The 40,456-nt window shown below is 64.6% G+C and carries 41 protein-coding genes, 1 tRNA gene, 1 pseudogene and 1 riboswitch; of the genes and pseudogenes, 19 read left to right on the top strand and 24 right to left on the bottom strand.

Translation table 11 applies throughout. The features are described from left to right. The first annotated feature begins 260 nt into the window (after positions 1-260). Both aroC and A5906_RS12915 read left to right on the top strand, forming a co-directional pair. Positions 261-1,349, top strand: coding sequence for a chorismate synthase (gene aroC / locus A5906_RS12920; protein ID WP_080135586.1), 1,089 nt, complete (start codon positions 261-263; stop codon positions 1,347-1,349). 200 nt (positions 1,350-1,549) lie between these two features. Further along, a complete protein-coding gene (locus tag A5906_RS12915; protein WP_080135708.1) occupies positions 1,550-2,740 on the top strand; it encodes an adenylate/guanylate cyclase domain-containing protein in 1,191 nt (396 codons plus the stop codon). Between the two features lie 111 nt (positions 2,741-2,851). Here the strand turns inward: A5906_RS12915 and A5906_RS12910 are convergent, their stop codons facing one another. From A5906_RS12910 to A5906_RS12885, 6 genes are all read right to left on the bottom strand, one after another. Then, positions 2,852-3,769: an ABC transporter substrate-binding protein gene (locus A5906_RS12910; RefSeq protein ID WP_245326711.1), complete on the bottom strand. Its 918-nt coding sequence runs from the start codon at positions 3,767-3,769 to the stop codon at positions 2,852-2,854. A 217-nt stretch (positions 3,770-3,986) separates the two neighbouring features. Continuing rightward, a complete protein-coding gene (gene clpS, locus A5906_RS12905) occupies positions 3,987-4,292 on the bottom strand; it encodes an ATP-dependent Clp protease adapter ClpS (protein WP_080135585.1) in 306 nt (101 codons plus the stop codon). A gap of 46 nt (positions 4,293-4,338) precedes the next feature. Further along, on the bottom strand, positions 4,339-4,680 hold the full coding sequence (locus tag A5906_RS12900) for a DUF190 domain-containing protein (RefSeq protein WP_080135584.1): 342 nt from the start codon (positions 4,678-4,680) through the stop codon (positions 4,339-4,341). 2 nt (positions 4,681-4,682) lie between these two features. Then, entirely contained in the window at positions 4,683-5,108 is a 426-nt protein-coding gene (crcB, locus tag A5906_RS12895) for a fluoride efflux transporter CrcB (protein WP_080135583.1), read from the bottom strand. Between the two features lie 5 nt (positions 5,109-5,113). Then, a complete protein-coding gene (crcB, locus tag A5906_RS12890; protein ID WP_080135582.1) occupies positions 5,114-5,503 on the bottom strand; it encodes a fluoride efflux transporter CrcB in 390 nt (129 codons plus the stop codon). A gap of 16 nt (positions 5,504-5,519) precedes the next feature. Further along, a complete protein-coding gene (locus tag A5906_RS12885; protein WP_136615192.1) occupies positions 5,520-6,728 on the bottom strand; it encodes an MFS transporter in 1,209 nt (402 codons plus the stop codon). A gap of 95 nt (positions 6,729-6,823) precedes the next feature. After that, positions 6,824-6,914: riboswitch (Fluoride riboswitch) on the bottom strand. A 256-nt stretch (positions 6,915-7,170) separates the two neighbouring features. On the opposite strand from A5906_RS12885, the gene A5906_RS12880 reads away from it, so the two are divergent. Both A5906_RS12880 and A5906_RS12875 read left to right on the top strand, forming a co-directional pair. Beyond that, positions 7,171-8,040 carry a DUF1194 domain-containing protein gene (locus tag A5906_RS12880; protein WP_080135581.1) on the top strand — a complete coding sequence of 290 codons (870 nt, stop codon included), beginning with the start codon at positions 7,171-7,173 and terminating at the stop codon, positions 8,038-8,040. A 170-nt stretch (positions 8,041-8,210) separates the two neighbouring features. Further along, positions 8,211-8,846 (top strand): hypothetical protein, encoded by a 636-nt coding sequence (locus tag A5906_RS12875; protein ID WP_080135580.1) that lies wholly within the window; start codon positions 8,211-8,213, stop codon positions 8,844-8,846. Between the two features lie 196 nt (positions 8,847-9,042). On the opposite strand, the gene A5906_RS12870 is transcribed toward A5906_RS12875, so the two are convergent. Next, a complete protein-coding gene (locus tag A5906_RS12870; protein ID WP_080135706.1) occupies positions 9,043-10,101 on the bottom strand; it encodes a class I SAM-dependent methyltransferase in 1,059 nt (352 codons plus the stop codon). A gap of 15 nt (positions 10,102-10,116) precedes the next feature. Between A5906_RS12870 and A5906_RS43500 the strand changes: the two genes are divergently transcribed. Together A5906_RS43500 and A5906_RS12865 are read left to right on the top strand one after the other, a co-directional pair. Further along, entirely contained in the window at positions 10,117-10,311 is a 195-nt protein-coding gene (locus tag A5906_RS43500) for a hypothetical protein (RefSeq protein ID WP_210189977.1), read from the top strand. An 11-nt stretch (positions 10,312-10,322) separates the two neighbouring features. Continuing rightward, complete coding sequence (locus A5906_RS12865) at positions 10,323-10,925, top strand: hypothetical protein (RefSeq protein ID WP_080135579.1); 603 nt, start codon at positions 10,323-10,325, stop codon at positions 10,923-10,925. 73 nt (positions 10,926-10,998) lie between these two features. Here the strand turns inward: A5906_RS12865 and A5906_RS12860 are convergent. The 8 genes and pseudogenes from A5906_RS12860 to A5906_RS12825 form a co-directional block, all read right to left on the bottom strand. Then, positions 10,999-12,059: pseudogene (locus A5906_RS12860) on the bottom strand (class I SAM-dependent RNA methyltransferase); the annotation flags it as partial. Between the two features lie 135 nt (positions 12,060-12,194). Further along, positions 12,195-12,929 carry a TlyA family RNA methyltransferase gene (locus tag A5906_RS12855; protein ID WP_080135578.1) on the bottom strand — a complete coding sequence of 245 codons (735 nt, stop codon included), beginning with the start codon at positions 12,927-12,929 and terminating at the stop codon, positions 12,195-12,197. Between the two features lie 25 nt (positions 12,930-12,954). Then, complete coding sequence (locus tag A5906_RS12850) at positions 12,955-13,509, bottom strand: nucleoside 2-deoxyribosyltransferase (protein ID WP_080135577.1); 555 nt, start codon at positions 13,507-13,509, stop codon at positions 12,955-12,957. A gap of 81 nt (positions 13,510-13,590) precedes the next feature. Further along, the gene (gene dxs / locus A5906_RS12845) at positions 13,591-15,519 is read right to left on the bottom strand and encodes a 1-deoxy-D-xylulose-5-phosphate synthase (protein WP_080135705.1); all 1,929 of its coding nucleotides are present in this window, start codon (positions 15,517-15,519) and stop codon (positions 13,591-13,593) included. Positions 15,520-16,097: 578 nt separating this feature from the next. Then, positions 16,098-16,349: an exodeoxyribonuclease VII small subunit gene (locus A5906_RS12840; protein WP_018648646.1), complete on the bottom strand. Its 252-nt coding sequence runs from the start codon at positions 16,347-16,349 to the stop codon at positions 16,098-16,100. 73 nt (positions 16,350-16,422) lie between these two features. Then, complete coding sequence (locus A5906_RS12835) at positions 16,423-17,352, bottom strand: histone deacetylase family protein (protein ID WP_080135576.1); 930 nt, start codon at positions 17,350-17,352, stop codon at positions 16,423-16,425. Between the two features lie 134 nt (positions 17,353-17,486). Continuing rightward, positions 17,487-19,142 (bottom strand): bifunctional metallophosphatase/5'-nucleotidase, encoded by a 1,656-nt coding sequence (locus tag A5906_RS12830; protein ID WP_080135575.1) that lies wholly within the window; start codon positions 19,140-19,142, stop codon positions 17,487-17,489. A gap of 178 nt (positions 19,143-19,320) precedes the next feature. After that, positions 19,321-20,079 (bottom strand): enoyl-CoA hydratase-related protein, encoded by a 759-nt coding sequence (locus A5906_RS12825; RefSeq protein WP_080135574.1) that lies wholly within the window; start codon positions 20,077-20,079, stop codon positions 19,321-19,323. Positions 20,080-20,403: 324 nt separating this feature from the next. Here A5906_RS12825 and A5906_RS12820 point away from each other — a divergent pair, with 324 nt between their 5' ends. Further along, entirely contained in the window at positions 20,404-21,651 is a 1,248-nt protein-coding gene (locus A5906_RS12820; protein WP_080135573.1) for an MFS transporter, read from the top strand. A gap of 97 nt (positions 21,652-21,748) precedes the next feature. Here the strand turns inward: A5906_RS12820 and A5906_RS12815 are convergent, their stop codons facing one another. Continuing rightward, a complete protein-coding gene (locus tag A5906_RS12815) occupies positions 21,749-23,527 on the bottom strand; it encodes an acyl-CoA dehydrogenase family protein (protein WP_080135572.1) in 1,779 nt (592 codons plus the stop codon). Between the two features lie 263 nt (positions 23,528-23,790). Here A5906_RS12815 and A5906_RS12810 point away from each other — a divergent pair. Further along, positions 23,791-23,865: transfer RNA gene (locus tag A5906_RS12810), tRNA-Gln, on the top strand. 109 nt (positions 23,866-23,974) lie between these two features. Here A5906_RS12810 and A5906_RS46355 read toward each other — a convergent pair. The 3 genes from A5906_RS46355 to A5906_RS12795 form a co-directional block, all read right to left on the bottom strand. Continuing rightward, positions 23,975-24,157, bottom strand: a complete 183-nt coding sequence (locus A5906_RS46355) for an IclR family transcriptional regulator domain-containing protein (protein ID WP_080135571.1) — start codon at positions 24,155-24,157, stop codon at positions 23,975-23,977. 232 nt (positions 24,158-24,389) lie between these two features. Beyond that, entirely contained in the window at positions 24,390-24,905 is a 516-nt protein-coding gene (locus A5906_RS12800) for an inorganic diphosphatase (protein ID WP_080135570.1), read from the bottom strand. A gap of 78 nt (positions 24,906-24,983) precedes the next feature. Continuing rightward, a complete protein-coding gene (locus A5906_RS12795; RefSeq protein ID WP_080135569.1) occupies positions 24,984-25,499 on the bottom strand; it encodes a YciE/YciF ferroxidase family protein in 516 nt (171 codons plus the stop codon). A gap of 197 nt (positions 25,500-25,696) precedes the next feature. Between A5906_RS12795 and A5906_RS12790 the strand changes: the two genes are divergently transcribed. Further along, positions 25,697-27,202: an FAD-dependent oxidoreductase gene (locus A5906_RS12790; protein ID WP_080135568.1), complete on the top strand. Its 1,506-nt coding sequence runs from the start codon at positions 25,697-25,699 to the stop codon at positions 27,200-27,202. 173 nt (positions 27,203-27,375) lie between these two features. Next, positions 27,376-28,461, top strand: coding sequence for an NAD(P)/FAD-dependent oxidoreductase (locus A5906_RS12785; protein WP_245326725.1), 1,086 nt, complete (start codon positions 27,376-27,378; stop codon positions 28,459-28,461). Here the strand turns inward: A5906_RS12785 and A5906_RS12780 are convergent. Continuing rightward, positions 28,458-28,658 (bottom strand): hypothetical protein, encoded by a 201-nt coding sequence (locus tag A5906_RS12780; protein WP_080135704.1) that lies wholly within the window; start codon positions 28,656-28,658, stop codon positions 28,458-28,460. The two genes, A5906_RS12785 and A5906_RS12780, sit on opposite strands and share 4 nt — an antisense overlap. A 288-nt stretch (positions 28,659-28,946) precedes the next feature. On the opposite strand from A5906_RS12780, the gene A5906_RS12775 reads away from it, so the two are divergent. After that, the gene (locus tag A5906_RS12775) at positions 28,947-30,158 is read left to right on the top strand and encodes an MFS transporter (RefSeq protein WP_347337601.1); all 1,212 of its coding nucleotides are present in this window, start codon (positions 28,947-28,949) and stop codon (positions 30,156-30,158) included. A gap of 33 nt (positions 30,159-30,191) precedes the next feature. On the opposite strand, the gene A5906_RS12770 is transcribed toward A5906_RS12775, so the two are convergent. Next, on the bottom strand, positions 30,192-30,440 hold the full coding sequence (locus tag A5906_RS12770) for a hypothetical protein (protein ID WP_136615188.1): 249 nt from the start codon (positions 30,438-30,440) through the stop codon (positions 30,192-30,194). Between A5906_RS12770 and A5906_RS12765 the strand changes: the two genes are divergently transcribed. The 4 genes from A5906_RS12765 to A5906_RS12750 all read left to right on the top strand — a co-directional run bounded on the left by A5906_RS12765 (position 30,439) and on the right by A5906_RS12750 (position 33,081). Continuing rightward, positions 30,439-30,744: a hypothetical protein gene (locus A5906_RS12765; RefSeq protein WP_080135564.1), complete on the top strand. Its 306-nt coding sequence runs from the start codon at positions 30,439-30,441 to the stop codon at positions 30,742-30,744. The genes A5906_RS12770 and A5906_RS12765 overlap by 2 nt on opposite strands. 96 nt (positions 30,745-30,840) lie before the next feature. Further along, positions 30,841-31,248: a VOC family protein gene (locus A5906_RS12760; RefSeq protein WP_080135563.1), complete on the top strand. Its 408-nt coding sequence runs from the start codon at positions 30,841-30,843 to the stop codon at positions 31,246-31,248. A 30-nt stretch (positions 31,249-31,278) separates the two neighbouring features. Next, the gene (locus tag A5906_RS12755; protein WP_080135562.1) at positions 31,279-31,887 is read left to right on the top strand and encodes a cysteine hydrolase family protein; all 609 of its coding nucleotides are present in this window, start codon (positions 31,279-31,281) and stop codon (positions 31,885-31,887) included. Between the two features lie 117 nt (positions 31,888-32,004). Further along, complete coding sequence (locus tag A5906_RS12750) at positions 32,005-33,081, top strand: flavodoxin family protein (protein WP_080135561.1); 1,077 nt, start codon at positions 32,005-32,007, stop codon at positions 33,079-33,081. Positions 33,082-33,087: 6 nt separating this feature from the next. Here A5906_RS12750 and A5906_RS12745 read toward each other — a convergent pair whose 3' ends face one another. Then, a complete protein-coding gene (locus A5906_RS12745; protein ID WP_080135560.1) occupies positions 33,088-33,810 on the bottom strand; it encodes a DUF72 domain-containing protein in 723 nt (240 codons plus the stop codon). Between the two features lie 131 nt (positions 33,811-33,941). On the opposite strand from A5906_RS12745, the gene A5906_RS12740 reads away from it, so the two are divergent. Next, positions 33,942-34,157 (top strand): hypothetical protein, encoded by a 216-nt coding sequence (locus A5906_RS12740; RefSeq protein WP_080135559.1) that lies wholly within the window; start codon positions 33,942-33,944, stop codon positions 34,155-34,157. A 45-nt stretch (positions 34,158-34,202) separates the two neighbouring features. On the opposite strand, the gene A5906_RS12735 is transcribed toward A5906_RS12740, so the two are convergent. Together A5906_RS12735 and A5906_RS12730 are read right to left on the bottom strand one after the other, a co-directional pair. Then, positions 34,203-35,465 carry a multidrug effflux MFS transporter gene (locus A5906_RS12735; protein WP_080135558.1) on the bottom strand — a complete coding sequence of 421 codons (1,263 nt, stop codon included), beginning with the start codon at positions 35,463-35,465 and terminating at the stop codon, positions 34,203-34,205. An 89-nt stretch (positions 35,466-35,554) separates the two neighbouring features. Beyond that, the gene (locus A5906_RS12730; protein ID WP_080135557.1) at positions 35,555-36,907 is read right to left on the bottom strand and encodes a glycosyltransferase; all 1,353 of its coding nucleotides are present in this window, start codon (positions 36,905-36,907) and stop codon (positions 35,555-35,557) included. Between the two features lie 376 nt (positions 36,908-37,283). Between A5906_RS12730 and A5906_RS12725 the strand changes: the two genes are divergently transcribed. The 3 genes from A5906_RS12725 (at position 37,284) to A5906_RS12715 (ending at position 40,183) form a co-directional block, all read left to right on the top strand. Next, positions 37,284-38,234, top strand: a complete 951-nt coding sequence (locus tag A5906_RS12725) for a c-type cytochrome (protein ID WP_167523684.1) — start codon at positions 37,284-37,286, stop codon at positions 38,232-38,234. A gap of 426 nt (positions 38,235-38,660) precedes the next feature. Further along, the gene (locus tag A5906_RS12720; RefSeq protein ID WP_080135555.1) at positions 38,661-39,386 is read left to right on the top strand and encodes a response regulator; all 726 of its coding nucleotides are present in this window, start codon (positions 38,661-38,663) and stop codon (positions 39,384-39,386) included. Positions 39,387-39,736: 350 nt separating this feature from the next. Then, entirely contained in the window at positions 39,737-40,183 is a 447-nt protein-coding gene (locus A5906_RS12715; RefSeq protein ID WP_167523686.1) for a DUF1127 domain-containing protein, read from the top strand. Positions 40,184-40,456: the final 273 nt, after the last annotated feature.

The following is a 40,456-nucleotide window of genomic DNA, read 5'->3' as shown; positions in this document are numbered from 1 at the left end:
CCCCCGCCAGCGCCGCCGAGCTCTATATCGAGCAGGGCGCCGTCTACGTGTTCCGGGACGGGCGGCTGGAGAAGTTTAGTTAAGCCCCTCCCACTCATTCCAGGGCGGTGCGCAGGGCGAACTCCGGTGCGCCCTTGCGCACCTGAGAATCTCGAGATTCCGGGTCTGGTCCTTCGGACCATCCCGGAATGACGGGGTAACCGGTTTGACCCCCAGCTCCCCGCGCGTTACGACACGCCGGACCGAACCAGCGAGCAGCGATGTCCTTCAACACTTTCGGCCACATGTTCCGCGTCACCACCTTCGGCGAGAGCCACGGGGTGGCGATCGGCTGCGTGGTCGACGGCTGCCCGCCGATGATCCCGCTCACCGAGGCGGACATCCAGAAGGATCTCGACCGCCGCCGTCCCGGCCAGTCGCGCTTCACCACCCAGCGCCAGGAACCGGACCAGGTGAAGATCCTGTCCGGCGTGATGGCGCATCCGGAGACCGGCGTGCAGGTGACGACGGGCACGCCGATTGGGCTGCTGATCGAGAACACCGACCAGCGCTCGAAGGACTATTCCGAGATCAAGGACAAGTTTCGCCCCGGCCATGCCGACTTCACCTATGAGGCGAAGTACGGCCTGCGCGACTATCGCGGCGGCGGCCGCTCCTCGGCGCGCGAGACCGCGATGCGCGTTGCCGCCGGTGCGATCGCGCGCAAAGTGCTGCCCGACGTCAAGGTGCGCGGCGCGCTGGTGCAGATCGGTCCGCACAAGATCGACCGCGACAAGTGGGACTGGGACGAGATCGCCAAGAATCCGTTCTTCTGTCCGGACAAGGACAAGGCCGCCTTCTTCGAGACCTATCTCGACGGCATCCGCAAGAGCGGCTCCTCGATCGGCGCGGTGCTCGAGATCGTCGCCGAAGGCGTGCCGGCGGGCCTCGGTGCGCCGATCTACGCCAAGCTCGATTCCGATCTTGCGGGCGCGATGATGACCATCAATGCGGTGAAGGGCGTCGAGATCGGCGCCGGTTTTGGCGCTGCCGAGCTCACCGGCGAAGAGAACGCCGACGAGATGCGCACCGGCAATGACGGCACACGCTTTTTGTCTAACCATGCGGGCGGCGTGCTGGGCGGCATCTCCACGGGACAGCCGATCGTGGTGCGCTTTGCGGTGAAGCCGACCTCGTCGATCCTCCAGCCGCGTCTCACCGTCGATCGCAAGGGCACTGATACCGAGATCTTCACCAAGGGCCGCCACGACCCCTGCGTCGGCATCCGCGCCGTCCCCGTCGGCGAGGCCATGATGGCCTGCGTGCTGGCCGATCATTTCATTCGGGATCGCGGACAGGTCGGCCGCTGAGTTTTTTCACCTCTCCCGTAGAGAGGTCGGATCGCATCAAAGATGCGATCCGGGTGAGGGGTTACGCTGTCACTGTATGCTGCGGCCCCTCACCCGGATTGCTGGGGAGAGGTGAGGAAACGGTGCTGGAAGCCTTCGTGTCGCAGTACCAGCCCACCGCGCAGCTTGACGTCGCTGCAACTTCGTCCGCAAATGCGCACATGCAAAACTCCGAGCTCCAGCGCATCACCAATTGGCTGATCGACGGCGCGAGGTCGTCCGGGACCCCGGCCGAGATGATCGCCGATGTGTGCGAACATCTGGTCGAGGCCGGCCTGCCGCTGTGGCGCTTCGGCATCTTCATCCGCACGCTGCATCCGGAGATCTTCGGCCGCAACTTCATCTGGCGGCAGGGCCAGGAAGTCGAGATCGGCACCGTCGATTTCGAGATTCTCGATACGCCCGAATTCGCCAAGAGCCCGCTCCGGATCGTGTTCGAGGAGGGGCTGGAGGTCCGGGGGCGAATGGACGACCCCGACAGCAAGCGGTTTCCGTTTCTCGATGACATGCGCGCCGAAGGCGTGACCGACTATGTCGCGATGCCGATGCCGTATCTGGACGGCTCGATCCATGCGACGAGCTGGGTCACGCGGCGTCCCGGCGGCTTCAGCGACGACGACATCGCGGCGATCCGGACCATCGTGACGCCGCTCGCGCGCGTCAGCGAGATCATCAGCCTGCGCCGCACCGCCGAGATGCTGCTCGACACCTATGTCGGCAACCGTGCAGGCGCGCGCATTCTCGGCGGCCAGATCCGACGCGGCCACAACGACACCATGCAGGCCGCAATCTGGCTCTCGGACCTGCGCGGCTTCACCGCGCTGTCGGACCGGCTCCCGGCCGAGACCGTGGTCGAGATCCTCAACCAGTATTTCGATTGCCAGGTCACCGCGATCCGCGGTCACGGCGGCGAGGTGCTGAAATTCATGGGCGACGGCCTGCTCGCGGTGTTCCCGATCGACGAATATGTCGGTGATGCCGCCCATGTGTGCGCGCGCGTGCTGGAGGCCGCGCGCGAATCCCGCACCAGCGTCGAGGCGCTCGCCTTTCCGATCGGCGACATCGTCGAGCGCTTCCGCTTCGGCGTCGCGCTCCACGTCGGCAACATCCTCTACGGCAATATCGGCGGCGGCAACCGCCTCGACTTCACCTGCATCGGTCCCGCCGTCAATCTCGCGGCGCGGCTGGAGAAGATCGCGGGCAGGCTGGGGCGCACCGTCGTGGTGTCGGAAGTCTTCGCCAAGGCCTGCCGCCACGACTGGCGCGCGCTCGGCGAGTTTCCGATCGCGGGGTTCTCGAAGGCGCAGCGTGTGTATGGGCTGGCTGAAGAGACGCCGGTGGTGATGGCATGAGCGCGCTCAAACCGACGATCGCGCCGGTCGGCTGAGCCGAGAGCTGCGGCCACCGTTGTTGGCTGCGCGCGCCTCAGTCCGTCTCCCTGTTCTTGTTGTCGTTGTCATCAGTCATTTCGGCGCCGTCGGCCGGTCCGGAACGAAGGATTTGTCGATGATCTTCTCGGCATCGATATCGGGTTCGATCATCTTCTGGCGCTTGAACCAGGCGATCTGCCGGGCGACGTCGGCGCTGTCGAACGCGGGGTCGACGACCGACAGTCCGATGCGGAGCTGCTCGACCTTCTGCTCGGTGTATTTGGAGATGATCGCAAGCATCGCGTCACCTTCCTCGCTGCGGACGAATTTGCCGTCCGCATGGCGTTTCAACAGCACGCGCGCATAGTCGTCGGCGCCGCGGCGATAGACGGCCAGCACCTTCTCGACCAGCTTGCGGTTCTTCTCGATCATTGCGGTCGAAGCCACGACGCAGCCGAGCATCCAGGGGGTCTCGTCGCCGACGAAGCCGAGCACGATCGCGTCGCCGGAGGCGACCACCGGGCTGATCGTGGTCGTGGCGGTGAGCGCCGCGTCGAGCTGGCCGCCCTTGATGGCCGCGGCGACATTCGGCAGCGATTGCAGCGGAACGACCCGGACGGATGTCACTTCGAATTTCAGCTTGTCGGCGACCAGGCCGAGCGAATAATAGAAAGTCGAGCCGACTTGCGTGATGCCGACGGAGTGGCCCGGCAAGTCCTTCAGCCTCTTCAGGCCCGAATCATAAGCGCGTCTGGAGGCGACGTAGGCCGTGTTCTGGAAGGCGGATGCCTCGCGCGCCGTGCCGGCAACCACCTTCAGTCCGCTCTTGCCTGCGAGGTTGTAGAACGCGGCCGTGAAGCCGGTGAAACCGATGTCGATATCGCCGGAGACGCTGGCTACCGCGATCGGCACGGCGGCATCGAAGAATTTCAGATCGGCCTCGAGCCCTTCCTGCTCGAAATAGCCGCGCTCCTTGGCAAGGAACAACGGGGCTGCCGAGGAGAGCTTCAACAGCCCGATGCGGACCCGTTCCGCCGCTGTGCCGTGCCGGTGGCGAAGAAGGTGATCGTCGCCAGTGTCAGGACCAGTCGGCCTCTTGTCGCGAAGCTTCTTATTGATATCCCCACTTCCGTCGTTTCCCCACTTTGCTTGTCGTCCGGCCTGCGCCGGTTTTGCGGCATTGTCGGCGATCTCCGGCGGGAATGCAAAGTCGGGAGGCGCGGGTGGCCTATTCCTCCGGCTCGGTCGTGAACAGCAGTGGATAGCCCTTGGCGCGTCCGGCATCCGTGGCGCGCGTCGCCTTGGTCTCGGCGACGTCCTTGGTGAACACGGCGACCACGCAGGTGCCGAGCTTGTGCGCGGTGATCATCACCTTGTAGGCCTGATCCTCGGTCATGCGGAATTCGGCCTTCAGCACCATGGTGACGAATTCGCGCGGCGTGTAGTCATCGTTGATCAGGATGACCTTGTGCAGCCGCGGCCGCTCGACCTTGGTCTTCGTCCTGGTTTTCGGCTTGGTGACGGTGTCGTTCATTCCGCCTCCTGGACACGGCGGGCCAAAGGTTTCCGGCCGGAAGCAATCAGCTCGCGGCCCTCCCACCATATTGCAGGACCCGTACCTTCTCCAAGGTGATCAGCCCGCTCGACATCATGCTGTCCAGGATGGGCAGGAATGCATTGATGTTGTCCTCGCTGTCGACGATCTCGATCAGCAGCGGCAGGTCCTCCGAGAGGCGCAGGATTTTCGAGGTGTGCAGCCGGCTCGACTTGCCGAAGCCCATGGGACCACGCAGCACGGTGGCGCCGGCGAGGTGCAGCTCGCGCGCCCTCATCACGATTGCTTCGTAAAGCGGCTTGCCGTCGAAATGATCGCTCTCGCCGATGAAGATGCGGAGCGAAACTGCCTGATTGGGAATTTGCATGGTCAGCTCCTTTTCAAGCGGTTGTAGCGGCTCGCCATCATATGCCCGGCCCACACCGACACCAGCCAGCAGACGACGGAGGACGCGACATAGGCGAGCGCGGTGTACTTCATGCCGCCATGGACCAGGCGGAAGGTTTCCAGGCTGAAGGCGGAGAAGGTGGTGTAGCCGCCGCAGAATCCGGTCATGACGAATTGCCGGTGCTCGGGCCGCGCCAGCACGCGGCCGTCCGGGCCGGTCAGCGTCGCATAGAAGCCGATGATCAGCGAGCCCGTGGCGTTGATGAACAGCGTCGCGGTGGGAAAGCCTGGCCCGGTGTCGAGCGCGAGTCCGACCAGATAGCGCGTCAGGCCGCCGACGATGCTGCCCGCGGAAACCCAGGCATAGAGGACCGCACTGCGCCAGCGTTCGGCGGAGGGGGCGTTCATCTGGCTTAGCCCCCCAAACCATCTGCGAGGAGGAAGCCGCAGCTCACGGCGGTGAGGCACAGTCCGACCGAGGCCACGATATTGCCGAGCGCATGGATCGGCTCGCCATTGCGGGCGAGCGTCAGCGTTTGCAGGCTGAACGAGGAAACTGTCGTGTAGCAGCCGAGGAATCCGGTCACCGCGAACAGCCAGGGATTGGGCGAGGCGAAGACCGAGCCCGGATGGGTCGCAAGTGCGCCGAAGATGCCGATCAGGAAGGCGCCGGTGACGTTGATGGTCATGGTGCCCCACGGAAACGTCTCGCCCAGCCGTCGCGCGATGGCGCCGGAGACGAAGTAGCGCGCACAGCCGCCCAGCACGCTGCCGATCATGATTGCGATCACTCCGCTCAGCACGACGAACCGCCTCCCGTCATCGTTTGCCCTCCGTTGCAAGCCCGTTGCCGACGGCAAGCAGTCCCGCGAGCGACACCAGTGCGAAGCCGAGCCCGGCCAAGAACGTGCCGGCCGGGCCGTAGGCGTCCCACAGTGCGCCTGCGATCACGCTCGCCGCCAGCAATGCCAGCCCTGTGAACAGGTTGAAATAGCCGAATGCGGTGCCGCGCAGGTTCGGCGGTGCGGCATCGGCGACGAGCGCCGAGAGCAGGCCCTGCGTCAATCCCATATGCAGTCCCCACAGCACCACCCCGAGCGCGAGGCCACCAAGGTTCGGCAGCAGCGCGAGTGCAAGGTCGGCGCCGGCGAGCAAGAGGAGGCCGACCGCAAGCAGGCCGGTCCGGTTGATCCTGTCCGACAGCACGCCCGCCGGATAGGCGGAGAGCGCGTAGACGATGTTCATCAGCACCAGCACCGCCGGCACCCACATCGCATTGAGGCCGATATTTTGCGCGCGCAGGATCAAGAATGCCTCGCTGAAGCGGGCGAGCGTGAATACGACGCCGACCGCGACGACGCGCCAGTAGACCGATCCGAGCTGCCGCATCGCCGCGAGATTGAGCGGATTTTTCGCAGGCTCCCGGCTCGGGTCCGGGTCCGGCTCGTTGACGGCAAAGGCGATCAAAGCGAACGAGAGAAAGGCCGGCAGCACCGCGAACCAGAACACGAGGGCAAAATTGTCCGCCGTCCACCACATCAGGCCGATCGCGACGAGCGGCCCGACGAAGGCGCCGATGGTGTCGAGGGATTGGCGCAGGCCGAAGCTCGCGCCGCGCAGGCCGCGCGGGGCGATATCGGCGATCAGCGCATCGCGCGGCGCGCCGCGGATGCCCTTGCCGACGCGGTCGATGAAGCGCGCCGCCACCAGCCACCCGACGCTCGGCGCGAGCGGGAACAGCGGTTTTGTCAGCGCGGCAAGGCCATAGCCGAGCGCAGCGAGCAGCTTGCGGCGGCCGAGCCAGTCCGACAGTGCGCCGGAGAAGATCTTGGTGATCGATGCGGTGGCCTCCGCAATGCCTTCGATGAAGCCGACCGTGAGCGTGGATGCGCCGAGCACGGTGACGAGATAGACCGGCAGCAGCGCGTGGATCATCTCGGAGGAGACGTCCATCAGCATCGAGACGAAGCCGAGCACCCAGATCCCCCGGGGCAGCCCGCTGCGCACAGCATTCGGTGTCGTCGTCACGCCTTCTCCGTCTCCCGCTTTCAGGCAGCAAAAAACCCGCCATCGGCGGGTTTGTCCATGCTCCCGCCAAAGGCGGAGGCTCAATGATTGCCCCACCTCAAGCAGGAGTCATCAGCCCACTACGGTCCAAGATTCGGGTTCAAGGCCGCCGGGCGGTTGTCGGGGGACTCCATCCCCATCTGTGCGGTCAGCCTAGCATGGAAATCGTGCCGGACAAGTGGGCGGACGTGCACCCCACGTTCGCCGCCGTCAGCCCGGCGCTCGCGAAGTGAGGACTCTGGCCGGCGACCGCACGTGTTCCGGTGACGCAAGCGCGGCAACACGGCGGCAGCTTTGCGTAGTGCACACGAATTCCTAACTCGAATGTGAAGCGCAGGCGATCTTCGCACTTTGCGGCAAGGCGATTGCATGTCACCATCGCGTCATACGACGGGAGACTGCGATGCGCTTGCTGTTCTCGATCGGGGCTGTGCTGGTGGCCGGCGTGCTTGCCGGAGCGGACGTCGCGGGCTTGGCTGGGCCAGGGCCGAAGTTTGAACCGCCCAGGAGCGAGCCGCAGCGGCTGGCGGCGGACAAGGATGCGCAGACGGTCGATGTCGAGCTGATCCTCGCGGTCGACGTGTCCTACTCCATGGACATGGACGAGCTGGCGATCCAGCGTGAGGGCTACGCGCAGGCGATCCAGTCGAAGGAATTTCTCCAGGCGCTGAAGATGGGTCCGAACGGGCGGATCGCGGTGACCTATTTCGAGTGGGCCGCCTCCACCGACCAGAAGATCATCATTCCCTGGCGGCTGGTCGACGGACCGGAGACCGCGGATGCAGTCGCCGCCGAAATCTTGAAGACGCCGATCCGGCGCGCCTCGCGCACCTCGATCTCCGGCGCGATCACCTTCGCCATGCCGCTGTTCGACGAGGATCCCTATCGGGGCCTGCGCCGCGTCATCGACATCTCGGGCGACGGCCCAAACAACAACGGCGGCCCGGTCACGGTGGCGCGCGACGCCGCGCTCGAGAAGGGCATCGTCATCAACGGCCTGCCGATCATGGTCAAGGAGCCGTCCTACTCGACCATGGATATCGACAATCTCGATTACTATTATGAGGACTGCGTCGTCGGCGGTCCCGGCTCCTTCGTCATCGCGATCAAGGACCGCGACAAGTTCAAGGAGGCGATCCGTACCAAGCTGCTGATGGAGGTCGCCGGCCGCACGCCGGAGCGGCCCGTGGTGCGCGTTGCCGACAAGGACAAGGAGCCGCGCGTCAACTGCCTGATCGGCGAGAAGATCTGGTCGGACCGCTGGGGACGCTAGGCGCACCTGAGGTGAGATCTTTTACCCATCTCATCCGGCGGTTGAATTTAACCGCTCGTTAACCGGGGCGCAGGCCTAATCGGATTGTCTCTGCTTGTTTCCGGCCGCCATCCTGACTGGCCGGCGAGCAAGCGAAAGCGGGATCGTCCGACCCGTCTCCGAGCAACCCAATGGCCATCGTCACATCCAGCACCAGCCAGATTTCGCCCGCCAACGAGCGGCTGTATCACCAGAGTGCTCTGGTTGGCGACTGGAAGGGCAATTGGGTGGGCAACAACCAGCCCGTCGACTTCAAGGTCGTGAACATCCGCGGTGCCCGGGCGCAGGTCGAGTACACCCATAACGGCCACACCGAGCGCGGGTTTGGCGAGGTCAGGGGGACGCTCATCACCTTCGGCGGGGTCACGGTCGGCACCAAGGACGGCAAGAACATGGTGCTCCTGTTCTCGGTCGGCGGTGCCGGCAAGCAGACCGCCAACCTCGAGAAGCAGGACCCGCCGGCGTCCGACAGTCGCCTGATGGGAAGCTGGGGCGGCTATTCCAGCGACAACGGCAAGAGCGCGAGCTTCAAGGTTCTCTCCGTCAACGGCAAGGAGGCGCAGGTCAGCGTCACCACCGACGGTGTCACCCGCCAGGGCACCGGCTACGTCTACAACAACGTCATCATGTTCGGCCAGGCGCAGATCGCGACCGATGACGGCAAGAACGGCAAGATCATCTACCAGGTCGGCAGAAAATCCTTCATGGTGCCGGTGACGAAATATCCGCCGGCCGATACATCGTCGTCTGTCGACAGGACCGCCTGAGCGCGCCGAGCGCGCGCCTCCGCGGCGCTGCATCCACACCGTCATTGCAAGGGCAGCGAGCGATCCAGAGTCCTTCCGCAGAGGCAGTCTGGATTGCTTCGCTGCGCTCGTAAATGACGGCATTGTCGTCGGTGCGGCGCGAGGCTGCGGCACCGGCATGGCCGTATGCCGGCGCCACGCGACTGTATGAGAAAGGTCAGATCCGCGCCTCCAGGATCAGGTTGAAGGGTGTTTCCGCGGCGCGGCGGAAGCGCGACAGGCCGCCTTCGCGCGCGACCTTGCGCAGCCGTGCTTCACCCGCCTGTGCACCCAGCGCCAGGCCGACTTCCTGATCGAGCGAGGCCGGCGTGCAGATCATGGTCGACGCTGCATAGTAGACGCGGCCGACCGGATTGAGATTGTCCTCGAGGCGATCGCCTGCGAACGGCTCCACCAGCATGCAGGTGCCGTCCTTGGCCATGGTCTCGCGCACGTGACTGATGGCGCCGACGGGATCGCCCATGTCGTGCAGGCAATCGAAGAAGCAGACGAGATCGTAGCCTTCGGCGGGATAGGACTTGGCCGAGTGAACCGCGAAGGAGACCCGGTCGCCGAGTCCGGCTTCGTTGGCCGCTTTGCGCGCCGCCTCGATCGAGCCCTCGTGATAGTCGAAGCCGTAGAAGCGGGAGTTGGGGAAGGCCTCCGCCATTAGCCGTGTCGAGACGCCGTGGCCGCAACCGACATCGGCGACCTTTGCGCCGCGCTTCAGCTTGTCCACGACGCCGTCGAGTGCGGGCAGCCATTCCTGCACCAGATGATGCATGTAGCCGGTGCGGAAGAAGCGGGCGGTGCCGCAAAACAGGCACTCGCTGCGCCGGTTCCAGCCGACACCCTTGCCGCTTTTGAACGCGTCCGTGATCTTCGGCTCGTCGAGAAACGCCGCGGCAATGACATTGCCGACCGCGCCGAGGAACACCGGGCTGTCCTGGTCGGCAAGCGCCATCGCCTGCTCCGGCAGCATCGAGAATTTTCCTGAACCGGCATCATATTCGACGTAGCCGGATGCAGCCTGGCTCGAGAGCCATTCGCGGACATAACGCTCGGTTGTCCCGGTGGCGCTGGCGAGCTCGGCGGAGTTCATCGGCCCCTTGGCGGCGAGGGCGCGGTAAAGGCCGAGCTTGTCGCCCAGCAGGACCAGCGAGGCGTTCATCGCCGCCCCCACCTCGGTGATCATCTTGCCCATAAAGGCATTCAACCTGTCGGAATTGACCTCCATGATAGCCTCCATGCAATGACGGGCATTTTCAAAGGTCTGCGCAATCAAAGCGCGGGCGCCAGCTTGCGCGCGCCCTTTCAATGGGTCAATCCGACCCAGAGGAGGTTCAACGCGTCAGGAAGAGGTGATTGGGAACTGGATGGCGCGGTCGCCGGCGCCACGTCGCTGGTATTCGCCCGCTCACGGGCGTATAATTTGCAAGCTTTTTGACGGTCGCCTGAATGCCGAGCCTTGCACGTTCCTTTCGTCTCGCAATCCTCTTCGCCGCGCTCTGCTTCTGCGGAGCGCCCGCTCATGCGCAAGTCGCACCCCTGAGATATTGGATTCCGGGTGGGGCCTTCGGCTATGGCGGCAGCGATGGCCAGAGCTCCGACGCTTACGGCAATTTTCCGAGCTTCAATGCCGGCGACGCAGGCGGGCGCACCAATTTTGCCAACGGCTTCTTCGTCGGCAGCCAGCGCGGCAACCTGAATTGGGGCGGCCTCAGCCAGACTGGCCTCGCCGGCAATTTCAGCGCGCTCTCCTATGACAGCACGCAGTTCGGCTACAACACCAAGACGGCGGGCGGCTTGCCCGTCACCTTCTTTGCCGGATTCGACACGCTGAAATATGGCAACGGCATCGGCAGCTCGATTGCGCCGCTGACCCCTGGCGCCGCACCGGGATACAGCGCATTCGCGGGCGTCGAGTTCAAGCCGACCTCCAATCTCAGCCTGTCGTTCGGGGCCGGGTTCACCCAGCAGGACTCGGGCCGCATGGACAGCGATATCAGGTCGAACATGCTGCCCGGCGAGTCACCGGCGCTCGGTGGTCTTCGGCGCTAGACCCGGCCTCGGAGGGCCGCGTTAGCGCGAAGTGCGTAGCGGTTTCCCGAACCCGTCATGCTCAAACAAAAGACTACCTTGTAAACTTTGCGACCAATTCCACATGCGGCGTGTGGCGGAACTGGTCGACGGGCACCACGGTCTCGATCTTGTAGCCGCCATCGATCAAGAGCCGCGCGTCGCGGGCGAAGGTCGCGACGTTGCAGGACACTGCCACCACGACGGGCACCTTGCTCGCGGCAAGCTTCAGCGCCTGCGCCTGCGCGCCCTGGCGCGGCGGATCGAACACGACGGCATCGAAATCGCGCAGCTCCGGCGGCACCAGAGGCCGGCGGAACAGGTCGCGCGGCTCGGCTTTGATCGGCTTGAGCCCCGGCGTGCGCGCTGCCTTTGCGAGCGCGGCGATCGCGCCGGCATCGCTGTCATAGGCGGTGACGCGTGCCTTCTCGGCGAGCCGCAATGCAAACGGCCCGACGCCGCAGAAGAGGTCGAGAACCTCCTTGGCCTTGCCGACGCGCCCCGCGACCAGCGCGGCCAGCGTGTCTTCTCCCGCGACGGTCGCCTGCAGGAACGAGCCCGGCGGCAGCGTCACTTCAGTGCGGCCCATCTTCACCGTCGGCGCGAGGCGCTGTAGCACCAGCTCACCGTGGCGCGTCAGCCGCGCCAGGCGATGCTGCTCGGCAACGCGCGAGAGCGCCGTGACGAGCGGCGTCGGCAGCGGGCCGGAGCCGCGCACGTCGACGTCGAGGCCGTTGATGGTGGCGGTGACCTGGATGTCGAGCGGCTTGGTCACCGGCATTTTCGACGTTAGTGGCTCGGCGATAGCCCAGGCGGCATCGAGCGCGCCTTCGAGTGCGGGATCGAGGATCGGGCAGCGATGGATCGGGATGACGTCGTGCGAGCTCGTCGCCGAGAAGCCGACCTTGAGGATGTCGTGCGTGCCGAAGCGGCCATGCAACGTGACGCGCCTGCGCCCGACGCCATGGGCATCGACCAGCGGCGCCACCTCGCATGCGATGCCGGCCTGCGCCAGCGTCTCGACCACGATGCCGCGCTTCCAGGCATGATAGGGCTCGGCCGCCCAGTGCTGGATGGCGCAGCCGCCGCAGACGCCGAAATGCGGACAGAACGGCTNGGTCGGGATGGTGTCCTGCGACGTGGTCGACCTCGACGGTCTCGCCGCCAAGCGTGTAGGGCACGTAGACGGCATCGCCCGCCGTGAGCGAGACGCCGTCGCCGCGATGGCCGACATGATCGATGGTCAAGCGCTCAACCACGGCGCGCGCCCAGGAAGAATTCGATGTTGCCGTCGCCACCGGCGATCGAGGAGGGGAACACCTCGATGTCGGTGCAGCCGAGCGAGGACGCATAGGCCGCGATGTCGTCGCAGATCGCCTGATGCACGGCGGCGTCGCGGATGATGCCCTTCTTGTTGCGCTTCCTGTCAGCCTCGAATTGAGGCTTGATCAGCGCCAGCAGGCTCATCGGTGCGGCCGCCAGCGACAGCGCCACGGGCAGCACGCTCTTGAGTGAGATGAAACTGACATCGATGACGACAATATCCGGCCGCGCCGGCAGGCGCTTGCCGTCATAGGCGCGAATATCGGTCTCCTCCATCGACACGATCTTGGGATGACCGCGCAGCGAAGGATGCAGCTGGCTGGTGCCGACATCGACCGCGAACACCAGGCTCGCGCCGTTGGCAAGCAGCACCTCGGTGAAGCCGCCGGTGGAGGCGCCGACGTCGAGGCAGACATGATCCTCGATCTCGATCGGGTAGCGCTCCAGCGCGCCCGCGAGCTTGACGCCGCCGCGCGAGACGTAGGGGTGCGCGGGCTCGGCCTGGATCACCGCGTCCTCGGCGATCGTCTCCGACGGTTTGGAAACCTGCTTGTTGTCGGCGGTGACGAGGCCGGCCTCGATGGCCGCGCGCGCCCGTGCCCGGCTCTCGAACAGGCCGCGCTCGACCAGCAGAACATCCGCGCGCTTGCGGGCAGGGGACATCGGTTCTCTCAAGAGGGACTGGCGCTTATGTAACGATCAATCGCGCGGCCGCCATCCGGACGCAAGTCTCGAACGCGGCGAGATCGTGCCAGACATCGATAGGCATGGTGGCCGGCGTCACCAGTGGGCAGCCATGCAGCTCCAGCGCATGGATCATCATGAGGTTATCGACGAGGCCAAAGTCCTCGACCGTCAGCCCCTGGGCATCGACCAGCCTTTCGTCTTCGGAGGTGACCTCCATGAAGCGACCGACACGGTCGGCATAGACAGCGCCATCGTTGGAATAGGCCAGACAAAACTTCCGGCGGCCGGCCATGTAGCCAAGCTCGTAGACGGTGCCGGGATCGGCGCCGGCGCCGCGGAACGGCGTCAGGTTCGCGATGATGGCATCGGCCGCATCCATCATCGCCTCGTTGCCGCAAAAGATCTGCCGCGAGGCGTCGGGCGCGGCAAGGTCGATGACGTTGTCGAGGGGATAAAGGCCGGTGAGCCCGAAGCCAGCGCAGATTTCAGCCTTGCGTCGGCCGATCTCGACGGCATCCGGCAGGAACACGTCGGGACCTGCCAGATAGATTTTCATGGGTGCGGTCTGCCGGATGCGAAGCGCGGTGCAACACCTCTCCCGATGGGAGAGGTGGGGGTCAGCGTCTGTCGCGAGGGCTCAAGCCAGCTTGACCGTCTCGGCCTTCACGTCCTTGCCGAGCGCCTCGAACACCTTGGCGACGATGCCCTTGGCGTCGAGACCGGCGCGGCCGTACATCGCGGCGGGCGTGTCGTGGTCCTGGAACACGTCGGGCAGCACCATCGCGCGGAACTTGACCATGCCGGTGTCGAGCACGCCCTGATCGGTCAGGAACTGCGCGACATGCGAGCCGAAGCCGCCGATCGAGCCTTCCTCGATCGTGATCAGGATCTCATGGTCGCGGGCGAGCTTGAGCACCAGCTCGGTGTCGAGCGGCTTCATGAAGCGCGCATCGGCGATCGTGGTCGACAGGCCGTGGGCGGCGAGTTCGTCGGCCGCCTTCTCGCATTCGGCGAGGCGCGTGCCGAACGAGAGCAGGGCGATCTTGCTGCCCTGGCGGATCATGCGGCCCTTGCCGATCTCGAGCGGAATGCCGACTTCGGGCATCTCGATGCCGCGGCCTTCGCCGCGCGGATAACGCAGGGAGCTCGGACGGTCGTCGATCGCGACCTGGGTCGCCACCATGTGCACGAGCTCGGCCTCGTCCGCCGCCGCCATGATCACCATGTTGGGCAGACAGCCGAGATAGGCGTTGTCGAACGAGCCGGCATGCGTCGCGCCGTCGGCGCCGACAAGGCCGGCGCGGTCGATGGCGAAGCGGACGGGCAGGTTCTGGATCGCGACGTCATGCACGATCTGGTCGTAGCCGCGCTGCAGGAAGGTCGAGTAGATCGCGCAGAACGGCTTGTAGCCCTCGCTGGCAAGACCCGCCGCGAACGTCACCGCGTGCTGCTCGGCAATGCCGACGTCGAAGGTGCGGTCGGGGAAGGCCTTGTTGAAGATGTCGACGCCGGTGCCGGACGGCATCGCCGCGGTGATGGCGACGATCTTGTCGTCCTTCTGTGCTTCCTTGACGAGGCTCTGGCCGAACACGTTCTGATAGGCCGGCGCATTCGGCTTGGCCTTGGCCTGCGTGCCGGTCGCAACGTCGAACTTGACGACGGCATGGTACTTGTCGGCGGACGCTTCTGCCGGGCCGTAGCCCTTGCCCTTCTGCGTCACGACGTGAACCAGGATCGGGCCTTCCTCCATGTCGCGCACGTTCTTCAGCACGGGCAGCAGATGGTCGAGGTTGTGGCCGTCGATCGGGCCGACATAATAGAAGCCGAGCTCCTCGAACAGCGTGCCGCCGTCCATCATGAAGCCGCGCGAGTACTCCTCGACGCGGTTGGCGCGGTTGGCGATGATCTTGGGCAGGCGCTTGTTGATCTGCTTGGCCGCCTCGCGCAGCGTGCGATAGGTCTTGCCGGAGTAGAGCCGCGACAGATAGGCGCTCATGGCGCCGACCGGCGGCGCGATCGACATGTCGTTGTCGTTGAGGATGACGATCAGGCGCGAGTTCATCGCACCGGCGTTGTTCATGGCTTCATAGGCCATGCCCGCCGACATCGCACCGTCACCGATCACGGCGATAACGTTGTTCTTGCCGCCGGAGAGGTCGCGCGCCACGGCCATGCCGAGGCCGGCGGAGATCGAAGTCGAGGAATGCGCCGCGCCGAACGGATCGTAATCGCTCTCGCTGCGCTTGGTGAATCCGGACAGGCCGCCGCCGGTGCGCAGCGTGCGAATCCGGTCGCGCCGGCCGGTGAGGATCTTGTGGGGATAGGCCTGGTGGCCGACGTCCCAGATCAGGCGGTCGCGCGGCGTGTCGAAGACGTAATGGATCGCCGTGGTGAGCTCGACCACGCCGAGGCCCGCGCCGAAGTGACCGCCGGTCACGGAGACGGCGTCGATGGTCTCCTGCCGCAGCTCGTCGGCGACCTGGCGAACCTGCTCGATCTTGAGCTTGCGCAGGTCTTCCGGCGTCCGGATGGTGTCGAGAAGCGGCGTCTTACTGTATGCGTTCACGGCGATTTCCAATTTGTCAGCGCCGGAAGATCGTTCCGGTGCGCGATGGGTTTGCACAATATCGGCGCAGCGCGAGTCCTTAAACCGCCGGAGCCACCTGCTTGGGGCAAAGCCCCGTCTTCAAGCTTAGGTGAGCTTAGGTGCGCTCCGGTTCAGTCTCTGTGATCCCTGTCACTTAGATCGGCTTCGTCCGTCCCAGCCAATTTCATTAGCAATTTGAAGCGCTTGTCGTTGGTAATCGGTGCCCACGTCAAGGCTAACAAAAAGCCACACTCCGCGCAGCTTTACACCAAAGCTTGGGCCAAAGCCAACCCGCTGGGCCGATTACGGGCATGCACCTGCAACCCCCGGGCCAGAGTGGTTAATCGTGGTGCTTGCGGCGGGGTTCCAGTCCTGCCCGGTTTCTCGACAGTATTTTTGAGCAGGGGCTGGGCCTTTTCGAGCGGCCAGAAGCCCTCGGCGGGAGGTTCCCTGGTCCTTACCCCGGATCAGCCCTCCACGCGAGGGGCACTCGGCGGCGTGCAATCATGAAAAAATGCAGGCTTCAAATGCCGGGAACAGGGACCTGTCCGTCGGCCTTACTGGACGTCCAGCGGTGCGGTTCCGGTGGGCTGGCCGCTGGCGTCGGTGGTGATCTTATCCACGCGCGCCTCGGCCTGGCGCAACAGTTCCTCGCAGCGGCGCTTCAAGGCCTCGCCGCGCTCGTAGATCGTTACGGATTCCTCGAGCGGCACCTTGCCGTCCTCGAGCCGCTTCACGATCGTTTCGAGTTCCTCGATCGCGCGCTCGAAGGTGAGCCTGGAGACGTCGATTTGGGTATTTTCGGCCATATCCGTTTCCGATCGCCCGATTCGCTTAGCCCTCAGTGAAGGCGGGTTTTGCGGGCTTAATGTGGCGAATGCTTCAAGCGCCCATCAGGGCGCCGACATGCGCCGTAACAGATTCTTTCAGTCCTTGCAGGTCATAGCCGCCCTCGAGCACAGAGACAACGCGGCCTCCGGCGGACTTGTCGGCGAGGTCCATCAGCTTGCGCGTCACCCAGGCGTAGTCCTCGGCGCGTAGGTTCAGCGATGCCAGCGGGTCGCGGTAATGCGCATCGAAACCGGCCGAGATGATGAGAAGCTCGGGGCTGAATTTTTCGAGCTGCGGCAGGATCAGATTCTCGAATGCGGAGCGGAATTCGGGGCCGCCGTCTTCTGACGCCAGCGGCGCGTTGACGATGGTGTCGTGGTCGCCGCGCTCGCCCTTCGCGCCGGTGCCCGGAAACAGCGGCATCTGATGCGTCGAGCAGTACATCACGGTCGGGTCCGACCAGAAGATGTCCTGCGTGCCGTTACCGTGATGCACGTCGAAATCAACGATCGCCGCGCGCTTGATGCCGTATTTGCGCTGCGCGTGGCGCGCGGCGATCGCGACATTGTCGAAGAAGCAGAAGCCCATCGGCTTGCCGATCTCGGCGTGATGGCCGGGCGGGCGCACCGCGACGAAGGCGTTGCGATGCTCGCCATTCATCACCGCTTCGGTCGCCGCTACCGCGCCGCCGACGCCGCGCATCACGGCCTCCCACGTGCCCGGCGACATCGAGGTGTCACCGTCGATATAGACCTGGCCGCTGGTCGGCGCGATGTGGCGCAGCTCGGTGACGTAGTGTTCGTTGTGGCACAGCGTGACGAGGTCGAGATCGCCTTCCGGCGCCTGGTCGCGAACGAGAAACTGGAAACGCTCGTGCGACAGCGCTTCCTCCACCGCACGCAGGCGGTCCGGCCGTTCGGGATGTCCCGGCGGCGTGACGTGGTCGAGGCAGGCCTTGTGGGAGAGGAGAAGCGTGCTCATCAGGTCGGCCTCATGGGATGCGGGCTCTTGACGTCGCTTGACGCATCCGGCGCCAAAACGCAATGCCAAACCCAATCTATGCGCTTCACCGGGAATGGCAAAGGGTTGTCCCGTTCCGGCCCGTTTGATCCGGATCAATTCACGCGCAGGATACGAGTCGGAGGCAGCGGGCCGATCGGCCCGTGCGCCCGGAAAAACGCGAACAGCGCGTCGGCGTCGTAGCCGCCATATTGCGGCCCCGTGCCCTGCTTGGCGACCGTGAAACCGTCGCCGCCGACGGCGAGGTAATCGTTGAGGGTGACGCGGTAGCCGCTTCCAGGCTCGATCGGCCTGCCGTTGAGCGTCATCTTCTCCGCCATCACGCGCTCGCCGAACGGCTTCGCGCTGTCCCAAGTGTAGCTGAATCCGTTCGAGACCTGCAGGATCCGCGGCCGCTTCGGATCGAGCCATTGTTGTTCCAGCATGTCCTTGAGCTGAGTGCCGGTCAGCGTCATGGTGACGAGGCGGTTGCGGAACGGCTGGCTGGCGAAGACATCGCCGAACGATATGGCGCCGTTCTCCTTCGGGGCGATATCGGTGCGGATGCCGCCGGGATTGGTGAGCGCGATGACGGCGCCGCCATCCTGCGCTGCCCTCGTCGCTGCGAGCTGCGCATCCGCGATGATATCGCCGAGCGCGCTTTCACCGGCCTCGTTCGGAACGCGTGACAACGTCTGCGTGACCGATCCGGCCGGCCGGTTGGCGATCGGCGCCGAAAGCCTGTCATAGGCCTCGATCAGCGCGGTCTGTTCCGGATCCTTCGCGAGCGAGGCATTGGCGACGATGACGTTCTCGGCCCTCGCACTGACAATGTCGCGGCTCGCTGGATCGAGCTTGAGGTCGATCGCCGTGACCAGCGTGCCGTATTTGTCGCCGCTGGTGACGAGACGCCCGTCGATATCGCAGACATAGGCGCGGTGGGTGTGGCCGCTGACGACGACGTCGACGGCGCGGTCGAATTTCTTGACGATATCGACGATGGGCCCGGTAATGGCGGGGCATTCGTTGTAATCGCCCGAGGGCTCACCGCCCTGGTGGATCAGCACCACGATCGCCTCGACGCCGCGCGCCTTCAGCTGCGGCACCAGCGCATTCACCGTCTCGGCCTCGTCTCGGAATTCGAGCCCGGCAATGCCTGATGGCGAGACGATGCCCGCGGTCTCCTTCAAGGTCAGTCCGATGAAGGCGACGGGGATGCCCTCGAACTCCCTGATCTCGTAAGGCGGCAGCACGGTCTTGCCGGTTGCCGTCTCCACTGTGGAGGCCGCGAGATAGTGGAATTTGGCGCCGGTGAAGGGATGTGGCCCCTGGCAGCCGTCGACCGGATGGCAGCCGCCGTTCTGCATGCGCAACAGCTCGGTCTTGCCCTCGTCGAATTCGTGATTGCCGACCGAGGTGATCGCAAGCCCCATCATCGAAAGCGACTCGATCGAGGGTTCGTCGTGGAACATCGCGGACAGGAACGGGCTCGCCCCGATCAAATCGCCGGCGGCAACGAAGATCGTGTTCTTGTGCCCTTCGCGCAGCTGCTTGACCAGCGTCGCCATGTATTCGGCGCCGCCGGCCGCCACCATCACCTTCCTGGCCTTGTCCTCGGGGTCATTGATGCGGATGCCGCCCGGCGGCGGCCGCAGATTGCCGTGGAAATCGTTGATCGCGAGAATGCGCAGCTCGACGGGGGCGGCAGTCTGGGCGAAGGCGGGCAGGGCGCAGGTCAGCGCGAGTGCGGCAAGGATGGATCGGTATTGCATGGAACCAGATTAGTCGCTCCGCGCGAAGATTTCACGAAGTTCTCGCCGTCATTCCGGGGCGCGCGCAACGCGAGCCCGGAATCCATTCATCCACGAACTCTGCCGCCCAATGGATTCTCAGATGCGCAATTGCGCATCATAGCTCGCGACTTTCGTCGCGTCCCGGAATGACGAATTGCTACCGCTTCTTCCTGTTTGCAAAGGCGTTGAACGCAGCCACGGCATCGTCCGATTTCAACCGCTCGCCGAACAGATGCGCCTCCTGGTCGATGCGACGGGTCAGCTCTTCCGGCGGGGTGCGCAGCAATTTGCGCGAGGTCGCGACCGCCTCGGCCGGCAGCCGGCAGATCTCGCGCGCAACCTTGCGCGCCTCGACCTCGGTGTGTCCCGGCGAGACCACGGTGTTGACGAAGCCTGCGGCTTCGGCCTCTGCAGCGGTGAAGGTTCGCCCCATCACCAGCATCCCGAAGGCACGCTGGTATCCCATCGTGTTCGGCATCAGGAGGCTGGACGCGCCGACCGGCACGAGGCCCAGCTTGATGTAGGGCGCCGAGAACGTCGCGGCTGTCGAGGCGAGCACGTAGTCGCAATGAAACAGCATCACCGTGCCTACGCCGATCGACGCGCCGTCCACGGCGGCGATGATCGGCTTGGTGTTGAGGGCGAGCGAGTAGAGAAATTTGGCGCCGTTCGACAGCGTCTCCGGACGCGCCGTGTCGGCGTGGAGAAAATCGTCGATATCGTCGCCGGCGGTGAACACGCCGGAGCCGCCGGTGATGATCATGCAGCGGATGTCGGGATTGTTCTGCGCGGTATCGATGGCGCGGCTCATCTCCCGATACATGTCTTGCGTGATCGCATTCTTCTTGCCGGGGCGGCGCAGCGTGATCACGCGCGTTCCACGCTCTTCGGTGACGACGATGTTACCATTCGCCATAAAGACCCCCTGGGCTCGCCGCGACGCTTGGACTGTGGCGAGTCTCGCAAACATCAGCCTACATCATCTTGCAGGCCTGCCAATCCGCCCGCGCGACCTTTTCGAAAGCGATTCCGTGAGCCCGGCGGATGACACCGCTGTCATACCTCCCTTCCGTCACTCTCTTCCGTCCAGGAACCGCATCGCGCCAGATCGCCGGTTGTGCTGTCTTGCACGCTCCATTGCGCATTGCAACAAATGGCTACAATGTTTTGTTTGAAAAACCAGTGGTTGTGAGGCACGATCGTCACTCCAGTCGTTTCCATTTGACCGATTGCTCGATTGATGATTGCCGCAACAGGCGTTGACGAATCTTCGCTGCATTATCGCGGCTGGCGCGTCGTGCTGGCCTGCTTCCTGATGGCCTTCTTCATGTTCGGCTTCGGCCTCTACGGCCAGGGCGTCTATCTCGCCGAGCTACAGCGCGCCCATGGCTGGCCTGGCACGCTGGTCTCTGCGGCCAGCACCTTCTCGTTTCTCCTGACCTCCGTCCTCGTCATTTTCACCGACGATCTGCTCAACCGCATCGGGCTGCGCGCGCAGATCCTGTCCGGGCTGTCCGCGCTGGGTGCATCGACGGTGCTGCTGGCGCTGATGCAGGCGCCCTGGCAGCTTTATCTCGCTTATGCGCTGATGTCGGTCGGCTGGACCGGCATGGGCACCGTGGTGATCGCCACCCTGCTGAATTCCTGGTTCGACCGGCGCCGCGGCCTCGCGCTCAGCCTCGCCTTCAACGGGGCAACCTGCGGCGGTATCATCCTCGTTCCGCTGCTGCTGTCGCTGACCGGCAGCATCGGTTTCCGTTCGGCTATGCTGGCGGCAACGATCGTCATGGTGGCCCTGGTGCTGCCGGTGGTGATCAGCTTCATCGGTTGGCCGGCCGGGACCTCGCTGGCATCGGTTGGGCGACCGTCCGGTGCTGACGCAGCCGCGCCGGCTCAATCGCGCAAGGCGCTGCTCGCCAATGCGGCGTTCTGGACCATGGTGCTGCCGATCGCGATCGCGGTGCTGGCGCAGATGGGATTCATCATCCACCAGGTGACGTTCCTCGAACCGCTGATCGGTCGCGCCAGTGCTGGCTTTGCGGTGACCATCATGGCCGCGATGGCGGTGGTCGGGCGCTTGTCGCTCGGCCTATTCGTCGACCGGGTCGATCCGCGGCTCGCCTGCGCGGCGTCGATGACGAGCCAGGCCGCCGCGCTCTTCGTGCTTCTTCAAAGCACCAATCCGACCGTGCTGCTGGCATGCTGCGCCGTTTACGGCTTCTCGATCGGCAACATGATCACGTTCCCGCCCCTGATCATTCAACGCGAGATCGGATCTGCCGCCTTCGCCGCCGCGATGGGCCTGGGCACCTCGATCAGCGGCGTCGTCAGCGCCTTCGGCCCCGGTACCGTCGGGCTCGTGCGCAGTTTCACCGGCAATTATACGACGGCGTTTGCGATGTGCGTGGTGTTGGATCTCGTCGCGGCGGCTGTCGTGCTGTGGCGGCCGGGGCAGAGCGCGGCGCAGCGAGGTATGTCCGAAAGTTGAGAGTTGGCGAAGTGCGCGCCAAATATTCCGTTGTCGTCCCGGCCTGGTGCGCAATTGCGCACGGGGCCGGGACGATACCGTTTGTGGGAGCGTCCACTTACCCCAGCAGCACCGCGTCCGCCGCCGCGACCGACTCCGCGCTCTCCGTCACGGTGCGCTCGAGCGCGCCGGCCTGCACACTGATGTTCTCGGCGAAGAAACGCGCGAGTGAGACGTAGCGCGGCGCATCGGCAAGGCCGTCGCCCTTTGCGGCGAGCGCTTCGGAGGCCAGCATGCAGCCGCCGAGCGTCACGCCGAACTGCTGCAAGTAAGGCGTCGCGCCGGCCAGCGCCTCGTTCGGTGCCGAGGTGACGCGCTCCAGCAGCCATTTGCTGGTGCGTGTCAAGGCCTCCAGCGCCTCGCGCAGTTTTGCGCCCGTGGTGCCGAAGGCGGGATCGTTGGAGGCTTCGACCTGCTTGACGGTTGCCGAGAGCTCATCGAGCAGCGCCCACACCGCAGCGCCGCCATTGGCCGCCAGCTTGCGCGTGACCAGGTCGATCGCCTGGATGCCGTTGGTGCCCTCATAGATCGCAGTGATGCGCGCGTCGCGATAGTGCTGGGCCGCGCCGGTCTCTTCGATGAAGCCCATGCCGCCATGCACCTGCACGCCGAGATAAGCGACCTCGTTGCCGATGTCGGTGGAGTAGCCCTTGGCCATCGGCGTCAGCAGCGCCGCGCGCGCGGCCGCATCGGCACGCACCTTGGGGTCCTTGGCGCGCGTCGAGATATCCATGGCAACCGCGGTCGCATAGCAGATGGTGCGCGCGGCAGCCGTCTGCGCCCGCATCCGCATCAGCATGCGCTTGACGTCGGGATGGACGAAGATCGCGTCCGAGCCTTCGCCCTTCTTGCCGACGGCGCGGCCCTGCTTGCGCTCCTGCGCGTAGGACAGCGCCTGCTGATAGGCGCGGTCGGCAACGCCGACGCCCTCCAGACCGACGCCGAGGCGCGCCTGGTTCATCATCGTGAACATGCAGCGCATGCCCTGGTTCTCTTCGCCGATCAAAAAGCCGATCGCGCCGCCATGATCGCCCATGGTCATGGTGCAGGTGGGCGAGGCGTGCATGCCGAGCTTGTGCTCGACACCGCTGGCGAAGATGTCGTTGCGCTTGCCGAGCGAGCCGTCGGCGTTCACCAAGAACTTCGGCACGAGGAAGAGCGAGATCCCCTTGGTGCCCGCGGGTGCGTCGGGCAGTCGCGCCAGCACGAAATGCACGATGTTGTCGGTCATGTCGTGCTCGCCATAGGTGATGAAGATCTTCGTCCCCTTGATGCGATAGGTGCCATCGGCCTGCTTTTCGGCGCGGGTGCGCAGCGCGCCGACATCGGAGCCGGCCTGCGGCTCGGTCAGCTGCATGGTGCCGGTCCATTCGCCGGAGACGAGCTTTTCGAGATAGATGTTTTTCAGCTCATTGCTGCCGTGGGCATCGAGGGCCTCGATCGCCGATGCCGTCAGCAGCGGGCAAAGGCCGAAGGCGACGTTGGCGGCGCTCCAGATCTCGGTACAGGCGGCGTTGATCGCGATCGGTAGGCCTTGGCCGCCGAAATCCTCGGGGCCGGAGACCGCATTCCAGCCGCCCTCGGTCCAGCGCTTGTAGGCATCGGGCCAGCCCGGCGCGGTCGTGACCTTGCCGGCATCCAGCTTGATGCCGTGCTCGTCACCGACCTTGTTGAGCGGCGCCAGCACGTCGGTCGCGAATTTGCCGGCTTCCTCCAGCACCGCGGCGGCAATGTCGGCGTCGAAATCGCCGTAATGGCCGGCGTCGACCGCCGCCTTCAGGCCGGCGCCATGGTTGAGCGACAGCAGCATGTCAGAGATCGGTGCGCGGTAGGTCATGGTTCACTCCCCGGAGACAGGTCTTGGCGGCGGTATTCCCATGAAAAGCCGGCGGTCTCAACTGGCCGGACGCCAGGACGCGCTGGGCTCGGAACAGGGCCTCCACCCGGACCTATAATAGAGTATGGCGCCGCCCACCCCGGACGCTGTGGTATTTTGCCCCTCCAGGCGGTTGAAATGCCGTGCCGCACCCTATAGACCGGCTGCGACCCAAGGGAATCTGCGGTAGCCAGTTCTTCCGCCGCCCCGAGGAGGTCGCCTGTTGGGGCGTAGCCAAGCGGTAAGGCAGCGGATTTTGATTCCGCCATTCGGAGGTTCGATCCCTCCCGCCCCAGCCAGCAGTTAAGTTGCTGAGTTCGTTTTCGAAGCAGCTCTGCTCCCGCTGGATCAACGCGTTTGGAAATGGCAGTTCGTTTGGCGCATGAGCCTTGCGGGTTGCCAGGTGGCTCACATGCGAACGCGAAGAACGTCGTGGGCCTTCTCCGCGGCGCGCTGCAAGACCGGCAAGAAGCGTCGCTGGAGGTCTTCGATCGACGCGCGACTGGTCGGCGCCACCACCTTCATCGCGGCAACGATTTTCCCGTTTCGGTCAAACAGGGGAACGGCGACGAGCGTACTCCCTCTTCGAATTCCTGATCGCCCAAAGCCTAGCCTCGTTGACGCGCAAGCGCGATCGCCTTCTTCAGTCGCGCCGGGTCAGTGATGGTGTTGGGACTCCGCTTCGCCTGGGTCGCTTTTCCAAGCAGCTCGTCCAGTGCGGCGGGATCCAAAGCTCCCAGGACGATATGCCACAGACGCGTCCGAGGATCGCTCGCGGCAAGTGTCGCGGTCACAACGCGATGAGTGAAGTTCTAGTTCGACTTCAGCGGGCCAGCCTTTTGATGGCCTTGGTCGTTCGGCTGGGCCCATGCCAACCGAGAAATTTCAGCTCCTTGTTCTCCAGCGCGTTCGTTGCCTGAAAAAACTGTTCGAGATCATCGCGCGCATGAGAAGGGAGATCGCGGATATCCTTGAGGTTGGTTTCGAGCGGTGATCGGTCGGGCACCGCAAAAATGCGGTCGTTTCGCTCTTTCTTGCCCTTTTTCTTCTGCTCGACTTCGAGAATGCCAACGGGGCGACAGCGCAGCACCACTCCCGGATAAGTCTGCGCATCATGCAGGATCAGCACATCCAGCGGGTCACCATCATCGGCCTTGGTCGAGGGAACGAAGCCCCAATCGTAGGGATAGGTCAGTCCCGCCATGAGCGGCTTCGCCAGGGCAAAGACACCGAGCTTGGGATCGAAATCGAGCTTGCACGAGCTGCCGCGTGGCGTCTCGACGACAGCAAAGATATTGTCTTCGTCGGCCCAGCTCGGCAGTTTTGTCAGATTGGTCATGGCGGCAGTCGCCTACGCATTGGGGTACCGAGAGGAAGCGCGTCTGGCGGAATCGTCCGCCAGACCCGCAGGTGGCAATCACGCGGCGGTGGAGGCCTTCTTGTTGACGCCCTTGCGCAACGCCACCGTGTTGAGCTTCGTGTTCGCCGCCTTCTCTTCGTTCAGGTTCGTGTTCAGGAAGCGCACGATATCGTCGTGGCCAAGCTCTTCCGCCCAGGCGATCAGCGTGCCATAGCGGCAGATCTCGTAATGTTCGACGGCCTGCGCGTTGGCGACGATCGCTGCATCAAGCACCGCCTTGTCTTCGATCTCGCCGGCCGTCTCGTCCGCTTCCTTGATGAGGCCGTCGATGGCCGGGCATTGCGTGCCGCTCGGCGACTGGCCCAGTTTCTCAAAGGCTTTTTCGAGACGCTCGACCTGCTTGTTCGTCTCTTCGAGATGGTTCTTGAGACCCGTAACCAGATCCCGGTTGGTGGCCTTGTCGATCATTTTCGGCAATGCCTTGAGGATCTGCTGCTCGGCATAATAGATGTCCTGCAAGCCATGCAGCAGCAGATCATCCATCGACTTGATGTCCTTTGTGAATAGTCCCATGACATCGCTCCTCGCGTTCAAAGCGATGGAACGACCCCGATCGGGCTTTGTTCCTCGCCGCTGTCGCCGCGGTCCGGCCGCAGAGGCTGGATCGCCACGTTGCCTGTCCATTTGCGAAAGGCGCATGGCGCCGGCTTCCCATCGAAGGAGGAACTGCGGCACCAAATGGGCGTTTGCCTCATTGCGCGGAGTTCAGGATGGTCAGCACCTCGCTATGGATGGATACGGAGATTTTGCCGGAGGCGGGCGAGCTCAAAGGCGAGGCCCATTGCGATGTGGCTGTGGTTGGCTCAGGCATCGCCGGGCTCTCGACCGCCTACGAGCTTTGTAAACGCGGCCGGTCGGTCATCGTCATCGATCGCAAGGGCATCGCGAGCGGCATGACGGCACGTACGTCTGCGCATTTGGCGCCGCTCTGCGACGATCTGATGAGCGAGTTTCGAAAGCTGCGGGGCGCCGATGCCGCCAAACTATTCTACGAAAGTCAGGCCGCCGCCGTCGACCGGATCGAGGCCATCCAGGCGAGCGGGAAGATCGCGTGCGACTTCCGGCGACTTGATGGCTACCTCTTTCAGGGCAACAGCATGCCCGCCGACATCATCGACCAGGAGCTGGAAGCCGTGCAGGAAGCGGGCGCGCCGGTTCATCGGCTGGTCGGCGTGCCCCTCAGGGGATGCGAGAGCCGCCATGTGCTTCGTTATCCCCGGCAAGCGACCTTCCATCCGCTGAAGTACCTCGCGGGAATTGCTGCGGTATGCGAGACGAACGGCGTCCGCTTCTTTGCCAACAGTCCGGTCGAAGACGTTGTCGAGCGGGACGGCGCCGTTACGTTGCGGACCGCACACGGGCAAATCACGGCGGGCCATGCCGTGATCGCGACCAACGCATCCATTGCCGACCGCTTCCAATTGCATACCAAGGTTGCGCCCTACCGTACCTACGTGCTTGCCTTTGCGATTGCGCGGGGTGAGCTTCCAGACGCACTCTACTGGGACACCGAAGATCCCTATCACTATGTGCGGCTGCAAACCGGCCCAGACGATCAGGATTTCGTTCTTGTTGGCGGTGAAGATCACAAGAGCGGCGAGGCTAATGACGCCGAGGAGCGCTTTGCCAGGCTGGAGAGCTGGGCCCGCGAGTTGATCCCGGCGCTCGGCAAAGTCACGCACAGCTGGTCGGGCCAGGTGCTCGATACGATCGACTACGCCGGCTTCATCGGCCGCGAGCCCGGCGGTGAAAAGGTCTATCTCGCGATGGGCGATTCCGGTCAGGGTCTGACCCATGGTGTGATGGGGGCCATGCTGAACACGGCCCTCATTCTTGGTGAAGATCATCCCTGGAAGTCGGTCTATGCGCCCGATCGCAAGCCCCTCGCGGCCGCCCGGAACTTCCTTCGCGAGAACCTGATCATCCTGCAGAACCTCGCCGAGTACGTGGCGCCTGGTGAAATCGCATCGCTTGAGGAGCTGAAGGCGGGTGAGGGCGCCATCCTGCGTCACGGTCTTGAGAAAATCGCCGCCTACAAGGACAAGGCTGGCGAGCTGCATCTGCATGCGGCAAGCTGCACGCATATCGGCTGCCATCTGCACTGGAACAGCTTTGAGAGCTGCTGGGACTGCCCGTGCCACGGCTCGATCTTCGCGCCCAACGGACAGCCGATCAACGCGCCGGCCGTGTCGGCGTTGCGCCCGGTGAAGGTCTAGCGGGATCTGTTTAGGCTTGGGAGCGATCTATCTTTAAGGACGAAGACATCGAGCAGGATGATCTGCGCAGCCCGCGCCCGCCGTGGGCCGGGCTGCCGCCACCGCCGATCGAGCCTGTCGCCGACAGCTTTCGTTGCGAGATTCTGGTCATCGGCGCCGGCATAACCGGCGCGCTGGTGGCCGAGCGCCTGACTCGCGAGGGACGCCAGGTCGTCATCATCGATCGCGAGATACCGGGCCTCGGCAGCACGGTCGCGAGTACCGCCATGCTGCTCTGGGAAATCGACCGTCCGCTGTTCGAACTCGCGCAGGTCTATGGCCTCGGGAAGGCAATTCGCTGCTATCGGGCCAGCCACCATGCCGCGCAAGGACTAGTCTGCCTGATTGCCCATCATGGAATTGCCTGCCAGATGCGGCCACGCCTTTCGCTCTATCTTGCCGTCGATGACAGTCCGAAGCTTGTTCGGGATGAATACGCGATGAGGAGCCGTGCCGATCTGCCGTCCCTCTATCTTGATCATGGCGCGCTGCAGAGGCGCTTCGGAATCGCGCGGGCGGGCGCCCTTTTGTCAAGGGACGCGGCCGATGCCGACCCGGTTTGGCTCACGCGTGGCCTGCTTGACGTCTCTTTGCAACGCGGCGCCCGTCTTCTGAAGGCCAACGCAGTTGCCTACGATAGCGCGGTCTCGGGTATCACCGTCGGCCTGGAGAGCGGGCATTCGATCGACGCGCGTCACGTGGTGCTGGCGACCGGCTATGTCATGCCGGAATTTGTGAAGCCCACGGCCCAGCAGCCGACTTCCAGCTGGGCCATCGCGACCCGACGGCAACCAGGCAATCTGTGGCCCGAACAGGCGCTGATCTGGGAGGCGAGCCGAAACTATCATTATGCGCGGACAACGGCTGATGGCCGCATCATCCTTGGTGGCGAGGATGATCATGCGCTTATCGAGCCTGCGGCTCGTGATGAGGCGACGCCCGCAAAGGTGAGAGCGCTCAGGACTTATCTGAAATTGCTGTGGCCGCATGCATCCGATCACGTGGCCTTCAGCTGGTCCGGCGCCTTCGACACTACGCATGACGGCTTGCCACTGATCGGCACGGTACCTGGCTGCAAGAATATCTTCGCCGCCTTTGGTTATGGCGGCAACGGCATCACCTTCAGCTTTCTCGCGGCGGAACTGCTGGCCACATTGATTGCCGGAGGCTCTTCGCCCCTGCTCGACGATCTTGCGATCGACCGGGATATTCCCGGCTAACGCCGCGCGATCAGGCAGCCCAGCATGAAGGCGACGAGCAACGATGGTAGTGGAGCCTCGCGCACCACATCGCGCAGAAAGGCAACAGCCTGGCCGGGCGGCTGCCCTGCTTCCAGGCTCTGCCGCACCGTGCGGGCGGTCTCGCGCACACTTTCCGACACGTCCTTCACTTTTGCCAAGGCCTCTTCACTGTCCATCTCATCCTCCTTCGGCATATCCAGCAACCCAAGCTCTTGGGCGCCCAGTCGTTCCTCCACCGTCCTGGGCTGGCGTGCGCTCGCATGCGACCTCTATAGCGCACCGATCGTCGAGTTCGGCTCGCCTGTCGTGACGCGCCTTGCAACCGTTCCCTATCTCGAGTGCCGGCGTCCAGTTCGCCTTATGCAAACCGCGATGCGGCGTTCGATTGCTTTCCGGTCGCGATCTGGGACGATCCGGCCGATGTCTTCCGCTTGAACCAGAATATCCCGCCGACGACATAATTGATGGTATCGGAGCGACCCCTAATGCGAAGCCGCTGGACCATTCTTGCTGCTCTGTTCGTCGCGCGTGCCACCATCGCCTTTCAGTTTCAGAGCGTCGCCGCCGTCGCGCCGCAGCTCAGCCAGAGCCTCGGCGCGAGCTTGGCCGATATCGGCGTTCTGATCGGACTCTATTTTGCGCCGGGCACCGCGCTTGCGCTGCCTGGCGGCGCGATCGGCCGTCGCTATGGCGACAAGGTGACTGTCCTCGCTGGACTCCTGATGATGCTGGCCGGCGAACTGCTGATGACTGCGTCAACGTCATGGAGCGTGCAGATTGCGGGCCGGCTGATGGCCGGCATCGGCGGTGTTCTCCTGAACGTTCTGATGACCAAGATGGTCGCGGACTGGTTCGCCGGTCGGGAAATCGCCACCGCGATGGCCATTTTCATCAACTCGTGGCCGACCGGCATCGCGCTCTCTCTGATGCTTCTGCCAGCCATCGGCGCCGCGCTCGGGCTCCATGCCGTCAATTTGGCCGTCGCCGGGGTGGTTCTGATCGGGCTTGGCCTCATCGCTCTGGTTTATCGCGCGCCTGATGCGACCATCGCGGCGGAAGGCGAGCGCGGCAGCCTGACCGCCAAGACGATCTGCGCCGTGGTTGCCGCGGGCTTGATCTGGTGCCTCTATAACATCGGCTTTGCGATGATCTTCAGCTTCGGCCCGTCGCTGCTCGTTGAGCAGGGCTGGTCCGGCGCCGCAGCCGGATCAACCATCAGTCTCGTGCTCTGGCTTGCTGCCCTCTCGGTTCCGTTGGGCGGATTCCTCGCCGATCGGACCAAGCGCGGCGAGGCGATCCTCGTGACGGGCTGTCTCGCCTTCGCGCTCCTGACACTTTTTCTGTCGCGAAGCGGCATGGTGCTTGCCATCGTCATTGCTCTTGGCATCCTTTGCGGCCTGCCCGCCGGGCCGATCATGAGCCTGCCTGCGCGCGTACTCGACCAGAAGGCGCGGTCGATCGGAATGGGGATATTCTACACGGTCTTCTACGCCGGCATGCTGGCCGGACCGGCGATCGGGGGGAAGCTCTCCACATCATTCGGCTCCGCGAGCGCCGCGCTAGACTTCGGCGCCCTCGCGCTCCTGGCTTGCCCCGTCGTCCTCTGGCTTTTCAGCCGTATCGTTGCGGGCGGGTATGTGTCGGCCGGAAGCGTCCGAGTTCCCACGCCCAAATAGCCTTCGAAGTCGATCAACTGACCCGATCGCGCTTCAGAGCGAGCCGCCGCCGCAGATGCAGATGACGAGTTGCATCGGTGACGGCGGCGTATCGCGTCCCTTGGGCTGCATTGCAGTAACCGCGCCCCGCTTTGGAACGCCGGCGAGCGCCTGCCGTTCGTATTGCTGAACGCCGGGCCTGCGGAACACACGGCTGCGGAAACGCTCGTGAAACAACATCGCAAGATGGCGGAACCCGGCTCCGCCGAGCACTAGCCGTCGCAACGACAAGGAGGTTGTCATGCTTATGAGATCAATGCTGGTGGGAGCGGTGCTGGCCGTCAGTTCGACCATCGCATGGGCCGGTCCCTGCAACACTGCCGCCAATCGTGATGCCGGTTCGGGACCGGTTACGACCGGGCAGGCGAGTGAAACCACCGGCACCGCTTCGTCGGACGCCAAGGAGCATCCCCCGACCTCGGCCATGAACAAGGCCACCGAGAACACGGCGACCTCGTCGCAGGACGCCCAGCGCCAGATGCAAAGTCAGCCGACAGCGGCCGAACAGTCGAAGACGACGGTCGGCTCTGCCGACAAGGACTGCTAGGTCGGCGGTTTCGAAACGGCGGGGGCGGCGACGCTGCTCCCGCTCACCGTCTGGAGACAACCAGACCAGGGCGCTCCTCTGACGGGGAATGAGCGGATGATCCATCACGTGTCCGTTGGAACGAACGACGTGCATCGGGCGCGCGCGTTTTATGATCCATTGATGGCATTGATCGGCTTGCGGGTTCTCAAATCCTCGGATCGCGCCGTTCACTATGGCGCGTCCGACATCGTCTTCAGTCTCGAAACGCCGGTGGACGGTGAGCCTGCCAGTGCGGGAAACGGCGTTCATATCGCCTTCCAGGCACCCGACCGGGAGACCGTAAGGCGTTTCCACCGAACGGCCGTGGCAAACGGCGGAGGTGACGAGGGAGGCCCGGGCATTCGTGAACAATACAACGCGAATTACTACGCAGCCTTCGTGCGCGATCTCGATGGCAACAAGATCGAAGCCGTAACCTACACGGCGCGTGAGGATTTTGGTCTCCGACCGAGCCGATCTTGAGAATCCGAGGACCATCCGGGTAAGGAGCCGATGACTGACGCAAAGTCGCCAAAGACCCCGATACGGGACGCGGTTCACCTCTGCATCGACATGCAAAACATCTTCGCGCCTGGCGGCCTTTGGGAAACGCCGTGGATGGAGCGGGTTCTGCCGACCATCGCGGCGATCGTCTCGCGCTATCAGGCGAGAACGATCTTCACGCGCTTCATCACGCCGCAGGACCCGGAAGACCGTCCCGGCCAGTGGCAGGCTTATTTTCAGCGCTGGCGCGAGGCGACCCGCAGGCGTCTTGCGCCGTCGGCGCTCGATCTGGTGCCGGAGCTGGCGCGCTACGTTCCTCCGGTTCGCATCGTCGACAAGCCGGCCTATTCGGCGTTCAGCAACCCGGCTCTGGCAAGCCTGCTGATCGAAAGAGGCGTCGGCACGGTGGTGATATCGGGTGCCGAGACCGACGTCTGCGTTCTCTCGACGGTCCTCAGCGCCGTCGATCTCGGCTTCAGGGTGGTCATCGTCGAGGACGCGTTGTGCAGCTCGTCCGACGTCGGCCACGATGCGCTCATGACGATGTACCGCACTCGCTTTCACGGCCAGGTCGATCTGGTGACCGCAGACGAACTGGCAGAGTTTTGGCGCGAATAGGAATGTCCTGATTGCTCCTCGACGTTGAATCCCGGCAGGTTCCAACCGGGACGGACCGAGGAACCGCGCGCGCGAGCTCTGGTTGATTGGATTGCACGGGCTTATCGAGGAGCGAGCATGACGGCACCGGACGTTCGCAAGGGCATGCCGCCCGTCAAGCTGTCGCGTGAGGCGTTCGAGCGGCGATACAGGAGCCAGTTCGTCGATCCCGTCTTTTTGCCGCTGCAACGCGAGCTCGATGCCATCGTCGATGCCGCCTGGGATGCCTACAGCCACTCGCGCAAGGCGCCGGTGACGCGGAAGGCGGGCGCGGGCTTCGCCGATCCCGATTACGAGCTTGCCATGGACTGGCTTGCGACGCGCGCCGCGATCCTGGAGGCGCAGCGGCGGCACGACGATGCCCGCGCCGCGCCGCGCATCCTCATCGTCAACGGCTCGGCCCGCAGCGAGCACACCTGTCCCGGCGAGATGTCAAAGACCTGGCGCCTGGTCAAGCTGGCCGAGCCCGTCTTCGCGGAGATGGGTTATGCGGTCGACATCCTGGATCTCTCGCGCCTGACCTCGGAGTTCGGAAAGACCATTCACCCCTGCAAGTCCTGCGTCTCGACCGCCATGCCGCTCTGCCATTGGCCGTGCAGTTGCTATCCGAACTATTCGCTGGGCCAGACCAGCGACTGGATGAACGAGATCTACCCGCTCTGGGTCGCCGCGCACGGCATCCTGATCGTGACGCCGGTGAACTGGTATCATGTCCCGGGCGGCCTCAAGGCGATGATGGACCGTCTCGTCTGTGCCGACGGCGGCAATCCGGATCCGACCTCAACGCACGGCAAGAAGGCCGCTGAAGCCAAGGCCATCGAGCTGAAGGGCTGGTCCTATCCCCGTCATCTCGCCGGCCGCCATTTCGGCCTCGTCGTCCACGGCGACACCGTGGGAGCCGAGGGCGTGCGCCGGACATTGTCCGATTGGCTCACCGACATGCAGCTGATCTCGGCCGGTCGTTTCGCGGAATTCGACGGCTACGTCGGCTACATGGAGCAATACGCGACGTCCCACCGCGATCTCGACGAGGACCACGGGTTTCAGCAGGAGGTATTGAATGTGGCACGCGCGCTCGGCAACGCCGTCCGACTGGCGCGGAACGGACGGCTCGAGGAGCCCGGCGCCGGCCTCGTGAGCCCAAACCCGAAATGACGCGCGTCAAAGCAGGGCCTTGAGCTTCTGGGCATCGGCCGGAGCCGCGCTCTTCTGGTCGTTGTCGAAATAGACATAGACGTCGCAACCCTGCCGCTTCCAGGATTCGATCCGCCGCGCCCATTGCGCGAGTGTCGCGCCGGAATAGTGGCCGTGATAGCGCCCGCTTGGTCCGTGGCCACGCACATAGACGAAGTCCGCCGTGCGTTTCCAGGGCGCCGGCGCATCGTGATGGTCTGACAGGCAAAGCGCGATATTCTCGTCAGCCAGCATCCGCAGGATGCGCGGCTGGTACCAGCTCGGATGACGGAATTCGAAGCTGTATCGACGCCGGTCTGGCAGCAGCTTGAGGAAGGAGGCGAGGCGGCTGGCGTTCGCCTCGAATTGCGGCGGCAGCTGGAACAGGATCGGTCCTGCCTTGCCGCGCAGCAGTGAAATGCGGTCCTCCAACAGCTCGAGGCTGTTGGCCGAGCGGTCGGACAGGCGCTTCCAGTGCGTGATGAACTTCGACGCCTTCCAGGCGAAGACGAAGTCGCGCCCCGTCTGCTCGCGCCACGCTTTCACCGCTTCCGGTGTCGGTGTGCGATAGAACACGCCGTTCAGCTCAGTCGTCGCGAACTGTCCGGCGTAGTAGTGAAGCTGCTGCTTCAGCGGCAAGCCGTCCGGAAAGAACGGGCCTCGCCAGGAATCGTAGTGCCAGCCGGAAGTGCCGATCAGGATGCGAGCCATATTCCACGTGCCACCGTTTGCGCGGGAAGGACGGGCCCGCGCTCCCGGGAAGGAACGTCGGTGCGGACGATACGTTGCTTTCGGTATGATGGAGGATTGGCCTCCGCCTCATCAAGACGGGATTGACAGCCATGTACGCGCTGTTCGAAGGCAGCAAGCAGATCGGCGCTCCGTTTGCCACCGAGAAAGAGGTATGGGAAGCAGCGTTGATCGAGGGACTGGTGACGGATGTTCCGGTCGCCGACGAGGAGGGGGGCCGGCTTCTGCCCGAGGGATATCACGTCGCGCGGGTGGAGGAGACCTGCGCGCCGCGCCTGGACTGGAAGCTGCCGCGCGAGATCTCCTGAGCTTGCGTCGGTTCGACGCCAGCGCGCCGCCAGATCGACCGCGCCTCAGGAGCGCGTCGGGCTGCGGATCGCAGCGCCGGCATCGATCGTCCGCGATTGGAGGCGACGGTCGGCGGGACGTGCGACCAGAAAATAGAGGCCGAGGGCGAGGAGCGACGACGCAGCCATGACCGCCGTCATCGACAGCGCGGTCCGGCCGTCGAAACGCGTCGCCACCAGTCCGCTCGATATGGCGCCTGCGATCAGTTGAATGCTCCCGGCAGCCGCGCTGACGGCGCCGGCGATGTCGGGGAGGTGCTGCATCGTCGCGCTCATCACGTTCGGCACGCTCAGTCCGAAGCCGAGCGCCACCGCCATCAGCAGCACGACGACCAGCGCCGTGGGCATCCAGCCCGTCGATGTCATCGCGAGCAGGGCGACGCTGGCCGCTGACGACAGCGTCAGCCCGGTCGCGAGCATGTGGCTGGAGGATATCCCGCGCCGGCCAAGCTGGCCGTCGAGGAAGGCGCCGGCCATCACGGAGGCCGAGCAGGCACTGAAGATCAGGCCGTATTGCTCGGGCGAAAGCCCGACCGCGCCGACGAAGAACAGCGAGGCGCCGGTGACATAGGCAAACACCGTCGCGCCGCCCGCGGCGCCGACCAGGATGAAAGGCAACGAAACCGGATGCGTCAGCACCCGCCGGTAACTGTCGGTCACCGCGGAGCGCACGAGGCGCGCGGAAGGAGCCAAGCGCGTGGTCTCGGGCGCGGTCTCGGCGAAGCGAAACATCACCACCAGCAGCAGCATCAGGCCGATCGCGGCCTGGGTCGCATAGATCGATCGCCAGTCGGCCGCCGCCAGCAGGGCAGCGCCGGCCGTCGGCGCGATCACGGTTGCGACGTTGACCGCGACCATGACGTTGGCGATCTTGCCGCGCGCGGCGTCGCCGTCGAACAGATCGCGAATGATGGCGAATGTCGTTGCGGTTGCGGCGGCCCCGATCCCCTGGAAGAAGCGGCACACCAGCAGAAGCGGCAGCGAGGTGGCAAGCGCGCAGCTGATGCTGGCGGCGACGAACAGTGCGAGGCCGAATGCCAGGACCGGCTTGCGGCCGAGGCGGTCGGAGACCGGTCCGTAGACCAGCGGCGCCGTGGCGAGGCTGAGCATGAAGGCGCTCATCGTCAATCCGACGTCCGAGGCGCTCGTGCCCAGCGTGGCGCCGGTGGCTGCCAGTGCCGGCAGGTTGATATCGATGCCGGAATACGGTACGGCCGCGAGCGCGCCGAGCAGCACCGTGAATGCAAAGGAGTCTGGTTCGATCCGCATGGACAAGAATCCGAAGGTCTGTTGCGAAATTTCACGAGGGGATGGAGCGCGGTCGTGCCGCGCTCCATCATTTTCTCAAGCGGCAGCGATCAGGCGCGCCGGCCGGCACGCCGCCCCTGGCTCGCAGCGGTCGCTCGCAGGCGTGAGACCTCGGTCTCGTCGGTCACGAGCTCGCTGATGATCCGGACGATCTCCACCCGCGTATCGATCTCGGCGAATTCGTCGGCGATCTGCGTCGCGCGTAGCTGATAGCGCGGCTGGTCGAGCACCGCCCGCACCGCATTGCGTATGGCTTCCGGCGTCGGCTCGTTGGTCCCGAGATCGATGCCGACGCCGGACCATGCGACCCGCGCGTTGACGTCGGCCTTGTCTTCGGTCAGTCCCGCCGTGACCAGCGGGATGCCGAAGCTCATGGCCTGGTTGACGCTGCCATAGCCGCCATTGGTGACGAGCACGTCGACGTGCGGCAGCAGCCATTCGAACGGCAGATAGCGGGCGATGCGCGCGTTCGACGGGACCTTGCCGGGGATGGCGTTGACCGGACGGCCGCCCGCGGTCGCGACCACCAGGATGTCGGGCTCGTCGGCGAGAGCAGCCAGCGTCGGCGCGACCAGCAGGTTGAAATTGTGGTTGGCCACCGTTCCCTGCGTCACCAGCACGACCTTGCGCGAACCGTCGAGGTCCTCGGCCCATGGCGGCGGCGGGACCTGATTGGCAATGATCGGAGGCGTGCCGACGAAATGCACGGACGAGGGGATCTCGCGGGGGAATTCGAAGCTCGGCACGGACAATTGCAGATAGGCATCCGCGAGCGCGACCACCGAATGGAATAGCGGCATCGATATCGGTCCGACGCCGAGGGTCTTCAGGGCCCGGTTCAGGCGCAGCGACACGGGCTGATCGACCGCCGCGTCAAATTCCCGCGCCTTGGCGGCGTATTGATCGCGCTGCTCGGGGGTCGTCGCCGGCGGTAGGCCGAGGAAATTCGGCGCGCCGTCCTCACGCGCCCAATGCAGGAACGAGGTCCCGCAGAGCGCGATCGGCGGCCGCTGCGAGCGCGGTCCGAGCAGCATCGGCAACACGCCGAACAGCATGTCGTCGCCGACGATGATGTCGGCGGGAAATTGCCGCAGCGCCTGTAGCAGGCCCTCGTGCTGGGCGGGGACGGCGTCGACGAAAAAGCGCTCGCAAGCAATGCGGAACCACTCGAGCCCCGGCGGGATGGACTTGAGCTCGGGGACCAGAGCGAAAACGTCGTTCGGATCGAAATCCGCCCCCTCGGGAAGCGGAAAGAACTTGACGCCGCTGGCCTCGACGCGGGCACGAAAGGCGGTGCCCGTCATGAAGGCAACCTCGTGACCTTCGCCGACGAGGACCTGCGTGATCGCCAGCATCGGATTGAGATGACCCGTCGCAGGCGTCGAAGCGATAAGAATCTTCATGGGAGATGACCTCTTGATGATCGATGCTCGGTCGCCAACAGGGCGGCCGCTCGATTAAGCAGAGGCAATTGAGGGGATCGCCGTTACATCGAGGCTTCCGATGGCCCCCAAATGGTTACGGCGGCAACGCATCGTGGCGCGGCCAAGGCCGCCGTCGCGCGGCCGGAATGGTGCCGTCGCGCAAGCGTTACAGTTGTAGCGCGAGCGGTCGCTCGTGAAACGGAGCGGTAATGCCGCGCTCGTAATCCGGCAAGGCGCCGTTTGGCGCGCCGCGGGCACTCGGCGGCGGTTCCAGAAGATGATTATCGACGGTCGGGATATCGCGCGAATTGATCGCGCAGAATTCGTTGAGGCAGCATTTTTTGAGGAGAACGCCATGCAGAATATTGTCGCCCTGGCTGCAATGGTCGCTGTCGTTGTGCTCCTGGTCTGGTCGGGCGTTCGCGCCTGGCAGACGAAGAACTCCCTGTTGAAGTGGTGCGGGGTGATTCTGGCGGCGATGCCGGCCGTCGCGCTGTCCGGCGCGAGTGCGCTGACGGCAGCGGGCATCGTCAGGCAACATTCGCGCTCCGCGCCGGCCCCCGATCTCAAGGTCGAGGCCACGCCGGAGCGAATTGCCCGCGGCAGGGCGGTCGCCGACAGCTTCTGCGCCGGATGTCACTCGAACAGCGGCGTGCTGTCCGGTGGCGGCGACGTCGGCAAGGATCTTCCGCTTCCCATCGGCTCCTTCGTGCCCGCGAATTTGACACCCGCCGGCGCATTGAAGCACTGGTCCGACGGCGAGATCTTTCGCGCCATCCGTAATGGCGTCGACGCGCGCGGACGATGGCTCGCAATTATGTCCTTCACCAATGCCGGCCGGCTCAGTGACGAGGACACCAAGGCCGTGATCGCCTATATCCGCAGCTTGCCCGCGGGCGGTGAACAGACGCCCGAGCCTCAGGATCGCTTCAGCCTGCTGGGCCTTGCGATGCTGGGTGCGGGACTGTTGCCGGATGCCAAGCCGGTGTTCACCGGTGTGATCGTCGCGCCGCCGAAGGGGCCGACGGCTCGTTATGGCAGGTATCTGCTGTCCTATCAGGATTGCCGGGAATGTCATGGCAAGGATCTCGCAGGCGGCATACCCGGACAATTGCCGCCGCTCGGACCCGATCTTGCTGTCGTCAAGGACTGGAGCCAGGCACAGTTCATCGCCACCATGCGGACGGGCGTCGATCCGAACGGACATCGGCTCGACGAGCAAATGCCATGGCGGCCGATCGGGCGGATGGACGACGACGAGCTCGCTGCGATCTATCTTTATCTCGTGGGTCTGACCCGCTCCTGACGCATCCCGGCGAATGATGCGTGCCGCCGCTCTCACCCGGCTGCACGGTCGCGACTCATGTGCACGCTGAACACGCGAGGGCACGGCGCTCGGCTGCAGCCGACGCCGCGCGCCCGGGAAGACACACGCCGTCACAGCCCTCAGCGACGCGGCCCGTCGTCACCGCCGAACAGTCCCTTCGTCACCGGCGAACAGTCATGCAGGCGCGGAGACTGGAATCGCTCAAAAGTAGCATTAGCTAGGATCACAATGCTTCACGTCTGCGATATCCGGCGCATTTGGCCGCAGAAATACCGGGTTACGGCGTCATCAGCAGGCTATGGACGCCGTCGCGCACAGCGAAGTTTTGGCAGTCCCTGTACCATTCGAGTGATTGCAAATCTTAAGATGCGACTCTGTTGGTGACGGCAGATTTGAGAGAGAAGTATGCTTGCAGATGTTGGCCACATCGTCGTCGTCGACGACGATTCCACCTTGCGACAGATGGTGATCAGATATCTGGAGGAGCACAATGTCCCGACCAGGGCGGCGTCCAGCAGGTCTGAACTCAATCACTATCTGGAAGCCAGTCAGCCCAGCCTGATCATTCTCGACCTCCGCCTCGGTCAAGAGGACGGTCTGGACCTGCTCCGGGAAATCCGTTCGCATTCCGACGTGCCCGTCATCATCACGACCGGCCATCGTCCGGACGAGATCGACCGCATCGTCGGGCTCGAGCTCGGCGCCGACGACTATATCATCAAGCCGTTCTCCTTGCGGGAGCTGCTCGCGCGTGTCCGGGCGGTGTTGCGGCGACAGGAGATGGGCCGGGCCGCGCGCGCCCGCGATCCCGAGCGCGGAGGCTATCGCTTCGGTGGATGGAAGCTGGAACGCCGTGGCCGCAAGCTCGTCGATCCCAGCGAAACGCCGGTTCCGCTCAGCAAAGGGGAGTATGCCCTGTTGCTGGCCTTCCTCGAGGCGCCGCAACGCCCGCTGACCCGCGAGCATTTGCTTCAGGCGACTCGTATCCACGAGGACATCTTCGATCGCAGCATCGACGTTCAGGTGCTGCGGCTGCGGCGCAAGCTGGAGTCCGACCCGAGTGCGCCGCGCGTCATCCAGACCGAGCGCGGCGTCGGCTACGTCTTCGCGGTTCCCGTAGAACCGTTCTAGATCCGGATCTGAAGGGCCGCGCCAGCGCAGCGGCTTTTCGAGAAGGTCATGCGCGAACAGAAGCGTGGCCGAGAGGATTGCAACTGTAACCCCTTTGCCGATGACGGTGATTTCGCTGTAACGCCCGGCCTGCAGATTGCCTCCCACGAACAGCGTGTGGGAGATTTACGATGAAGACGCATTCTCGGCATTCTCGCGGTGTGATCCGTTCAGCTCGGCCGGACGACGCCGAGCCCGACGGGAGGCGGCTCGTTTGGTCCGAAGGCCGCGGCATGGCTCGTCTCGGTCCTGACCGTACCGCGAGGTTGGGCTACGCGCAGACCCGCTCGCGTCCGACGCCGCAAGCTGCAGTGCCGAACGCGCAGGCCAACCTGTTCTGGTCGGTGGCCTATGCCTTCATGGAAGGGTTTGCTCTCTATGGCGCCGCATTGCATCCGTCCGCGGCCATGCCGGTTGATGCAATCCTGGCGGCCCGGCGGGATTGGGAGGCGTACCAGGCCGACGAATCAGCGAAACCGGTGCAGAACGGCGGTGGCCGCGGACCCTGCAGCAGCGGCAATGTCGTCCAGTTCGATCGCCTCGTGCCGCTCGACGCGCAGCCGGAGCGGCGGCGCTGGAGCTGGCTGCGCTCGGCCGGTGAAACGCTGACGGTTCTGCTGTCGCATTTGCGCCGCGAGCGCGAGATCAGGAGGGCCGTTGACGCCTTGAGGGAGCTCGACGACCGCACATTGCGCGATCTCGGAATCCGCTGCCGTTCGGAAATCGAGTGGACGGTGAGGTACTGCCGTGATTGCTGACGTGGTCTACATCGCCTTCGCCGGGCTCGGCGTGTGCAACGCCGCGTGCCGTTCAATGATCTCGGGCGGCCTCAAGGCCGGCATGTTCGGCCTCCGTCCCCTCGTCTGGCGATGGCCGCGTTCACGATATCATCGCGCTTCGATCAAAAGCCCTTGAATGGGCGCAACTGCCTTCGCTTCCACCCCATATCACTTGCAGTGCGACTATTGACAGGATTTCGTGGAGCCGGGCCAGGCGCCGGCTATCGGGGCGGGGTGATCGCCATCTGCGCG

The sequence above is a fragment of the Bradyrhizobium sacchari genome (assembly GCF_002068095.1).
Lineage (GTDB): Bacteria > Pseudomonadota > Alphaproteobacteria > Rhizobiales > Xanthobacteraceae > Bradyrhizobium > Bradyrhizobium sacchari.
The sequence above is the reverse complement of the archived record's forward strand: the minus strand, read 5'-3'. Positions and strand labels throughout refer to the sequence as shown.

Coding starts and splice junctions, on each gene's coding strand:
- aroC (WP_080135586.1), top strand. CDS start 261: ATGTCCTTCAACACTTTCGGCCACATGTTCCGCGTCACCACCTTCGGC.
- A5906_RS12915 (WP_080135708.1), top strand. CDS start 1,550: ATGCAAAACTCCGAGCTCCAGCGCATCACCAATTGGCTGATCGACGGC.
- clpS (WP_080135585.1), bottom strand. CDS start 4,292: ATGAACGACACCGTCACCAAGCCGAAAACCAGGACGAAGACCAAGGTC.
- A5906_RS12900 (WP_080135584.1), bottom strand. CDS start 4,680: ATGCAAATTCCCAATCAGGCAGTTTCGCTCCGCATCTTCATCGGCGAG.
- crcB (WP_080135583.1), bottom strand. CDS start 5,108: ATGAACGCCCCCTCCGCCGAACGCTGGCGCAGTGCGGTCCTCTATGCC.
- A5906_RS12880 (WP_080135581.1), top strand. CDS start 7,171: ATGCGCTTGCTGTTCTCGATCGGGGCTGTGCTGGTGGCCGGCGTGCTT.
- A5906_RS12875 (WP_080135580.1), top strand. CDS start 8,211: ATGGCCATCGTCACATCCAGCACCAGCCAGATTTCGCCCGCCAACGAG.
- A5906_RS12870 (WP_080135706.1), bottom strand. CDS start 10,101: ATGGAGGTCAATTCCGACAGGTTGAATGCCTTTATGGGCAAGATGATC.
- A5906_RS43500 (WP_210189977.1), top strand. CDS start 10,117: ATGACGGGCATTTTCAAAGGTCTGCGCAATCAAAGCGCGGGCGCCAGC.
- A5906_RS12865 (WP_080135579.1), top strand. CDS start 10,323: ATGCCGAGCCTTGCACGTTCCTTTCGTCTCGCAATCCTCTTCGCCGCG.
- A5906_RS12855 (WP_080135578.1), bottom strand. CDS start 12,929: ATGTCCCCTGCCCGCAAGCGCGCGGATGTTCTGCTGGTCGAGCGCGGC.
- A5906_RS12850 (WP_080135577.1), bottom strand. CDS start 13,509: ATGAAAATCTATCTGGCAGGTCCCGACGTGTTCCTGCCGGATGCCGTC.
- A5906_RS12840 (WP_018648646.1), bottom strand. CDS start 16,349: ATGGCCGAAAATACCCAAATCGACGTCTCCAGGCTCACCTTCGAGCGC.
- A5906_RS12835 (WP_080135576.1), bottom strand. CDS start 17,352: ATGAGCACGCTTCTCCTCTCCCACAAGGCCTGCCTCGACCACGTCACG.
- A5906_RS12830 (WP_080135575.1), bottom strand. CDS start 19,142: ATGCAATACCGATCCATCCTTGCCGCACTCGCGCTGACCTGCGCCCTG.
- A5906_RS12825 (WP_080135574.1), bottom strand. CDS start 20,079: ATGGCGAATGGTAACATCGTCGTCACCGAAGAGCGTGGAACGCGCGTG.
- A5906_RS12820 (WP_080135573.1), top strand. CDS start 20,404: ATGATTGCCGCAACAGGCGTTGACGAATCTTCGCTGCATTATCGCGGC.
- A5906_RS12815 (WP_080135572.1), bottom strand. CDS start 23,527: ATGACCTACCGCGCACCGATCTCTGACATGCTGCTGTCGCTCAACCAT.
- A5906_RS12800 (WP_080135570.1), bottom strand. CDS start 24,905: ATGACCAATCTGACAAAACTGCCGAGCTGGGCCGACGAAGACAATATC.
- A5906_RS12795 (WP_080135569.1), bottom strand. CDS start 25,499: ATGGGACTATTCACAAAGGACATCAAGTCGATGGATGATCTGCTGCTG.
- A5906_RS12790 (WP_080135568.1), top strand. CDS start 25,697: ATGGTCAGCACCTCGCTATGGATGGATACGGAGATTTTGCCGGAGGCG.
- A5906_RS12780 (WP_080135704.1), bottom strand. CDS start 28,658: ATGGACAGTGAAGAGGCCTTGGCAAAAGTGAAGGACGTGTCGGAAAGT.
- A5906_RS12775 (WP_347337601.1), top strand. CDS start 28,947: ATGGTATCGGAGCGACCCCTAATGCGAAGCCGCTGGACCATTCTTGCT.
- A5906_RS12765 (WP_080135564.1), top strand. CDS start 30,439: ATGCTTATGAGATCAATGCTGGTGGGAGCGGTGCTGGCCGTCAGTTCG.
- A5906_RS12770 (WP_136615188.1), bottom strand. CDS start 30,440: ATGACAACCTCCTTGTCGTTGCGACGGCTAGTGCTCGGCGGAGCCGGG.
- A5906_RS12760 (WP_080135563.1), top strand. CDS start 30,841: ATGATCCATCACGTGTCCGTTGGAACGAACGACGTGCATCGGGCGCGC.
- A5906_RS12755 (WP_080135562.1), top strand. CDS start 31,279: ATGACTGACGCAAAGTCGCCAAAGACCCCGATACGGGACGCGGTTCAC.
- A5906_RS12750 (WP_080135561.1), top strand. CDS start 32,005: ATGACGGCACCGGACGTTCGCAAGGGCATGCCGCCCGTCAAGCTGTCG.
- A5906_RS12745 (WP_080135560.1), bottom strand. CDS start 33,810: ATGGCTCGCATCCTGATCGGCACTTCCGGCTGGCACTACGATTCCTGG.
- A5906_RS12740 (WP_080135559.1), top strand. CDS start 33,942: ATGTACGCGCTGTTCGAAGGCAGCAAGCAGATCGGCGCTCCGTTTGCC.
- A5906_RS12735 (WP_080135558.1), bottom strand. CDS start 35,465: ATGCGGATCGAACCAGACTCCTTTGCATTCACGGTGCTGCTCGGCGCG.
- A5906_RS12730 (WP_080135557.1), bottom strand. CDS start 36,907: ATGAAGATTCTTATCGCTTCGACGCCTGCGACGGGTCATCTCAATCCG.
- A5906_RS12725 (WP_167523684.1), top strand. CDS start 37,284: ATGCAGAATATTGTCGCCCTGGCTGCAATGGTCGCTGTCGTTGTGCTC.
- A5906_RS12720 (WP_080135555.1), top strand. CDS start 38,661: ATGCTTGCAGATGTTGGCCACATCGTCGTCGTCGACGACGATTCCACC.